61 protein-coding genes, 1 pseudogene and 1 riboswitch (1 of these 63 cut by a window edge) are annotated in these 57671 nt (G+C 40.1%); of the genes and pseudogenes, 43 read left to right on the top strand and 19 right to left on the bottom strand.

Annotation, left to right across the window (positions count from 1 at the left end):
• Nucleotides 1–707, bottom strand: the 5' portion of a protein-coding gene (locus QFZ72_RS23085; protein WP_307438156.1) for a HipA family kinase. The gene continues 82 nt to the left of window position 1, outside the view; 707 of the gene's 789 nt are visible here — the first part of the coding sequence; it begins with the start codon at nt 705–707; its stop codon lies beyond the left edge, outside the window.
• A gap of 46 nt (nt 708–753) precedes the next feature.
• Complete coding sequence (locus tag QFZ72_RS23080) at nt 754–1029, bottom strand: hypothetical protein (RefSeq protein ID WP_307438154.1); 276 nt, start codon at nt 1027–1029, stop codon at nt 754–756.
• 154 nt (nt 1030–1183) lie between these two features.
• Here QFZ72_RS23080 and QFZ72_RS23075 point away from each other — a divergent pair, with 154 nt between their 5' ends.
• Complete coding sequence (locus tag QFZ72_RS23075; RefSeq protein ID WP_307438152.1) at nt 1184–1534, top strand: DUF1360 domain-containing protein; 351 nt, start codon at nt 1184–1186, stop codon at nt 1532–1534.
• 213 nt (nt 1535–1747) lie between these two features.
• Here QFZ72_RS23075 and QFZ72_RS23070 read toward each other — a convergent pair whose 3' ends face one another.
• Both QFZ72_RS23070 and QFZ72_RS23065 read right to left on the bottom strand, forming a co-directional pair.
• Entirely contained in the window at nt 1748–2587 is an 840-nt protein-coding gene (locus QFZ72_RS23070) for a hypothetical protein (RefSeq protein ID WP_307438150.1), read from the bottom strand.
• Between the two features lie 126 nt (nt 2588–2713).
• A complete protein-coding gene (locus tag QFZ72_RS23065; RefSeq protein ID WP_307438149.1) occupies nt 2714–3418 on the bottom strand; it encodes a BMQ_0737 family morphogenetic spore coat protein in 705 nt (234 codons plus the stop codon).
• Nucleotides 3419–3630: 212 nt separating this feature from the next.
• Between QFZ72_RS23065 and QFZ72_RS23060 the strand changes: the two genes are divergently transcribed.
• The 5 genes from QFZ72_RS23060 to spoVIF all read left to right on the top strand — a co-directional run bounded on the left by QFZ72_RS23060 (nt 3631) and on the right by spoVIF (nt 5177).
• On the top strand, nt 3631–3954 hold the full coding sequence (locus QFZ72_RS23060) for a hypothetical protein (RefSeq protein WP_307438147.1): 324 nt from the start codon (nt 3631–3633) through the stop codon (nt 3952–3954).
• A gap of 119 nt (nt 3955–4073) precedes the next feature.
• The gene (locus QFZ72_RS23055) at nt 4074–4217 is read left to right on the top strand and encodes a hypothetical protein (protein WP_307438146.1); all 144 of its coding nucleotides are present in this window, start codon (nt 4074–4076) and stop codon (nt 4215–4217) included.
• 139 nt (nt 4218–4356) lie between these two features.
• Nucleotides 4357–4572 (top strand): hypothetical protein, encoded by a 216-nt coding sequence (locus tag QFZ72_RS23050; RefSeq protein WP_307438145.1) that lies wholly within the window; start codon nt 4357–4359, stop codon nt 4570–4572.
• A gap of 91 nt (nt 4573–4663) precedes the next feature.
• The gene (locus QFZ72_RS23045) at nt 4664–4795 is read left to right on the top strand and encodes a YjcZ family sporulation protein (protein WP_307438143.1); all 132 of its coding nucleotides are present in this window, start codon (nt 4664–4666) and stop codon (nt 4793–4795) included.
• 127 nt (nt 4796–4922) lie between these two features.
• Nucleotides 4923–5177 (top strand): sporulation-specific transcription regulator SpoVIF, encoded by a 255-nt coding sequence (gene spoVIF / locus QFZ72_RS23040; protein WP_307438141.1) that lies wholly within the window; start codon nt 4923–4925, stop codon nt 5175–5177.
• A gap of 98 nt (nt 5178–5275) precedes the next feature.
• Here the strand turns inward: spoVIF and QFZ72_RS23035 are convergent, their stop codons facing one another.
• A complete protein-coding gene (locus QFZ72_RS23035; protein ID WP_307438139.1) occupies nt 5276–7537 on the bottom strand; it encodes an ATP-dependent helicase in 2262 nt (753 codons plus the stop codon).
• A 155-nt stretch (nt 7538–7692) separates the two neighbouring features.
• On the opposite strand from QFZ72_RS23035, the gene QFZ72_RS23030 reads away from it, so the two are divergent.
• Complete coding sequence (locus tag QFZ72_RS23030) at nt 7693–7935, top strand: hypothetical protein (protein WP_307438137.1); 243 nt, start codon at nt 7693–7695, stop codon at nt 7933–7935.
• Between the two features lie 31 nt (nt 7936–7966).
• A complete protein-coding gene (locus QFZ72_RS23025; protein WP_307438135.1) occupies nt 7967–8821 on the top strand; it encodes an MBL fold metallo-hydrolase in 855 nt (284 codons plus the stop codon).
• On the opposite strand, the gene QFZ72_RS23020 is transcribed toward QFZ72_RS23025, so the two are convergent.
• From QFZ72_RS23020 to QFZ72_RS23005, 4 genes are all read right to left on the bottom strand, one after another.
• The gene (locus QFZ72_RS23020) at nt 8818–9498 is read right to left on the bottom strand and encodes a DUF421 domain-containing protein (protein WP_307438134.1); all 681 of its coding nucleotides are present in this window, start codon (nt 9496–9498) and stop codon (nt 8818–8820) included. The two genes, QFZ72_RS23025 and QFZ72_RS23020, sit on opposite strands and share 4 nt — an antisense overlap.
• A gap of 240 nt (nt 9499–9738) precedes the next feature.
• Complete coding sequence (locus tag QFZ72_RS23015) at nt 9739–10170, bottom strand: GNAT family N-acetyltransferase (protein ID WP_307438132.1); 432 nt, start codon at nt 10168–10170, stop codon at nt 9739–9741.
• Nucleotides 10171–10692, bottom strand: a complete 522-nt coding sequence (locus QFZ72_RS23010) for a YjcG family protein (RefSeq protein WP_307438131.1) — start codon at nt 10690–10692, stop codon at nt 10171–10173. It lies immediately after the preceding gene.
• Nucleotides 10693–10764: 72 nt separating this feature from the next.
• Nucleotides 10765–11487: an alpha/beta hydrolase gene (locus QFZ72_RS23005; protein WP_307438129.1), complete on the bottom strand. Its 723-nt coding sequence runs from the start codon at nt 11485–11487 to the stop codon at nt 10765–10767.
• Between the two features lie 316 nt (nt 11488–11803).
• Between QFZ72_RS23005 and QFZ72_RS23000 the strand changes: the two genes are divergently transcribed.
• The 8 genes from QFZ72_RS23000 to QFZ72_RS22965 all read left to right on the top strand — a co-directional run bounded on the left by QFZ72_RS23000 (nt 11804) and on the right by QFZ72_RS22965 (nt 18490).
• Nucleotides 11804–12691, top strand: a complete 888-nt coding sequence (locus tag QFZ72_RS23000) for a DMT family transporter (RefSeq protein ID WP_307438128.1) — start codon at nt 11804–11806, stop codon at nt 12689–12691.
• Nucleotides 12692–12761: 70 nt separating this feature from the next.
• Nucleotides 12762–12891: riboswitch (SAM riboswitch) on the top strand.
• A gap of 84 nt (nt 12892–12975) precedes the next feature.
• Nucleotides 12976–14100, top strand: coding sequence for a methionine biosynthesis PLP-dependent protein (locus QFZ72_RS22995; RefSeq protein ID WP_307438125.1), 1125 nt, complete (start codon nt 12976–12978; stop codon nt 14098–14100).
• Nucleotides 14087–15271, top strand: coding sequence for a cystathionine beta-lyase (metC, locus tag QFZ72_RS22990; RefSeq protein WP_307438124.1), 1185 nt, complete (start codon nt 14087–14089; stop codon nt 15269–15271). Before QFZ72_RS22995 ends, metC begins: the two co-directional genes overlap by 14 nt.
• A 207-nt stretch (nt 15272–15478) precedes the next feature.
• Entirely contained in the window at nt 15479–15673 is a 195-nt protein-coding gene (locus tag QFZ72_RS22985) for a hypothetical protein (RefSeq protein ID WP_307438122.1), read from the top strand.
• Nucleotides 15674–15759: 86 nt separating this feature from the next.
• Complete coding sequence (locus tag QFZ72_RS22980; RefSeq protein ID WP_307438120.1) at nt 15760–16209, top strand: YfmQ family protein; 450 nt, start codon at nt 15760–15762, stop codon at nt 16207–16209.
• Nucleotides 16210–16408: 199 nt separating this feature from the next.
• Entirely contained in the window at nt 16409–16708 is a 300-nt protein-coding gene (locus QFZ72_RS22975) for a hypothetical protein (RefSeq protein ID WP_307438118.1), read from the top strand.
• 112 nt (nt 16709–16820) lie between these two features.
• Nucleotides 16821–18035 (top strand): threonine synthase, encoded by a 1215-nt coding sequence (locus QFZ72_RS22970; protein ID WP_307438117.1) that lies wholly within the window; start codon nt 16821–16823, stop codon nt 18033–18035.
• An 80-nt stretch (nt 18036–18115) separates the two neighbouring features.
• Nucleotides 18116–18490, top strand: a complete 375-nt coding sequence (locus tag QFZ72_RS22965; RefSeq protein ID WP_307438113.1) for a DUF948 domain-containing protein — start codon at nt 18116–18118, stop codon at nt 18488–18490.
• Nucleotides 18491–19404: 914 nt separating this feature from the next.
• Here the strand turns inward: QFZ72_RS22965 and QFZ72_RS22960 are convergent.
• The 3 genes from QFZ72_RS22960 to QFZ72_RS22950 form a co-directional block, all read right to left on the bottom strand.
• Entirely contained in the window at nt 19405–22584 is a 3180-nt protein-coding gene (locus QFZ72_RS22960) for a type 2 lanthipeptide synthetase LanM family protein (protein ID WP_307438111.1), read from the bottom strand.
• Between the two features lie 64 nt (nt 22585–22648).
• Entirely contained in the window at nt 22649–22861 is a 213-nt protein-coding gene (locus QFZ72_RS22955) for a plantaricin C family lantibiotic (RefSeq protein WP_307438109.1), read from the bottom strand.
• 45 nt (nt 22862–22906) lie between these two features.
• Nucleotides 22907–23125, bottom strand: a complete 219-nt coding sequence (locus tag QFZ72_RS22950; protein ID WP_307438107.1) for a plantaricin C family lantibiotic — start codon at nt 23123–23125, stop codon at nt 22907–22909.
• Between the two features lie 158 nt (nt 23126–23283).
• On the opposite strand from QFZ72_RS22950, the gene QFZ72_RS22945 reads away from it, so the two are divergent.
• The 11 genes from QFZ72_RS22945 (at nt 23284) to QFZ72_RS22895 (ending at nt 34423) form a co-directional block, all read left to right on the top strand.
• Nucleotides 23284–23478 carry a class II lanthipeptide, LchA2/BrtA2 family gene (locus tag QFZ72_RS22945; RefSeq protein ID WP_307438105.1) on the top strand — a complete coding sequence of 65 codons (195 nt, stop codon included), beginning with the start codon at nt 23284–23286 and terminating at the stop codon, nt 23476–23478.
• Nucleotides 23479–23556: 78 nt separating this feature from the next.
• Nucleotides 23557–26712 carry a type 2 lanthipeptide synthetase LanM family protein gene (locus QFZ72_RS22940; RefSeq protein WP_307438103.1) on the top strand — a complete coding sequence of 1052 codons (3156 nt, stop codon included), beginning with the start codon at nt 23557–23559 and terminating at the stop codon, nt 26710–26712.
• A gap of 10 nt (nt 26713–26722) precedes the next feature.
• Complete coding sequence (locus QFZ72_RS22935; RefSeq protein WP_307438101.1) at nt 26723–28897, top strand: peptidase domain-containing ABC transporter; 2175 nt, start codon at nt 26723–26725, stop codon at nt 28895–28897.
• A gap of 197 nt (nt 28898–29094) precedes the next feature.
• Complete coding sequence (locus QFZ72_RS22930) at nt 29095–29328, top strand: helix-turn-helix transcriptional regulator (RefSeq protein WP_307438099.1); 234 nt, start codon at nt 29095–29097, stop codon at nt 29326–29328.
• Nucleotide 29329: 1 nt separating this feature from the next.
• A complete protein-coding gene (locus QFZ72_RS22925) occupies nt 29330–29632 on the top strand; it encodes a hypothetical protein (RefSeq protein ID WP_307438097.1) in 303 nt (100 codons plus the stop codon).
• Nucleotides 29633–29653: 21 nt separating this feature from the next.
• Nucleotides 29654–30577, top strand: a complete 924-nt coding sequence (locus tag QFZ72_RS22920) for an ABC transporter ATP-binding protein (protein ID WP_307438095.1) — start codon at nt 29654–29656, stop codon at nt 30575–30577.
• Nucleotides 30574–31293 (top strand): ABC transporter permease, encoded by a 720-nt coding sequence (locus QFZ72_RS22915; RefSeq protein ID WP_307438094.1) that lies wholly within the window; start codon nt 30574–30576, stop codon nt 31291–31293. Before QFZ72_RS22920 ends, QFZ72_RS22915 begins: the two co-directional genes overlap by 4 nt.
• A 13-nt stretch (nt 31294–31306) precedes the next feature.
• Entirely contained in the window at nt 31307–32047 is a 741-nt protein-coding gene (locus QFZ72_RS22910; RefSeq protein ID WP_307438092.1) for an ABC transporter permease, read from the top strand.
• A gap of 17 nt (nt 32048–32064) precedes the next feature.
• Complete coding sequence (locus QFZ72_RS22905; RefSeq protein WP_307438090.1) at nt 32065–32979, top strand: ABC transporter ATP-binding protein; 915 nt, start codon at nt 32065–32067, stop codon at nt 32977–32979.
• Entirely contained in the window at nt 32979–33929 is a 951-nt protein-coding gene (locus QFZ72_RS22900) for an ABC transporter permease (protein ID WP_307438087.1), read from the top strand. The genes QFZ72_RS22905 and QFZ72_RS22900 overlap by 1 nt, the downstream gene beginning before the upstream one ends.
• Nucleotides 33930–34159: 230 nt before the next feature.
• Nucleotides 34160–34423, top strand: a complete 264-nt coding sequence (locus tag QFZ72_RS22895) for an AbrB/MazE/SpoVT family DNA-binding domain-containing protein (protein WP_307438086.1) — start codon at nt 34160–34162, stop codon at nt 34421–34423.
• Between the two features lie 305 nt (nt 34424–34728).
• On the opposite strand, the gene QFZ72_RS22890 is transcribed toward QFZ72_RS22895, so the two are convergent.
• A complete protein-coding gene (locus QFZ72_RS22890; RefSeq protein ID WP_307438084.1) occupies nt 34729–35970 on the bottom strand; it encodes a helix-turn-helix domain-containing protein in 1242 nt (413 codons plus the stop codon).
• Between the two features lie 170 nt (nt 35971–36140).
• Here QFZ72_RS22890 and QFZ72_RS22885 point away from each other — a divergent pair, with 170 nt between their 5' ends.
• Together QFZ72_RS22885 and QFZ72_RS22880 are read left to right on the top strand one after the other, a co-directional pair.
• Entirely contained in the window at nt 36141–36506 is a 366-nt protein-coding gene (locus QFZ72_RS22885) for a DUF485 domain-containing protein (protein ID WP_307438082.1), read from the top strand.
• Complete coding sequence (locus QFZ72_RS22880) at nt 36503–38071, top strand: sodium/solute symporter (protein ID WP_307439952.1); 1569 nt, start codon at nt 36503–36505, stop codon at nt 38069–38071. The genes QFZ72_RS22885 and QFZ72_RS22880 overlap by 4 nt, the downstream gene beginning before the upstream one ends.
• Before the next feature lie 387 nt (nt 38072–38458).
• Here QFZ72_RS22880 and QFZ72_RS22875 read toward each other — a convergent pair whose 3' ends face one another.
• Genes QFZ72_RS22875 through QFZ72_RS22865 form a run of 3 tightly spaced genes read right to left on the bottom strand, consistent with a single transcriptional unit; the run spans nt 38459 to nt 41550 of the window.
• Complete coding sequence (locus tag QFZ72_RS22875) at nt 38459–40048, bottom strand: YndJ family protein (protein WP_307438081.1); 1590 nt, start codon at nt 40046–40048, stop codon at nt 38459–38461.
• Complete coding sequence (locus tag QFZ72_RS22870; protein ID WP_307438079.1) at nt 40035–40637, bottom strand: DUF4166 domain-containing protein; 603 nt, start codon at nt 40635–40637, stop codon at nt 40035–40037. Before QFZ72_RS22870 ends, QFZ72_RS22875 begins: the two co-directional genes overlap by 14 nt.
• A gap of 10 nt (nt 40638–40647) precedes the next feature.
• Nucleotides 40648–41550 carry a DoxX-like family protein gene (locus tag QFZ72_RS22865; protein WP_307438078.1) on the bottom strand — a complete coding sequence of 301 codons (903 nt, stop codon included), beginning with the start codon at nt 41548–41550 and terminating at the stop codon, nt 40648–40650.
• Nucleotides 41551–41637: 87 nt separating this feature from the next.
• On the opposite strand from QFZ72_RS22865, the gene QFZ72_RS22860 reads away from it, so the two are divergent.
• The gene (locus QFZ72_RS22860) at nt 41638–42210 is read left to right on the top strand and encodes a histidine phosphatase family protein (protein ID WP_307438076.1); all 573 of its coding nucleotides are present in this window, start codon (nt 41638–41640) and stop codon (nt 42208–42210) included.
• Nucleotides 42211–42287: 77 nt separating this feature from the next.
• Nucleotides 42288–43142 (top strand): AraC family transcriptional regulator, encoded by an 855-nt coding sequence (locus QFZ72_RS22855; protein ID WP_307438074.1) that lies wholly within the window; start codon nt 42288–42290, stop codon nt 43140–43142.
• Nucleotides 43143–43244: 102 nt separating this feature from the next.
• On the opposite strand, the gene QFZ72_RS22850 is transcribed toward QFZ72_RS22855, so the two are convergent.
• Complete coding sequence (locus QFZ72_RS22850) at nt 43245–43580, bottom strand: hypothetical protein (protein ID WP_307438072.1); 336 nt, start codon at nt 43578–43580, stop codon at nt 43245–43247.
• 172 nt (nt 43581–43752) lie between these two features.
• On the opposite strand from QFZ72_RS22850, the gene QFZ72_RS22845 reads away from it, so the two are divergent.
• From QFZ72_RS22845 to QFZ72_RS22830, 4 genes and pseudogenes are all read left to right on the top strand, one after another.
• Nucleotides 43753–44472 carry a DUF2161 domain-containing phosphodiesterase gene (locus QFZ72_RS22845; RefSeq protein WP_307438071.1) on the top strand — a complete coding sequence of 240 codons (720 nt, stop codon included), beginning with the start codon at nt 43753–43755 and terminating at the stop codon, nt 44470–44472.
• Nucleotides 44473–44713: 241 nt separating this feature from the next.
• A pseudogene (locus QFZ72_RS22840) lies at nt 44714–45581 on the top strand (AraC family transcriptional regulator).
• 271 nt (nt 45582–45852) lie between these two features.
• Nucleotides 45853–46707: an STAS domain-containing protein gene (locus QFZ72_RS22835; RefSeq protein WP_307438069.1), complete on the top strand. Its 855-nt coding sequence runs from the start codon at nt 45853–45855 to the stop codon at nt 46705–46707.
• 121 nt (nt 46708–46828) lie between these two features.
• Nucleotides 46829–47446, top strand: a complete 618-nt coding sequence (locus QFZ72_RS22830) for a DedA family protein (protein ID WP_307438068.1) — start codon at nt 46829–46831, stop codon at nt 47444–47446.
• A 152-nt stretch (nt 47447–47598) separates the two neighbouring features.
• On the opposite strand, the gene QFZ72_RS22825 is transcribed toward QFZ72_RS22830, so the two are convergent.
• Nucleotides 47599–48768: an FtsW/RodA/SpoVE family cell cycle protein gene (locus QFZ72_RS22825; RefSeq protein ID WP_307438066.1), complete on the bottom strand. Its 1170-nt coding sequence runs from the start codon at nt 48766–48768 to the stop codon at nt 47599–47601.
• Nucleotides 48769–49356: 588 nt separating this feature from the next.
• Between QFZ72_RS22825 and QFZ72_RS22820 the strand changes: the two genes are divergently transcribed.
• The 8 genes from QFZ72_RS22820 (at nt 49357) to sigH (ending at nt 57361) form a co-directional block, all read left to right on the top strand.
• Nucleotides 49357–49734: an MFS transporter gene (locus tag QFZ72_RS22820; RefSeq protein ID WP_307438065.1), complete on the top strand. Its 378-nt coding sequence runs from the start codon at nt 49357–49359 to the stop codon at nt 49732–49734.
• 168 nt (nt 49735–49902) lie between these two features.
• Nucleotides 49903–51492 (top strand): long-chain-fatty-acid--CoA ligase, encoded by a 1590-nt coding sequence (locus QFZ72_RS22815; RefSeq protein WP_307438063.1) that lies wholly within the window; start codon nt 49903–49905, stop codon nt 51490–51492.
• 72 nt (nt 51493–51564) lie between these two features.
• Nucleotides 51565–52203 carry a lysoplasmalogenase gene (locus tag QFZ72_RS22810; protein ID WP_307438061.1) on the top strand — a complete coding sequence of 213 codons (639 nt, stop codon included), beginning with the start codon at nt 51565–51567 and terminating at the stop codon, nt 52201–52203.
• Between the two features lie 15 nt (nt 52204–52218).
• Nucleotides 52219–53001 carry a hypothetical protein gene (locus QFZ72_RS22805; protein WP_307438059.1) on the top strand — a complete coding sequence of 261 codons (783 nt, stop codon included), beginning with the start codon at nt 52219–52221 and terminating at the stop codon, nt 52999–53001.
• 14 nt (nt 53002–53015) lie between these two features.
• On the top strand, nt 53016–53645 hold the full coding sequence (locus QFZ72_RS22800) for an NUDIX hydrolase (RefSeq protein WP_307438058.1): 630 nt from the start codon (nt 53016–53018) through the stop codon (nt 53643–53645).
• A gap of 434 nt (nt 53646–54079) precedes the next feature.
• Nucleotides 54080–55237 (top strand): FtsW/RodA/SpoVE family cell cycle protein, encoded by a 1158-nt coding sequence (locus tag QFZ72_RS22795; protein WP_307438056.1) that lies wholly within the window; start codon nt 54080–54082, stop codon nt 55235–55237.
• 106 nt (nt 55238–55343) lie between these two features.
• Complete coding sequence (locus QFZ72_RS22790; protein WP_307438053.1) at nt 55344–56282, top strand: DMT family transporter; 939 nt, start codon at nt 55344–55346, stop codon at nt 56280–56282.
• Between the two features lie 428 nt (nt 56283–56710).
• Nucleotides 56711–57361: an RNA polymerase sporulation sigma factor SigH gene (gene sigH / locus QFZ72_RS22785; RefSeq protein ID WP_307438051.1), complete on the top strand. Its 651-nt coding sequence runs from the start codon at nt 56711–56713 to the stop codon at nt 57359–57361.
• Nucleotides 57362–57435: 74 nt separating this feature from the next.
• Here the strand turns inward: sigH and QFZ72_RS22780 are convergent, their stop codons facing one another.
• Nucleotides 57436–57606 (bottom strand): DUF817 family protein, encoded by a 171-nt coding sequence (locus tag QFZ72_RS22780; RefSeq protein WP_307439950.1) that lies wholly within the window; start codon nt 57604–57606, stop codon nt 57436–57438.
• Nucleotides 57607–57671 lie beyond the last annotated feature (65 nt).

Raw genomic sequence — 57671 nt, 5'->3', positions numbered from 1 at the left:
AGCTTCTCTTTTTCCTGTTTCGTGACATTCCAATCAGACGGGATTTCTGCAAGAATCGCCCGAATGTCCTCTTGCTTTACATTGCTCATTTTTTCACTGAAATCATAAAGCAAAAGGGGATCCATAATAAGCGAACTTGCCCATTGGTATACAGGCATTTTAACGCGGTAAACAGGTTCTTGAGAAAGTGTTTCTTCATTCCATTTATACATGCCAGGAAAACATCTGCCATGATCAATCATCCAGAAGAAATAGGTTCCGTTTTCTTTTTCTTCAAACAGTATATTTGTCCGGCTGCGGTCATTATTGTTCACCCACTGATCAAACACGAGCATTCCCGCCAGGTCTTTCATATTTACCAGGTTTTCTTTTTGCGGAGGCATTGCAAGCTCTGCATAGGATTTTACATTTTTCAGAAATGGAAAAGCCAGATGGTTACCTGGCTTATATGAAGAATAGCGGTATGGAGGTATATCTGCCAGAGAGTCTTCAGGCATATGAACAACTTTAATTGGCAAACTCGGCAAATCAAGAAGATGGGCAAGTTTTGCTGTAAGCCATTCATTTACTATTTCCCGTTTGCGGTAGTGCCGCACCATATGAAATTTAACCACATAATGATTCCCATCGCTGAGTAAAAACAGCTGGGCATAATTTCCTTCCAATGTTTTTAAGTATTGGACTGGCATGATCTCTTTATCTGACAAGAATCCATCCCCCCTCATACTGGAAAGAGCTGTTATATACAGCCCTTTATTCATCCTCTCCTTCAACAGTATCTTCACTAAGCGGAAGCTCAAGGCCAGTAATTTCATCTAATTTGAAAGAGGCGAGTTCTCCTCCATTTTCATAAAAACGGTCGATGATAAAAGCCGCTGTTTCATCAGCTGAATTGTATGATTTGAAGGCGGCTTCATAATGAATTTTTTCCCCGAGATGAACATTTACTTCATCCCCCTCTGTTAATCCGGCCAATTTTTGTTTTATATCATTTGATTCTTCAAAGTTAAAAAAGATTACTTTTCTCATAATATCCTCCTTCGATGCTTCATTTACTAAACAGTATATGTAACACCTCCCCAGAAAGTATGGATATTTAACCAGAAAACGCGAACTTCAGTCATATAAACACCCTGACCTTTCATAAAATGTATCATTATTCATTGCAGAGAAGGAGAAATATATGATTGGATGGATCGATTTTATCTTACTGTTTTTAGCGAGCTTCAGACTTACCAGATTGCTTGTTTATGATAAAATAACAGCTTTTATCAGAAGGCCATTTCATAAGGAAGCAGAAGAGGTTTTGCCTGATGGAAGCACACTTTCCTATATTGAAATAAAGGGAGAAGGGCTGCAGAAGTGGATCGGTGAATTGCTCAGCTGTTACTGGTGCACGGGTATTTGGACTTCTGCCTTTCTGTATATTATTTTCGTTAACATGCCGGACCTCGCATCTCCGCTGATACTCATTCTGGCGATCGCAGGCTGTGCAGCGATTCTTGAATCTATCATTGAAAAATTAATCTTCTAAAAAAAGAGTCTATGCCGCTAGACTCTTTTTTGTATTCTTTGCACATAATCCCTGGGCTGGGCTAAAAAAGAGCATTTTTTCTGTCGGATTCTTATCTGTCTTCCTGCGCTAAACGGGCGGCTCCGCTTTTCTTGGTGTCTAGCTCCACCGCCCAGCTCCTCGGCCAGAACGGCTCCGCCAGTAAAGGCAAAAAGCGCCTTTTCTGTCGGATTCTTATCTGTCTTCCTGCGCTAAACGGGCGGTTCCGCTTTTCTTTATTGAATCGAGATTTTGTTTAACGAGGGCACTCCCCTCTGCAGTTCTTTGGTGTAAACAAAGCCATTTACGGTTATGGGACGGCTGTCTGGTTTTTGGGAAGGATATCTCAAAACTTGAGAAAACTAGATTATCATTTGGTTTAATTGGTGCATCGCTTATAGGCTGGAGCCAGTATTGATTGTCGCTGCGGATTCGCTCACGCCAATTTTCATGGACGTGTTTCCAATGATTATTTGCAGCATCTTCGTAAATTTTTGTATCATCCATTTTTCGCTGCAGGATGATTTTTCCGCTTAATGATCCAAAGAGAAGCGGTGTAATTTGAATACAGATAATCGGCTGATGCAAAGGCTGATTGCCGGTGTTTTTTATGATGAAGTCTCCAAATAAAGTCAAGTTGTCATTCTCTTCCTGAGGAAGGAGAATGGAAGTCTGAAAGTGGGCGCTTGCTTGCACAACCGGTTCTATGACAGCAGGTTTTGCCTGATCTTCCTGCATCAGTATTTTTTTGCGCAGATCAGCTGTCCGTTTTTTTTCTTCCTCAAGAGCGACTTCTAGTGTAAGCACTTTTTTCTCAAGCTTAAACACCTCTTTTTCAAACTGATCGGTGTGGGTGTGGAGTGCTTCGTTCAGTTTTTCCTGCAAATACTGATTCCGAATGAGCTCTTTCTTTACTTGATTTTCTGCGTCATTGACAAGCTGCTGCATACGGCTTAGTTCAGAACGGTAATGCAGAATTTGCTGCTGCAGCTGAAGAGAGCGCTCACCGGAATTGGGCTTTTCTTGCTTTTTCATTTTTGCCGCTCCTTTCTGAACTCCCTAAAGCATATGTATGAAGGAAAGCATCAAATCATTTCTTGGTACCTGCATTGAAACAAAAAAAATAAGAGGCTGTATTTGATAACAGCCATCTTAGTTCAATTAGTGTACTGGAAAGACTTCAGGGCATTGCGGCGGGAATTTCCTGTTGTCGCAAACATTGATTGCTTCTGTTAACTCTTCACGCGGTTTGCAGATTTTAGCTTCCACTTCTAGTTTCACGTCAGCTTCCATTTGGATATCTAAGCAGAATGAAATGGATACATCAAGTTGTGAGAACACGTCTGTGCAAACTAAAGTTGCATCGCACTCAAAGAAGTTAACATGGCAATCAAGTTCAGTTCCATCTGGAGCACAAAGGATGAATGTTTGAGCTGTAGCAAACGGAATTGGTTCTGATTCACAGAGAACCATGTCATTTGCATCTAAGAGTTCAACTGTTACAAAGCCTTTAACAAGTACTTTTACTTTTTGCAAAGTAACTTCGTCCCCGTTCGGAAGGTTTACTGTTACATCTTGACGTTTGTCAAGCGGTGAAATCTCCATGCAGAGAAATGACTTGCTTTTCTCGTTTGGATCAATGCGATCACCGTCTTTATCACTTAGGAAGCAGTTTACTGTAACGTCTCTTGTTTGCCCCTTTTTCTGTAAGAACTTGCAAATATCTTCTGCTTTGTCTTCGCATTCAAATATTTTATCTAAATCATCGTTGTTCACACTGATTAGAGGCAGATCTACTGGACGTGTAACCCAGTCGAAAACTTTACGCGTCTTAATACAAACTTTTTCTTTTCTAGATTGACTCACTGTTGTTTTCCTCCTATCTTAATTTCTCCCGTCCAATTTAATGAACAGATACATTAGGTGTCGGGACTAATGTATAGTATGTTTTTTCCCAATTTGTGTGCCGTGATAAGAGCGGAATTTTAGGTGATTGTCAGTTTCCTGCATAAAACCTGTGAAGGCTGAATCTCATAGTAGTAAGGGAATAATTTAATATATGGATGGGAGAGAGGATTGTGACAAATCAACAGACAGAAAACGTAAAAGCTCTAAAAGCGCGGATCTCTTACTTGCAAAGAGAACTTTCACATACGCGGGCACAGCTGGTGGATTATGAGGAGGATGGGTCTTACAATGAACTGCTCAGAGAAAATAAAGAACTAAAGGAAAAACTCAATCATCTTGAAGGCGAAAATCTCGTTCTATTTGAATTGCTTACAAAAAATAAAGATGCTGAAGAAAAAACAGATTCTGCGCAGGAAGATAAATTTTACGATTCATGGTTTATCAGGAACCTGAAAAATCAAGCTTCAAAAGATGATGATAAACCGAAAGAATAACATACTCTTAAATAAATGGCCGGCCGGGGGTCTCGGCTTTTAATATTAGTACTTTCGCTGAAGTCAAAGAGATGGTTGATGACATAGATTATAAGCAAGAAACGTAAGGGAGGATTATCATGCTATATAAAAAAGCAGCAAAAGCGTCGAAATCAAATTCAGCCATCATATACGGCTCTTCCCACTATAATCATCAGCCTTCTGGCAGCATGAAGAAAACAGGCTGCGGCTGCGGCAAGAAAAAGATGATTGTCAGAGATTAAATAAAAGATAAAAGTCCTCTGTATTTTACAGAGGATTTTTATTTTCTGGAATAAATCTTGAGCACTCTGCAGGCAAGCGGCTTTAAACCAAAAGCAAATTCCTTAAATCCTGAATAGGTTAATAGATGAGGTGAGGAATTTGGGAAAGATTAGCGGGAAATTCGAAAAGTTTCTTGATGGGATGTATGGCAGCCATGATGAGAACCAGGTAATGCATTCAAAATGGATGAACCAGAAGGAAAAGGATCTTCGAGATCTTGAAAAATCTGCAGGCTGCTTTGAAAAACGCATGGAACAGATGGCAAATGAAGCAGAGAGATGGATGACAGCTCAGGAAAAGCACCTAAAATCTTAAATATCCGCACTTGACCTACTCAATTTGTCCAACCAAAACGGCATCACTGTCATATGCTGTATAGACGAAAGATAGAAGGAGGTGGCTAAGAATGGGTTACGGATACTATGGCGGCTGTGGCTACGGCGGCGGTTACCAAGGCGGAGGATACCACGGTTCAACATTCGTTTTAATCGTAGTGTTGTTCATCTTATTGATCATCGTAGGTGCTTCTTTCTTTTAAGCATTTCTGAACGTGATAAAAAAAAGGAAGTACGGGCATTATTGTCCGTACTTTCCTATTTTAAAAAAGATAAGCACATCAGATACAGAGCTTCATAGGATATATCATCGTAAAGGAGGCAACAAACATGGATAATCAATTCTTTAAAAATCTTGAAAAGAAAACAGGCGTCAATATGAAGGAAGTACTGGATCTTGCAAACTCCCTTCAAAATGCCAACTTCAAAGATGAACAAACCGTCCGCAGCGTCATTCGCCGCGTCTCTCAAATTGCTAATAAACCTGTTAATAAAGAAATGGAAGACAAAATTGTAAACAGCATTGTGAATGGAAAAGAGAAGCTGGACTTTGGAACAATTTCTAAGATGATTAATAAGAAATAAGAAATAAGAAATAAGAAAACGGCCTCTCCAAATCTGGAGAGGCCGTTCCTGAGAGGTTTGGCTGAAAGATTAATGAGTTCCGCTGATTACCTCAAACTCTAAACCATCAATCCTCTGATAAAGCGTGACGGAATCGCTTTCCGTCCCCGTCTGTATTGAGGAACAGAAACAGACAGAGAAGATTTAGCACGTGTCATGGCGACATACATTAAACGGCGTTCTTCTTCGATTGGCTTTTCATCCCCTTTTCGGAAGGAGTCCAGGGCGAAATCATGCGGAAGGCTTCCGTCTACTGCACCTAAAATATAGACATGTTCATACTCTAACCCCTTCGCCCGGTGCACCGTCATCAACTGAACGGCATGGGGTTCCCGCTTTTGTTTCCATTCTTTCGATTTGGCTGTCATATGCTCGACATGCGCAAGAAGTTCCGCGACCGTACCAAATTTATTGGCAAGCACTCTTAAATCTTTCAGATCGTCAGAGCCTTTTTCAATGGCGTTCCCTTCATTGCCTCTTTTTTTCAAAAAGTCAGAGAACCCCATATCTTTTTCAATCATATCAATGGCAGCTGTCGGCTTTAATGCTTTCAATTTTGCAAACATAGGGACAATCCGCTTGATTTTTGCCTTTTGAAAAGGCTGAAGGGAATCTAGTTTGGTCAGCGCTTCAACAAATGTGCAATCGTGTGTGATGGAAAAAGCCTTTAAGTCGATCAGGGCACTCTGTTTTATGAACAGGGCGCTCATCACATGGACGATGGCTGCAGAATCATCAGGGTTCATACCAAGCCTTAAGTAAGCAAGCAGCCCCTTAACCATTCTCCTTTCGTAAAAAGAAAGGCCTTCCTGTTCAATCGTAAAAGGAATGCTAGATTGAGCGAGCCGCTCGAAAATGGCACGGCCTGCCGTATGGGTCCGGTACAGGACGGCAAACTCATCCGGTTTTGCTCCGTTTTCAAGCTTTTCCTTCATGTCATTCACAACTAGCGTGGCTTCCTCTTCTTCATCATGAGGAAAAAAGAAGAGCGGAGGTGCCTCATTTTGATATTGTGCGTTCATGGCTTTTTGGTGGCGCTGTTTATTTTTAGAAATAACCGAATTAGCGCTTGAAACGATTTCATGGCTTGACCGGTAATTTTCTGCAAGTGTCACAATTTTCGCGTCAGGAAAATCACTTTTGAAATTCAGAATAAAAGAAGGATCACTGCCCCTGAATGCATAAATAGATTGATCATCATCACCGACAACACAAAGCTGATTTGTGTGAGATGACAGCATTTTTAACAGCTCGTACTGAACGGGATTAATGTCCTGGAACTCATCCACGAGAAAATAACGGAATCGGTTATGATATTGGGCCAGAAGTTCAGGATTTTCTGCTAAAAGCTCGTAGCATTTGATCAGCATATCATCAAAATCGAACTGATGCTGAGCGCTCTTCATTTCTTCATATTTTTCATATAGAAATAAGGCCTGTTCTTCCCATTCTGTTTCAGGCTTAATGCCGCGGTTAGAGAGAAACGTATTTTTCCAAAAGCTGATCTGCTGCAGAGCCTGATCATATGGAAACTCTTTTTCACTTAGGCCAAGCTCGCGTCCGGCGGATTTTATGTACTGCTCTTTCTGCCAGTCCCATTTAATTAAGTGCTGACCATTCCATCTTTCGGGATCACTGTGCATCAAGATTTTGTAAAAAATGCTGTGGAAGGTACCGCAAACCAGCCTGCCTGATGAAGGCGATGTGGCATATTCATTCAAACGGTGTTTCATTTCCTGTGCTGCCTTTGAAGTGAAGGTGACAAGCATAATGGAGCCTGGGTTTATTTGCTGTTCCTCCATCATGTAAAGAGCGCGTGTAGTTAAAACACGGGTTTTGCCGCTCCCGGCGCCAGCGAGAACAAGAAGCGGACCGTCAATAGTAGTAACAGCTTCAAGCTGTGTATCATCAAGCTTTACTTCCAGAATGCTTTTTGCAGCCGTTTTTTCTTTTGCACGCAAGGGAGTTTGTCCGAGTTTTGCAAGCTGGTAAGGCTTCCAGGCAGTTTCTTTTATAGGCTGATCCCCGCCTATGGCTCTTTGGGCAGGCATGCGGAAACCGTTTGTTTCTTTATAAACGATTTCTTTTGAGGCAGCAGCCTGCTGAATCGTTTCGCTGTATTGTTCACATTGCTCATGTATCGCATGATCAGCATGATAAAAATAAGGTTTTTGTTTGATGCCCAAGTATAGCTTTAATGGCTGATTACAGCATGCGCATGTCACTTTTCCATGAAGGCTTGCTTCATAGATCTGCTGAAAACGTTCTCTGGCCAAGTAAGGGAGCTGTATAAATTCATCTTTAAATTTTCCGCAAATCAACGAAAGTCCTCCCATAATTTCACAGTAAAATGCGTACCTTTATGAATAAAGACACAAACTCTATCTTATCAAAAGGAAGCAAAACAAAAAAGGGGAAGGAACATTCGTTTTAGAGCACGAAATAATGGGAATAGATTCTGACAGGGGTGATGAAGATGAGTTACGTAGCACCAATTATTTTAGATCAATATGTGCAGTACACCAATCGGATGGTCAGGCACAAGCAAGATTATGCAGAATTATCAAGTGTCGCGCGAATTGACCTTAACACCAGATCGAGGGAGGAAGAGAAGAAATTTGACCATATGCTGGATCAGGCAAAACGGACAAAGCGGGCAAGGGAGGTTTATTTGAAAACATTGACAGGGAATGGACGTCTATTTAACGAATCGATTTGAAAAGACTTAGTCAAAAGAGGTATGTTATGAAATGCATCAGGGTGCCGTCAATATCGGCTATGTCATGAGCGGCAATTATGGCATGCTTATTGACGCTGGACTAGATCCTCAAACAGCAAAAAAAGTCTGCAGGCAATTAACAGCCCAAGGCTTTCCATTAAGCCATTTATTTATCACTCATGCTCACGCCGACCATTACGGCGGCGCTGCATATATTCAGGAAAATCATCCAGTTCATACATTCGCTTCAAAAGAGGAGGCAGCCATATTAACCAATCCGATATTAGAACCGCTTTATTTATTTCAAGGCAACAAGCCACTGCCTGAGCTGCGGGACAAATTTCTGGAAGGGGCACCTATTATCATTGATGAAGAGGTAACGGAAGGAAAGCACCAATTTGGCGATGTCTTATTTGAATGCATGGCATTCCCCGGTCACAGTCTTATGCAGCTTGGCGTGATGGCGGACGGCATATTATTTGCTTCGGACGCCTATTTTGGTGCAGAACAGATAAAAAAACATAAGATTCCTTACATAATAGATGCCGAAGATACACTTAAATCCTTAGAAAAACTTTTAACCATCGAATGTCTCGGAGCGGTGCCGGGTCATGGGAATTATGAGGAAGCCTTTCAAGAAACGGTCAAGCTAAATATAGAATATCATCATCACGTTCTTTTCGTCCTTTTGGACATCCTCTCAAGCAGTCCTCATACTTACGAACAAGTCATCCAAAAAATGTGCCGTCATTTTGGCGTTAATCCTTCATCCCTTTCATCATGGATGCTGTTTAGAACTGCAATCATGGCATACGCGACGAAGCTGATAAAAGATCAAAAAGCTGAAATGGTGATCGAGGATGCCATCCTTTATTTAAAAAGTTAATTCATTTTTTGAAGGTAAAGTCCTTCTCCTTCAAGCCATTCAGCGTATAAGACCTCTTTGTAGGTCTTTATATTTTGTTTCTTGAGCTCTTCCTGCAGCCATTCTTCTGAAAATCCTGCTTCCTGTACATTATCAAGCAGGACTTCTCCATCAAGAATCATTGAAAAAGGCATAATTGCCTTTTTTTCTTGCGTCATGCTAAAATCACTTCGCGTCGGCATTTCAAATTTGGGTTTTTTTAAGATGTTTACTGTCCCATCTGTTTCCAGAACAGCAAAAGCTACTTCACTCAATGAAAATGCGCCTCTTGCTCTTACCAGGTGCTGAAGCTGATTGAGATCAAGCTTGCTTGCTTTTAAACTCTCACGAAGAATTCTGCCCTGATGAATAATAATAGTGGGTCTTCCTTCTAAAAAGGCTCTCGTGTTCTTCCATTTTTGCGTAATAATTTCAAGAAGATAAATAAGAGATCCCCATACTGAGATAGCGAACAGTATTTTAAGTATGCCGATATCGTCGTCAAATACGGCATTTCCTACAAGCTCCCCAAGTACTAGAGCAGAAATGAAGTCAAATGTAGTAATTTGTGTAATTTGGGTTTTACCTAAAATTCTTGTTAAAAAAAATAAGCCGAAAAAACCAACGATTAAATCAAGACCTGTATGTAAAAACTCCATAGCGTCACCTTGTCTCGTATTAGATGAAGTTAGCATGTGCAGGTTTGGCTGTTTTTATTGAAAAATAAAAGGGGAGATTGAAATCCTAAAGCAACGGCCTATAATGATGTTACTGAAGTCTAATAAGAAAAAAATCCTGGAAAGAATGACAATCTGTCTGCATCCTGAAAAGCATAATCTAAATTGATTTATTATCTATATAGGCTGAAAAAATAGAAAAAAGCAGCTGAGAGCTGCTTTTTAAGCTTTTATTTCTTTTACCATCGTAACATGCGGAATGCCTGCATCTAAAAATGTTTCTTTTGAAATGGTGTTATAGCCAAGCTTCTCATAGAAAGGCTCTGCATGTGTTTGTGCATTCAGCTTTAGCGTCTGCATTTCTTTTGAAGCAGCAATCTCTTCAAGTTTTTCCATGATGATTTTGCCTGCGCCTTTAGAACGGTAATCAGGAAGCACGCAAATTCGTTCAATTTTGCCGATTCCGTTCAGGATGCGAAAACGTCCTGCACCAACTGGCATGTCGCCGTCATATAAAACAACGTGAGAAGCTTCTCTTTCAAACTGATCGATTTCTTCTTCTTCAGGCACATGCTGTTCTTCTACAAATACTTTTGTTCGGACATCATAGGCGTCCTGCAATTCTTCATCTGACTTTACAATTCTTGCGATCACTTACAGACCTTCCTTTCCAAGAAGAAATGTCTCATAAACCGTCCATGATCCATTTTCCAGCTGATAGAGGAGATGGAAGCGGTCAACCGTTTCTTCATGCTGAAAATCTGTCATTTTCAGGCGGCCAAGCACATCTGAATGCTCATCATCAGACAGATTTTGACCAATTGTAATATGAGGAACAAAAGCATATTCAGGCTCAATATTTGAAAAATATTCGCCATGCAGCGCATCATACAGATTCAAGATTTCTTCTGTCGGTTCAACTTTAAGATAAATGACGTTGTTTACTGGAGAAAAGGAACTGAATTTTTTGATTGAGAGTGAGAGCGGCTGCATTCTTTGTGCAATCTGACGCAGCTCTCTTGAAATGTCCCTTACCTGCTCATCTGTCGATTCAAATGGCTGCTTAAGCGTCAAATGAGGCGGAATCAAAGCATAGTTTGGGTCATAGCGCTTGCGGTAAGAGTTAGCTGAATCCTGAAGTTTTTTTGATGGAAAAATGACAATACCGTACTTCATAAGTGTTCCCTCCCATATATAAATATGTATTCATAGTATATCAAAAATTAAGGTTTGAAGCATATGAGACAATTAGAACATTGTTTTTAAAATCTTTTTCAAAGACGGCTGCCAGAACGTCCATTTGTGGTCGCCTTCAAATTCTTCATAGACGGATGGAATTCCTTTAGCGGAAATGGCCTCGTGCAGTTCCCTGTTTGGGGTAATGAAGTCCTGCACTGCGCCGTCAGTCGTTTTGACTTCTGTTTCTTTCGTGCCAATTTGATGATAGACAGATAATAAAGCTGGGGAAGAAAAATCCTTCACCATTTGCAGAACAGCTTCATCTGAATAAGGTGATTGCATCATTACTTTTCCAAACGTATTCGGATAAGTGAGAGCGGTCATAAAGGATACAGTTCCAGCCAGCGAATCTCCGATTAGAGCTCGCCCGGCTCCCATTTGATAGGTTGGAAACTCCTTGTCCAGATAGGGAACAACTTCATGAGCCAAAAAACGAATATAGGCTTTTTGCTTCGGCCCTTCCGGATGATATTTATCACGGCGGTCATGCACATCACGATACGGAATGCCTACAATAATCACATTTTCGATTTCTTTTTCACTTAAGAGCTCCTCTGTCTGCCTTGGGATGCGCCCGAGTCTGAAGTAATCCTGACCGTCCTGTGCAATGATCAGGCTGTACTTATATAGAGGCGAATAATTCTTCGGCAAATAAATCAGGAGCGTTACTTCTTCTTCTAATTCTTTTGAATAAAGCAGCGTCTCTTTTACAATTCCTGCTTTCGCTGTCATCACAAATACCTCCAAAGATGTTGGACGCTGTCACATCCATTATTAAAAACGCTTCCATTCATTTTAGCATGAATTGTGACAAAATTCTTGCTTCATGCACGATTGATTTTTGCTGATACGTCTGACATGAATCGCCGAGCCTCATCCGCCCGTATCGCCACCTTTCACTTATAGGATAAATATACCATGGAGATATGTAAAAAAAATACAGTTCATTCGAACACTTTTTGACAGATATAAACCCATCATAATTCCTTTATTCAATACATATTCCTTATATGAAGACAAGCCTGATAAAGGGAGGGAATGCCTGAAAATGAGGAAATCAATTCATGTCACAGCAGGTATCTATGCAGCTGTCTCAATTACTTTCTGGGGAATTTCCTTTGTATCAACAAAAGCTGTTTTAGTTCAGCTGGAACCTTTAACATTGCTTGTTTTGCGTTTTGGTATAGCATCTCTCTTTTTATTCCTCCTTCTTTTCCTCCTTCGTCAGCCTTTAAAAATAAAAAAGTATTATCTCCCTGAGGTTTTTATACTTGCCGTACTCGGCATCTTTGTCCATCAAGTCATTCAGGCTGCAGCACTGCAGTCCATTCAGGCATCGCAAGCAGGATGGATCATCTCTTTTTCCCCGATATTCACAGCTGTTCTGGCATCTCTATTTTTGAAAGAAACGTTTACGCTTTTTAAAGCAGCGGGCATGACAATTGCTGTACTTGGCGTTCTCTTGATTACATCTTATGGACAAGGCGGGTCATTCACCTTTCATGCAAATGCGGGATACGCACTGATGATCTTAAGTACATTAAATTGGGCGGTTTATTCCATTCTTATAAAAAAATTAAAAATCCCTTATCCTGCATTAACCATTACTTTTTATACAAGCTTTTTTGGTTTTATGATGACAATTCCATTCTTTATAAGAAATAACGGCTGGGTTCAGATGAGTGTACTGACTCAGGAAAACTGGACTCATTTGCTGTTTCTCGGAATCTTTGTCTCGGCAGTCGCTTACTGGTTTTGGGGAAAAGCCCTGGAGGTCATGGAGGCAACTAAAGTGTCATCCTTTCTTTACTTTGAACCGCTTGCAACTGTTATTGCGGCAGTCATCTTGCTGAATGAACCTTTTTTATTAATGAGCGGGGCAGGCGGTTTGTTGATTATTGCCGGTGTAATGATTGTAAATCGTAAATATTCATAAAAAATCCCTTGCAAATTATTTGATAATGAGATAAGGTTATAAAAACAATTCAAAAAGTTCATACTATTTATTCTTATCCAGAGAGATGGAGGGTTCTGGCCCTGTGAAATCTCAGCAACCGGAAAAGAACAGAGAATGTTCCTGTTCGAACCAAGGTGCTAAATCCAGCAAGCGCAGGTAATAAGCTTGGGAGATAAGGAGAAGCAATCATTCGATATCAACGTCTTCTTCTTAAATGAGGGAGACGTTTTTTATTTTGAAAAAACTATGGGACGGTGTTGGAAATGTCAGAACGCATTGAAACAATCTTAGCTCAAATTGGAAATCGAAGTGAAAACGTAACGGGAACAGTGAATCCGCCCGTCTATTTTTCTACAGCATACAGGCACAATGGAATTGGGGAATCAACTGGATTTGACTACATCCGCACTGGAAATCCTACTCGGACGATCCTTGAAAAAGCCATTGCAGAGCTTGAGCATGGAGATCAGGGATATGCCTTCAGTTCAGGAATGGCTGCGATTCAGACATTGATGGCATTGTTTAAAAGCGGAGACGAGCTCATTGTATCCTCAGATTTGTACGGGGGAACCTACCGTTTATTCGAACGGGAATGGAGAAAATACGGACTTGTTTTTCATTACGCTGATTTTAAAGACGAAGACTGTACGCAGCAGCTGATCAATGAACGCACAAAGGCCATTTTTCTGGAAACCCCGACAAATCCTTTGATGCAGGAAACAGAGGTCAGCAAGATTGCAAAAATTACCCGCGAAAACCATTTGCTGCTGATTGTCGACAACACGTTCTACACGCCGATCCTGCAAACGCCGATTTTAGATGGAGCGGACATCGTTATACATAGTGCCACCAAATATTTGGGCGGACACAATGATGTGCTTGCCGGTTTGGTTGTTGCTAAGGGAACAGAGCTTTGTGAAGAGCTTGCACAACATCACAACGCAATCGGGGGGGTGCTTTCTCCTTTTGATTCCTGGCTCTTGATCCGCGGTATGAAAACCCTTGCCCTGCGAATGAACCAGCATGAGAAAAATGCCGGCCAGCTTGCAGCATTTCTTGAAAATCAAACAGAAGTGACAGACGTGCTTTATCCTGGCAAAGGCGGAATGCTTTCGTTCAGGCTGGAGAAGGAAGAATGGGTGAACCCATTTCTGAAAGCCTTAAAGACGATCACATTTGCAGAAAGCCTAGGCGGAGTGGAAAGCTTTATCACATACCCAGCGACGCAGACTCATATGGATATTCCTGAAGAGATTCGCGCGGCAAATGGCGTGTGCAACAGGCTATTGCGCTTTTCTGTCGGAATTGAATACGCAGGAGATTTGGAACTGGACTTAACACAGGCATTTGAACTGATGAAGGAGGCGGAGAAAGTTGAGCAACGATGATTGGAAATTCGAGACGAAGCTTCTTCACAATCGTCAAAAGGTGCAAAAAGAAAATGGAGCGGTAAGCGTGCCGATCCATCATTCCTCTACTTTTCACCAATTTGATTTTGATGACTACGGAAAATTTGATTACAGCAGATCGGGGAACCCGACACGCGAGGCATTAGAAGAAACGATTGCCGAACTAGAAGGAGGCACAAAAGGATTTGCCTTTGCTTCTGGAATGGCGGCCATTTCAACCTGTTTCTTGCTCCTTTCTAAAGGAGACCACGTTTTAATTACTGAAGACGTATACGGCGGAACGTACCGGATCATCACAGATGTATTGAGCAGATTCGGCATTGAATACAGCTTTGTCGACATGACCGATTTGCATGAAGTGGCGTCACACATCAAGCCAAATACAAAAGTAATCTATGTTGAGACACCGTCAAATCCGCTTTTGAAAATTACCGATATCCAGGGCATTACGAAACTTGCAAAAGCAAATAACTGTTTAACATTTTTAGACAATACGTTTTTAACACCTGTTCTGCAGCGCCCGCTCGAGCTGGGAGTCGATATCGTGCTTCACAGCGCAACCAAGTTTTTGGCCGGACACAGTGATGTCCTTGCAGGACTCGCGGCTGTAAAAGACGCAGAACTTGCTGCACAGGTTGGAAAACTGCAAAATGCGTTCGGTGCGGTCCTTGGCGTGCAGGACAGCTGGCTTGTGCTCCGCGGAATTAAAACACTGAACGTCAGACTTCAACAATCATCAGCATCTGCGCGGAAGCTGGCAGAGTACTTGTCCAAGCATAAAGCTGTCCGTCACGTTTATTATCCAGGATTAACGTTCCATCCCGGCCATTCAATTCAGCGTTACCAGGCGGACGGACCAGGTGCCGTGCTATCATTCACATTAGCCGATGAAGACGCTGTCCGCACCCTTGTTAAAAATGTCGAGCTCCCTGTATTCGCTGTAAGCCTCGGCGCAGTAGAATCTATTCTTTCCTATCCGGCCAGAATGTCTCACGCCGCTATGCCAAAAGAAGAGCGGGAGCGCCGCGGGATCTCGGACGGTTTATTGCGCATGAGCGTAGGCCTTGAGGATGCAGACGACTTGATCAAAGATTTTGAGCAGGCCTTGGCGAAGCTGCCTGCACATGCTAATAATAAGTTGAGAGCTTGATTAGTTTAGGACGATTCCTTTGTGGGGAGTCGTTTTTTTTTTCGTGTAGATTTGGAAACTTTCGCAAGACAACTACGAAATGGATGGTCAAAATTCCTCCAAATTGGACGGTTATTACATCTGTTCTTAATTGTATAATACGGTAGAGTTTATAAGTAATGCAGATAAGCTGAGAAGTTACCCTGAGCAGATAATGAGGTGCAAACCATGGAGCTTGCAATAGGTTTAGTGATAATTATTGGAATGGTTTCACTTATTTCCACTTTATTAATAGCCGGAAAAGGCGATAAAGATTACAGGAACGCAGTAAAACGAAATACGGCCAATCTAACTTGGATTTACGTTATTGTTATTTTAATTTCTCTTATTGCAGTAGGAGTATATGTATCATGGTTTATCTAATTTAAATCATTTCAATAACCTAATGGTGTAATTTTATGTTCCAGGTTTTATAAAAGCACAGTTTTTAAAGTAAGGAGATGAAAAATATGACTTGGGCAGTTTTGCTTTCGTTAATTCTAATGAGTGCTGTTAAAATAGTAATGACCTGTATACCAACATTTGGTGCTGAATGGCTTATCAGCAAATTTGAGATTCATTCAAAACTTAGTGACTCAAATTCTACACTAACCATTAATGGGAATTTATTGGAAGGTGAAGACAAAATTCAGGTTATTAATTATTTTAACGAAGCTGCATTTTTTAAAAAATATTATATATTTCCAGGGAGCGAGAAATTATTTTTACATCCAGAGAACTGCGGGACTCCAATAGTCATTGAGACTAAAAGAGGAAAAAAGGATGTTAGGTTATTTGTATACAGTTACAAAGATCACGTTTATGTAGTAAAACAGTACAAAAAGAAAATAGCCGCCTACAGTCTTCTTTCTGATAGCCTCCAAAAACGTTCTAATTCAGTAACAGAGGAAATCGTTTAACAACTGGACAATCCTTCTGCCAAAAAGAGTTTAAATAACTCCCCTCAAGCATTCATGCCTAAAATACAGGTACCCGCCTGCCTCCCAAAACTGCATCCAAACCTTCAGCCATAAAAACAGAAAATACATTCTCTGGCTTCGGAGAATCATGCTATTATTTTTGAGAAAGGTGTGAGATGCAGTGGGGTGTTTAGGTTTTTTGTTTAGACTCTTTTTTCTTTTGGGTGCGTCTTTTTTTGTTTTGATTACAGGAGTGCTTGCCATTTTTAAGTTTATTGCGATTCCTTTTGATGGGACCTTCGGTGAATTCCTGCAGATTTTCTTGATCTGGTTTGTAGGGAGCTACTTTGTTGGGTGGTTCATTGAGGAAAAAATGAGGAATGATGATGTTGAGACCGGCAGTTTTTTTATGGATGCATTGTTGTGGTTTAATGTTTTAAATTATAAAATGATCAATCGGATTTTCAGACGAAGACATAACCGGGATAGCAGTCGTTAAGTTTGACTATTTTAAAAAAATAAGCTATCTTTCTATACATATGCTGATCGGAAAACCGAAGGCCCTTAACATCCACTTGTTAGGGGTCTTTTCTATTTGGAGGGATTTGTTCATGAACTATAGTTATCTATCACATTTAAGCTGCCCGAAATGCGGGGCGGAGTATTCAGCAGAAACGATTCAGCAGCTTTGCGTGTGCGGATCGCCTTTGCTGGTAAACTATCATTTGGATCAAATTAAATCTGTTTTGACGAAAGAAGAGGTAAGTCATCGAGAGAACAGTCTTTGGAAATATCATGAGCTGCTTCCGGTAGAAAATCCGGACAATATTGTTTCGATGGGAGAGGGCATGACACCGCTGCTTAAGATGGATAGAATCGGAAGCGAACTAGGGATTCAACATCTTCTTATGAAAGATGAAGGTCTCATTCCAACCGGTTCTTTTAAAGCGAGAGGAGCTGCTGTCGGTATTTCGAAAGCGAAAGAACTCGGTGTGAAAACTTTTGCGATGCCGACAAACGGGAATGCGGGTGCAGCGTGGTCACTCTATGCAGCAAGAGCGGGAATTGAGCCGTTTATTTTCATGCCGCTTGATGCGCCTCTTATTACTAGAAAAGAAACAGCAATATCCGGTGCGAACTTGCATTTAATAGATGGATTGATCAGTGATGCCGGAAAAGTTGTAGCGCAGCTTGTAAGTGATGAGGGTTTTTACGATGCTTCTACTCTAAAAGAGCCATACCGCATTGAAGGGAAAAAGACGATGGGGTATGAAATCGCGGAACAGCTGAACTGGAGTGTGCCTGATGTTATCCTGTACCCGACTGGCGGGGGTGTGGGCATAATCGGAATCTACAAAGCACTTCTTGAATTGCAGGAGCTTGGCTGGATCAGCAAGGACAAGCTTCCCCGTCTTGTTGCTGTTCAGGCTGAGGGCTGCGCACCCATTGTGAAAGCTTTTGATGAAGGCAAAACGGAATCAGAGTTCTGGGAAAACTCACAGACGGATGCATTTGGCATTAATGTTCCTAAAGCGATAGGTGATTTTCTGGTTCTTCAGGGAATTTATGATACGAATGGCTGTGCCATTGCTGTTACTGAAAAAGAGATTCATGCGGAGCAGTCACATGTTGCTGAATTAGAAGGCTGTTTTATTTGTCCGGAGGGGGCGGCGACTTTTGCGGCGGCACGTCTTTTAAGAGAAAGAAACTGGATTAAAGAAGATGAGACAGTGGTCTGTCTGAATACAGGGCAGGGAATCAAATATCCGGAAACTGTTCATGAAGAAGCACCTCTGCTCCGAAAAGGTGAAATGCTGAAACTATAAGCTTCTACTAGCCATGGCCGAAACATATAATTTACCAATGTACAGCATGTCTTGTACATAATCGGCCGTGGAGGTGCTATATGTTAATTGAGCTAAGTGCTGTCGGAGCTGCTTTAGCGTTTATTTGTCTTGTCGGGTACTTGATTCAAACGCTCAGAAGGGGAATGATTACACTCGAAGAGACTAATGAGACGCTAGTTGAGGTAAGAAAGGCTGTTCATGATTTGTCTGGTGAGGCTGAGGATCTGATTCACTCTGCCAATCAAATTACAGTCGATGTGAAAAGCAAAATGAAATCAGTCGAACCTTTGCTTGAATCTGCTCAGGATATGGGCGAGGTCATCCACAGTGTAACGAATACGGTAAAACAGGCGGCAACTGGGTATGGATATGGACTTCCGCCGGTGAAAAATAATCCGGAACCTACCCGTGAAGTGAAAATTAAGCTGAAATAAAGAAAATCCCTTTTGGTATATTAAAAGTCTGAATTATTTACTTATGGTTTAATTTTAGGGGAAGTGTTTAAAATGTTACACTTTTTTCTTTATTGCGGAAATGAGTTAGATATTTGAAATAAATAGATTCCATAAAACAATTGGCATTTTTTCAGAGCCGATTTAGCATAGAGATAAAAAGGTTAATAAACGATAATAACCAAAACCCCTTGGGAGTGAAGTGAACCCAAAAAGTAAAAAGGCAGATAAATCCTATGTTTATATCATTAAAAATAGAAGATTAGAAAAAAGAAAGATACAACTAGGATTGAAGGTAGATAACCAACAAGAAGTTAGTTAAGGGTTAGAACAAGGTGAGAGAATTGTCAGCAACCATCAAAAGATTTAAAGAATAATATGGAGATTTTCATGCCAATTAACCATCTTTATCTGAAGGAAGAAACGATGAAAACCTTTACAACCGAACAAACAATTCGTTTAGTATTAAAAGGGTTCGTTCATTAAGGGAGACAAAAGCATCTATACTTACGCTTTATAAATTTAGATATTGAAGAAGTGAGACTTTTTAGTTTGATTCAAACAGGCTACACTCCCAGAGGACCTAAATGTTTATTAGGTCCCTATTTCTATTTAATAATCAAGTGATGCTGGTTGATACAGATGTTAACAAGGCAAAAATACCAACTGAAGTCATTTAAAACCTTTCCCATCGTTGGAAAACATCTGTAAAGACACTATAGAAACCCTGATACTGACCAAGAAAGTAACTCCTGAATTATATCTATACATTTGATAAAAAAGGTTTTGATTTAAATTGCTATTAAAAAGATGAAATAAATAAAAATGATTAATATGATAACTTATAAAGAAAAAAACCTCCATATAATTGAAGGTTTTGTCTTATTGATTTTTTGTTAATTCTTGACATATGAGTAGATCGGTTCTTCCAAAGTTAAAATCGATGGGACACTTTTAGGATGAGCCTGTTTCAATAACCCCATTCCGTAGCCAGCTAATCCGACCATTAATCCTATGGTTTCTGTTCCTCTGGATACTCCATTTTTCCAACCGCGATATTCTATGTCCCTAAATACTTGGCTTGCAACAGATTGGGAAAGGAAATCGAGTTCCTTCCTATTTAATATGTCTGCTGCAATTTTTAGAATCTCAATTTGTCCAAAATCGCCGTGGCATAATGATCGGTTATTTCCAAATCCAAGGCGAATAGTCGTCTTAAGTGCTATTTCAATCTCATGATCTAAGAATTCATCCTCATATTTTGCTTTTTTCAGCATTAGTCTGCTTAGTAGGATTCCCGGTGCTCCATGACACCAAGCGACAGTCACTTTATCACGATTCGGTGTCAGCCAGTTCTCATGCTCAGCAGAATAGTATTGACGTTCGAATAAAAGACCTCGATGTATTGCTTCCTTTAGATTGCCATTACGGGTAATAAGATAAAGTTCACTGAGCACGGCGACTATTCCAGCTGCCCCATGTGAAAATCCTGTAAGTGGCATATCTTCCCAAGGTGCTTTCCATCCCAACCCTTCCTTAATCGGATATGAATGGCTGATAAGGTGGTCACCGCATCTAATAGCTGCGTTTAGAAAGAGGGGTTCCTTCGTATTATAGTAAAGGCCTAACATTATTTTTAACGCACCTGCTGCACCGCCTATGAAATCATAGATTTTATCTTCCTTAATCATATCAGTAAATGCAGGGATACAGGAGAGGATCTCTTGTTTTAGTGAGTTATCATTCCAAAGGGACGCCAAGTGACTAGCTGTATACAAATATCCACTAGTTCCACTAAAAGCACCGACACTCCAAGCAGGATTATCCCTGAAACTCTTCATTGATTTCCTAAGAGGCACAAGTGCTTTTTTGGCAGTTTCTTTAAAATCCTGTCTGCCTGTCAGTTCTCCTAGGTATCCGAAATAAAGGGATATACCTGAAAGACCGTTATAGAGGTCTTCGCCTATAGGGGACACATCCCAAATAATCTCACTGTTTCCTTCTAATACCGTGCTGATCCAACAAATATCTTCTTCCCCGTCATTTATTCCTTTAATGGAACTTCCCTGAAGGTATTCACCGATTTCTTCTGACATTTTAAGAAAATCTTCGCATTTTACTAGGTTTTGCGAATTATTTGTATCTGTGTTTATGGGAATGACATCGGCTTCATGCTGTGCATTATTGGCTAACATCGACATATGTATCGTCTTTATTTGCTGAGCACAGTCTTCCTCGCACAAATCATTAAGTTTTTGAACAACGATGTCATAGGAAGACCTTTCAAAGAAATTGAGGTTGCATGTTCCCCTGGAATCCCATAGGTGCCTGGATTCTGGATTAGTCATAAAATAAGGAATATCCCCACCCAACAAATCCTTTACTTCGGAATCAACAAGCTTTTTCAATTGTGGCTGCAGATCAGTATCCACCCATAGACGATGCAATAAAAACTCACGGTCTAAACCGTATCGTAATAAATCAGGATGAAAGCTGCTTCGAAGAAGCGCACTATAGCGAGAGGTTGCTCTTAAGATTGAACGAACATGCACACCCTTAAATGCTTGGAGCTCCTTCTTAAAGGATTCTTTATTATTAAGTATTATTGAATATACCTGTTTGAAGCCTTTAATGATTTCATCTAAATACTGAGTTATCTCTATGTTTTCGCCATTTAGGGTGGGCCTATTTTTTTCTGCTTTCAAGACTGTATAATCCTTTATGATCCTCATTGAATCTGTATTACGCTCTGCAATCTGATTCACCTTGAATGGGGTGGTTTGCTCACTAGCTTGACTTAGCCCCCCAACATTAACCCCTTTTTTATTAGGATTTTCCCTGTAATAGATATTTGAAGGAAGCATCCCGGTAGAGAGAACAGACCTTTCCAGAAGGTTTATTGCATTGTTAAATGCAGTTTTTGTTTCATCTGTACGTGGATATGTCTGGTGTAAAATGGATTCCAGGTCAATAAGAACGGGGTTTGGTCCATGAGCAATGATATTCTCAAAATGAAAATCGACTGAGTTAAGGATATAGAGAAGAGCAAGCTGGTTTCCAACTTGTGTAAAAAAAGTCGTGAGTTCACCATTGCTGCTGCAGGGTTTATATTGAATGAATTCAGAATATCCGTAGGTTTTCCTATCGATTATCTTCGTGACATAAAGGGGTTCTTTTTCTGATTGAATATGATTAATCCAATTCAGCACATTCATATACTTGAGATCTACTTGCAGTGACCTTGGTTTATAGACGATTGTCACAGCGTTTTCAAATTCAAGTATTGCAACTCCCTGACCTTTATTGTGGGCATCTCCGGCATTTAAATTTAGTTTTACCAGCTGCCCAATTTCCTTGCCATCATGAAACATAGACTGTAAAAGCTGTTTATCTGTTTCAACTCTTTCAAAGATGTCCGTTATATATACCGTCCAGTTTTCAATTGTCTGCACAATCGAGCGTATTAAAACTGGATATTCATTTGCAAGGGTATTACGATACTCCTCGGAATTCAATATGGTTTGGACAAAATAGTCAAAGCGCTCCTCAGATGTTTCCCCATACAACTGCCCGGATTCCCTTGCAATATTCAACTCTAGTATTAACATTCTATAGCTCAATTGATTAATCTTCTTTACCAAATCCGTAAGTACCTCATTAATAACGTTTTCATTAGGAAGTTTAATAGATAAGGTATCTAAATGATGGAGAAGCTTATTCCATCCTAATTTTATGTATGGTTCGATAAAGGGATGATAAGGGATGTCGATGGTGCTGATTGCTTGTTGGTAAATTTTTAAATGTAAAGGTGTTTCGTTATGTAAAGAAATGAATTGATCTGCCCAATCAATGTATTGGTGTCCGGCAGCATTGGGTTCGGACGGGGAAGTTAACTGGAGTACTTCTTTTTTGGTCCTGCTCATTACAAAACCAATGCATTCCTGAAAATGCTGTTCGTTTCCTCCCATCAGCTTCTTCCAATAATTCATTCTAGATGGGACTATCTCTTTGTTCAAATAGTCTTTAGTAAGTCTAATTTCATCCATGTATAAGGCATTATTCCAACTAAGCTTCAAGTTTTATCGCTCCTTTTAGAATATGGGAAGCAGCCAATGCTGCTTTCCATATTTGTTCTAAATATTAGTTGCAGGTAGGCATACACTCAACTGTAAGAGAACATGCTCTGCCATCGTTTCCTAAATGGCAGCTTACATTCCACCAAGCGCAGCCTCCATTGACACCTGCTAATAAATCCTGGTCTTCTAGCTCTACTAAAACGTCACCAGCCGGATGATTAAGATTAGTATGATTGCGTGACATTGGATCTTTCCATGAACGAATAGTTTCTGACATTGTGTTGCCTCCCCAAATTAATTTGATAGATGGTATTTTAATTGATTAGTTGCATGTCGGCATACATTCGACAGTTAAACTGCAAGCACGGCCGTCGTTTCCTAAATGGCAGCTTACATTCCACCAAGCACAGCCTCCATTAACGCCTGCTAATAAATCTTGATCCTCAAGCTCCATTAAAACGTCTCCAGCAGGATGCTTATAATCTACATCCAAAGAGAGACGAGATAAAGGATCTTTCCAAATGAGTAACATTTTTGACATTTTTCCACCTCCTTCCAGTCCTAAAATTACTATATTATGAAATAAGTGTCAATAACTAAATTTTCAAAAAATAAGTTGACTTTATTTTACATTATTGGTAAATTGGGAATTGTTTCCCGGGATGCAATAATAATTTATTATTTGGAGGAGAAGAAAACATGAATGCAAAAGATCTAAGAAATCCAGAGTTTCGAGCAAATCAAGGCATTAACAATCCAGCAGGTGAAATCAATGAGATGGAACTTTCCCAATTGGCAGGTACTGGGGATGCTCAAATTCAAACAACTTGGGCTTGCGGAATCGCCGTTTCACTTGCTTTGTGTCCGACTACAAAATGTACAAGCCAGTGCTAACTTCTAGATAAGACATATAAGCCCTCATTCGCTCTAAAATGGGGGCTTTCTTTAAATTAAATTGGCGGGGTGGAAACTATGAATACAAAAGTACATAGAATTTTCAGTGATAAATGGATACTCGGTTCTTACTTAGCAGAACGTAAAAATACGGTAACTGCCTATGATAGGAAAATGGATTTTGGAAAAGACTTCAGTAATATCGAGAAGTGGGTGAAAATCTGCGGATTACAAGCAGACGAACTGACTGAACGACTTAATCAAGAGGAGATTAGTAGAGAGGTATTTGAACATATCATACTCAACGAATCAGCACCCAAACTAAAATACGATCTGCCATGGGCTTTAGAATTTGAAAACATCTTGCAGCATAATGCTGTGATTAATGAAGATCTTCAGCTGCAAACAGATCTGTTCCAGCCATTTTTTTCTTTTTTCCTTTCATATGCAAAGGAGAAGTTGTTGACCCATCCTTTATTGCAACAAAGCAACCTTTTAGTTGATGTTGATTCCGTTATTCAAATTTATACACATAATTTACATTCCAAGCTTCTTTCCCTTAGCTTAAGAACCCTAATTTCAGAATTGAATATAGCTCGAATCACAGAGGATTTGGCTGGAAATACCCCGAAAGAACGCTATCATTCCTTTAATCTTCATTATCTGACAGGAAGAGAAAAAATTGCTTCATTCCTCTCTGTCTATCCAGTGCTTGCAAGATTAATCACTCAAACCTTGGAATATTCCCATACATATTTGATTGAAATTCTTTCTCGCTTTGAACAAGACCAAAACAGTATAAATGCCTTGTTCGGTGAGGGATTTTCCCTTGTTCAGAAAATTGAAGTAGGGGAAGGAGATTCCCATTTGAAAGGGCGATCTGTGGCAATTTTGACTTTTAATTCTGGAAAGAAATTAGTTTATAAGCCCCGATCACTTGCGGTGGACGATCATTTTCAAAAGTTATTACTCTGGTTCAATCAAAAGCAATTTAAACAGCCATTCAGAACAACACTCGTAATCAATCGAGGAAACTATGGGTGGTATGAATTTATTGAACATAAGGAATGTCTGGATGAAGAAGAGGCTGTGGCATACCACTATCGTCTCGGGGGATACTTGGCTATTTCCTATCTTCTCAGTTCAGCAGATCTTCATTCTGAAAATCTCATAGCCTGTGGTGATTCTCCAGTATTGATAGATTTAGAGACAGCGTTAAGCAATGATATCAATTTGGGTGACCGTGTTTCTCCATTTCCAGCTGTTGTAAAAGAATTAAATACATCTGTATTTGGAACGATGATGCTGCCTGTTACATTTCCTTCAGGACAACTTATTGATGTGGACCTAAGTGCAGTAGGAGGAAGGCATGGTTCAGAATCTGAAAAGGTAAAAGTCTGGGCGGTTGAAAAAGAAGGTACTGATGAAATGAGGCTCATACAAATTCCATACGTGTCTCCAAAAAGTTCAAATCAGCCGAGGCTAAAGGGGGAAGAATTGAATGCATTCCATTACAGAGGCTCGATTGAAGATGGATTTAGAGACCTTTATACGATTCTCCTGCTGAATACAGAAGAGCTTTTAGGGGGAGAAGGCCCTATTTATTCCTTTTCCCACGATACAATCCGTCATGTCCTGAGACCGACACATATCTATGCGAAATTCCTTGAGGCGAGTACACATCCTGATTATTTACAAAATGGACTTCATCGAGAGAGACTTTTTGATTCTTTCTGGCGCATCACTTCCCTGATACCGGATTATCGCAAAATTGTAAAAAGCGAGTGCTGTGCTCTTTTGGACCATGACGTGCCGTATTTTACTATGAATGCAGGAAGCAGAGACCTCTATGACGGAGATGGAAACATCTACCCCTCATTTTTTGCTCTATCCTGTATTGAGCTGACATTGAAAAAGCTGCAGATGTTGAATCAAGCAGATTTGAAAAAACAGCTAAGGTATATTCGTCTCTCCCTAAATACTTTGGGTGAAAACGAACCGCAATCTTCTAATGTTCAAAGTGATGAAAGTTTGATTCTTGAACCCATGAGAGAAGAGGAATACCTCAAGGAAGCAAGAAAAATAGGTGACAAGATCTACAATGAGGCCATATGGGAGAATGGGAAGGATAAGGCTTATCTCATTGGTCTAAATGTGGGCTTGAATAATAAGCTGGTTGTCTCACCATTTGGTCCTGGGATGTATGATGGAACAATGGGGATCATTGTTTTTCTTGCCCAGTTGGCAGAAGAGACTGGCGGGGTTAAGTACAAACGACTTGGGAAGGCCTTGCTGAATGGTTCTCTTTTAATGACAAAACCCGAGTCTCTATCCGTCTCCGCTTTTCATGGAATTGCGTCCCTATGTTATGGATTGCTGTATGTAGGCAGGCTATGGAATGATGAAGAACTAATTGAAAAAGCGTTTTCTTATATCAAAAACCTAAATGGGAATTTACAGGCAGAACAGGCAACCGACTTTTTAGGAGGGTTGGCAGGAGTCATTATAGTGCTGCTCAAGATGGATGAGCATAAACCCAGTTCTTCTGCATTATCCATAGCAAAAAAATACGGTGAAGAGCTAATGGTGAAATTAAGACAAATCTATCTCTCTGACCGTCCGCTCTTAACCGGGCTATCACATGGAGCAACAGGGTATGCATGGCCGCTCATTTGTCTCGGAAATAAGATCGATAACAAGCAATATATTGAGGAAGGATTCAAGCTTTTGGACTATGAGAGGTCTCTGTACGATGAAGCTGAAGCAAACTGGCTAGACCTGAGGGACAATACAGAAAATAAAACAAGCCCCGTTTATTGGTGCCATGGAGGACCTGGAATTGCTTTAGGGCGAATTATGATTTCTGAACACATTATTGATGAAAAGGAATTGGCTTCAGATCTGTCGAAGGCAATAGATATCACATTGAAGAAAGGGTTCGGCAAAAATCAGAGTCTCTGTCATGGAGATTTTGGCAACCTAGACATCTTGTTGACTGCATCAGAAAAGCTGAAATCTAAGATGATTAAATCAATTGCAAATTTAAAAGGTTCCGAGATCCTTCAAGTTGGAAAGAAGAAAGGATGGACACTTGGGATACATAATGGGGAAGAAATGCATGGGCTCATGCTTGGATCATCAGGTGTGGGTTATGGATTACTCCGTCTATGGAATCCTAGTATCCCGAGCATCCTCGCCTTTGAACTTCCAGAAAAACCAGTACATAGAAAGTGATGTGAGGGACATGGAATATCCACATTTAAAGAAAGTGCCTTTTATTGAACAATTACAGCAAACAGAATGTGGTCTTTGTTGCATGGCGATGGTGGTCAAATATTACAAGGGAAATGTCTCTTTATATGAATTGCGTGAGAGGATGGGAAACGGCCGGGACGGGACAACACTCTTGCATTTGCGCAATCTTGCTTCATCCCTTGGTTTTGAAGCGAAGTGCTATGCAACGAAAGTTGCTCAACTAGAGACACATCGTTTACCGGCCATCTTATACTGGGAAGATAAGCATTTTGTTGTCTTGGAGTCGATTAAAGGTAACCACTATTTTATCGTTGATCCTGCACTAGGAAGAAGAAAAATAACCATTCAAGAGATGGAGGATTCTTATTCTGGTTATTTACTTAGCTGCATACCGGATAGGGAGATCGATTACAAAAAGGAAAAAAACATTTGGATTCCTTATGCAAGAAAGTTATGGGAGAAACCAAAGCTTGTAGCAACGATCATAGGCATTTCCATTCTCATTCAACTGCTTACTGTCGGAATGCCGATTCTTATTAAATTTATTATCGACAATATTATCATGACTAAGAATGTCGAGATGTTGAATGTGTTTTTGATAGGAATCATCTTATTGGTCCTATTTCAAACTGCTTTTCAATTTATTCAAGGGCGGCTACTTGTAGGACTTCAGAATTTTCTGGATTTGAAGATGGTCACCCGTTTCTTTAAACACCTCTTGGCTCTTCCTTATCAATTCTTTCAGGTTAGATCATTCGGTGATCTCCTCTTTAGGGCAGGGAGTCTAAGAGTGGTAAGAGACCTGTTGTCGGGGCAACTGCTAAAAGGAGTATTGGATATAGGCATTCTTCTAATCATCGGAATATATATGGCATTCAATTCTCTCGTTTTGACCATGTTTGTCTTCGTTTTTGCCGGAATCAACATGTTGGTCATCTATTTCAGCCGCCCGAAAATTGCAGAGGCTAACCAAAAGGAAATTATGAAGCATTCTGCAGTACAAGGGACCCAAGCTGAAATTCTATATGGGATATTTGGCATTAAAACAGCAGGTGTTGAAGATGTCATGTACAATAAATGGTCGTCTCAATTCAATGAATTAATCACGGCATATAAGAAAAAAGAATATATCCTGAATAATGTGAATTCAATAACCGCGTTCCTGACATTGGCCTCTCCTCTAATCGTACTGTATATAGGAGCTCAGCTTGTTTTCAGCGGAAACTTGACATTAGGAGGATTGATTGCTTTCCATGCCATTACAATACAGTTTTTTGGACTCAGCAGCTCGGTCGTTAATACCATTAATTCATTTATCCTGGCTACTTCATACCTAAAAAGAGTACAGGATGTTCAGGCGGCACCAATTGAGGAAATAAACGAGGGTTTGGTAGAACTTAAGGATATCAAAGGGGATATTCTTCTTGAAAGTGTAAGTTTCTCGTACACAAAATATAGTCCATCAGTTGTCAAGAATGTTAACATTCATATTACATCCGGTTCAAAAGTAGCACTTGTGGGCAAGTCAGGTTCAGGGAAGAGTACTTTATCAAAACTCATTCTTGGTTTGTATCAGCCAAGTGAGGGAGAGGTATATTTTGATGGAAGAAGCCTTAAGGATCTTAATAAACAACTGCTCAGAAAGCAAATAGGGGTGGTCCCCCAAGATGTGACACTATTGAATCGGTCCATTTTTGAAAACATTGCTCTTCATAAATCCGATGCCACAATAGATGAAGTAATTGAAGCAGCTAAAATGGCTCAAATTCATGATGAGATCATGGTCATGCCAATGAAATATAACACGATGGTCTCCGAGATGGGAATGAATATTTCTGGCGGACAGCGCCAAAGAATTGCTTTGGCGAGGGCCCTTGTTCATAAACCGTCCATTCTTCTTCTTGATGAAGCAACAAGCTCGCTTGACCATTTAAACGAAGGACGGATTGATGAGTTTTTAGAAAACATGAACTGCACAAGAGTCGTTATCGCACACCGTTTGACTACAGTGATGAATGCGGATGTAATCCTCGTTATGGAAGATGGCCAAATTGTAGAACAGGGAACCCATTCAGAGCTTTTAAGTCTAGATGGTTATTATCGATCTTTTTACGAAAAGTATGATGATATGAGTTACAATAAAGTAACAATGGCAACATCTTAGTGAGCAAAGCTCTATGATAATGATGATATATTCGTTCTAGCCGTACACACAAATGTGGTACGGTTTTCTTATATTAATAAACCAATCTAACAAAGAGCAAGTAATAATACCTAATTATTTACAATTTGTATAAAAAACTTTACAAATTGTCTGTAAATTAATACAATACAAATAGAGAAGGGTAAGGGGAGACCAAGATGGGATTAAACAAGAATGGAGTATTAACCAATAATATCCTGATTTTAAGGATGCAAAAAGGATGGACGCAAGAGGAGTTGGCCAAGAAATTGGGGGTCAGCAGGCAGACTATTATTTCAATCGAGAGAAATAAGTACGCGCCTTCATTAATATTAGCATTTGAACTTGCGAATCTCTTCGATAAGAATATTTACGAAATTTTTCAGTATGAAAATGATAAAGGGGATAATTGATATGAAATTTTCAGACTTAATATCAACTGGAATGCCAGTGCTTTCTTTAATAACAATCCTATTTGTTGTTATCTTTATATCAATCAGTAACAAAGAAGGGAAAGATGAACGCGGCATTCACATTTTCTGGAAAGTTTATTCAGCCATGCTGACTTTACTATCTTTGCTCATCTGCCTGCTCATCTTCTTGAATTCATGGGATATAGTTGGGCTAATGGATTTTAGAAATCTGACAGTACTTTCTCTCTGTCTTACGTTCATAATCGGAACGGTATATCTTATGATTTATAAAAAAAGAATCTGATTAGTTTTAGGAGGGGTAAGGATGGGAGAGGCTATTCTGAAAACAGAAAACCTAACCAGACGATATAAACAGAATTATGCAGTCAATCAATTGAACCTTGAAGTGGAAAAAGGAGAAATCTATGGATTCCTTGGACCAAATGGTGCAGGCAAGACGACAACACTTCGTATGATCTTAGGTCTCATCAAACCTACCGATGGATCAGTGAAGGTATTTGGAAAGAGTTTAAAGGAAGATAGAATCTCCATTCTTTCCCGAATAGGGGCAATCATCGAAAACCCAAACTACTACGGTCATCTGAGTGGATATGTAAACTTGGAAATCTCCAGAAGATTATACGGTGTAGCGAATATGAACAGAATTGATGAAGTCCTGGAAATGCTGGATTTAGACCAGGCAAAGCATACAAAGGTCAAGCATTACTCTCTTGGGATGAAACAACGGTTGGGAATTGCACAATCACTGCTCCACAAACCTGATTTATTGATTTTAGATGAACCTACAAATGGGTTGGACCCGGAAGGAATTCATGATATTAGAAAAATGTTGAAGAAGCTGAGTGCTGAGGAAGGGGTGACTGTTATTCTATCAAGTCATCTTCTGGGGGAAATAGCGAGCATTGCTGATAGGATAGGCATTATACACCAAGGTAAGCTTCTCTATCAGGGAAGAATCGACAACTTACAGGATGAATTCAGTGCTAAAACCACTCTCAGTGTAGCTCAGCCAGATAAAGCATTCGATATTCTGCATGCAAAAGGAATAAAGGTAGAGCTGGATCGAGACACAAATCATTTAGTGATTTCAGATCTTGAACATGGCAAGCTAGCGGTCATTCAAAAAACATTAATAGATGAAGGCATTGCTATTCAAGAAGTTAGGAACGGGCAATCATTAGAGGAAATTTTCTTAACTATGACCCGAAAAGATGCGGGTAAATCATGAAACAAGTCCTGTCCTCAGAAATGTTGAAATACAGGTTCAGCGTTATTCCGTTAGCATTGATTTTGTTTTCAGGTGTCTTTATATCCCTGCTTTTTCTTATGGTAGCGTATTTTGACTCAGGCGGAAAAGAAAGTATAAAAAGTTGGTTTGCTGCATTTGAGGTCTTTTCATTAACCATGCCCAGTCTTTTAACTATTACAGCCACTTTTTTTATTATCGTATTTGCAAGTTTTGAACAACAAGGGAAGAAATGGGAGAATCTATCTGTTTTCCCCCATCCAAAGTGGTCATTCTATGTTTCAAAATGGCTTCTTATGGGGATGACCATGCTATTAATAGGCTTTCTCTTTTTTATTATAACCATTGGTTTCACAGCAATCTGGAGCGTCCCCATATCAGAGCAGCTTTTGTTTGCCTTTACCTTGTACCCATTTGTGCTTGTGCTTCCTTTTATCTCTTTTCTATTCATTCTCTCGACCCTTATTGTGAATCAAGCATGGGCGTTAATGGCTGGTATAACTTCAGTTTTATTAGGGCCAATATTCAAGGGATGGGGATGGTGGTTGCCTTGGGGTTATCTTACAACTGAAATGCCCTATGTTTCTGAGGAGGTTCTGATGAATGCACCTTCAGTCAGCTCACTTACCGCATCTCTGCTATTTTGCTTTTTGCTGATGTTACTTGGGATATTCCTGATGAACGTAAAAGAATCATAAGGAGGTGAGAAGAATGAATAACCTGCTCTATATAGATTTGCTAAAGGTGAGGAATCTAAAGTCATGGGTTTCAATTGTGCCTATGGTGTTGGTACCTGTTTTATATTCAGTCTTGATGTATTCATTTATTATGGTAGGCAAATATCAATACGATTCGGAAAATGATTGGTTATTTTCATGGGCAATTGTTTCCATGATTTATGGTACTTTATTTTATCCCTTGATCTCTTGTTCGGTTGTCAGTCTTTTCTGCAAGGTTGAAAATGATCAAAATAACTGGCAGCGCATGTTTCTCTACCCGATTACCAAGTGGAAGCTTTTCTGTTCAAAGGTCCTCTGGTCCATAACCATCCTTTTAATTATCCAAATATTCGCTCTTTTGACATTTGGAATAAGCAGTCTGCTCTTAAACTTGGAGGATACTATCCCATATGTATTTTTATTAAAGTGTGCATTTCTTGGATGGATAGGGATTATCCCATTAGTGATTATCCAACTCCTGCTTATGATTCTTTTGAAAAGCACTGCTAAATCTTTGGCTTTCAACCTTATCCTTATTCTTCCTGGCTTCGCTTTTACAACATCTGAACTAAGGTTTACAGCAGGCTATTTCTATCCTTGGTCATTGCCGGCAATGGGGATGACACAAGACATTGGAGGAATTTCAAGTATGTATTTGCTGTCAATCGGCATACTTATTCCGCTCTTGTTTTTTCTAGGAACAATCTATTTCAGAAATGCAGAGATCAAATAAATAAGAGGAGGATGCGAATGAGTGCTGTTGTTGAACTCAACCATTTATATAAACAAATTGGCAAACAACAAATAATTAAGGATTTGTCATTCACAATTAACGAAGGAGAAATATTCGGATTTCTCGGACCTAATGGAGCTGGAAAAACAACCACAATACGAATGATGGTTGGATTGACGTCAGTGACAAGCGGTGAGGTCCTAATAAAAGGGGATAATATCCAGACTGATTTTAAGAAAGCGATAGCCCATGTTGGAGCCATTGTTGAAAATCCAGAGTTTTATAGCTACCTTACGGGCTTTGAGAATTTAATGCAATTTGCAAGGATGTCAACAGGTGTTAAGAGAGAGTGGGTAGAGGAGCTATCTAATCTGGTGGGTTTAGAAGGTGCCATTCATAAAAAAGTGAAAACCTATTCTCTAGGAATGAGGCAGCGTCTAGGGGTGGCACAGGCACTTTTACATAAGCCATCCGTCCTTATCTTGGATGAACCTACAAATGGACTTGACCCAGCTGGGATTAGGGAATTCAGAGGTTACATTAAGGAGCTTGCACGCGAACAAAACCTAGCTGTTTTGGTCTCAAGCCACCTGCTTTCAGAAATTGAACTGATGTGCGACAAAGTGGGGATTATCAAAAACGGCGAGATGATTGATGTTCGATCCATCAAAGATTTTTTATCAGAGAAAAGCGGGCGAACTACTAGATTTACTGTGGATGATCTAGATAAAGCGATTAACATATTGAAACAGCAATTCCCAGATGTCCTTTTCAAAAGGAATATGAATTCTCTTGATGTGACAATTAGCAAGGAGTATATCACTTCCATAATTAAAGCATTTTCGTCTGACAATCTAGAAATTTATGAAATTTCCTCAGCACCAGAATCACTAGAGGATAAATTCCTAGCATTAACAGGAGGAGAAGATTAATGAAAATGTTTATGAACCTAATTCTTAATGAAAAGATTAAGATTTATCGAAAAAAAAGCAGTCTCCTCGTATTTATTGCTTTACTGTTAGGAGTTAGCTTTGCAGCCTATATTAAAAATGACGCTGGGGATAATAGTCATTCGAACTGGCGGAAAGAAGTGGTGCAAGAAATACAAGTGACAAAAGAAGCACTTGCATCTACTGAGGGCGGTCAGGAGACAGAGCTGCTTGAAAAAAAAATTGCTATTAACGAGTATCGGCTTGAACAAAATACTCCACCACTTGCTGATGATACATTATGGGGTTTCATGAGTTACACTTCAAGCTTTATAGGTATTGTAACTATTTTTGCAATCATTGTGGCCGGATCTATGATATCGAAGGAGTTTAATAACGGAACGATAAAGTTCCTGTTAATTCGTCCCCATAACAGGGGAATGATTCTTTTATCCAAATATATAGCAACACTGCTTTACGGTTTAGTATTGACTGCAGCTGTTTTTATAATTGGATTGTTGATGGGATCTATATTTATGGGCTTTGCAGCTCCTGAAGATTCTTATCTCGTATATGCCAATAATGAGGTAGTGGAAAGGAATATCTTATTACACGTCATTACGCTTTATGCAATGAATAGTGTAGGTCTGATTATGATGGTGACTTTGGCTTTCATGCTTTCAACTGCATTTAGAAGCACTTCAGTTGCAATAGGAATTGCCATCTTCTTAACGATGTCGGGAACAATCAGCATTCAGTTATTGTCTCAATTTGATTTGAACATCGGAAAATATTTGCTGTTTGCCAATACAAATCTTCTTCAGTACTCGTTGGATGGACCGCCATTTGCGGGGATGTCGATGTCATTTTCCTTACTTGTATTGGCAGTGCATTATCTTGTCTTTATGGTGATTACTTGGCTTAGTTTTACAAAAAGGGATGTAGCTGTTTAAAAGAACAGTAAAATAATATGACATTGGGGTGATAGTAATGGAAACAACAACTTGGATTGCCATTTTATTGATATTAGCAATTAGCAGTGGATATTTTGTGAAGAAGAAGAAAAAGTAGGAGTTTTAAATTCATATTTATTACTTTATTTGACATATTTCTCAGAAGTAAAGAGCATCATTCAATAAACATTTTGACTGACTGAGTGGTAACGGGGAGGAGAGTGTTAAGGATGAAGGCATTAGGAATTGTAAGGCAACTTGATGAATTGGGAAGAATAACAATTCCAAAGGAAATAAGAGATTTCCATGGCTGGAAGAAGGGACAGATTTTAGAAGTGTTTTATGATGACGATAGTATTGTACTTAAGGCATTTGAAACACCAGATGAAAAAAAAGAAGTATTAAATTGGTTGGAAAATGAGCTTTTTAAGTATAGGAGTATGGCAGAAGCCCCAATAATTAAAAATGCGATTTCATTCGTGAAAAGAGCTTAGTTATATTGAAGTAGTGATGCTTTTTTTAAGCAGGTTATTCTCTTAGTTTTAAGTAGGACGGGGAAATAGACAATTCTCGCAAGAGAGCTGTCTATTTTCGTTTTTTTAACAATAGGTACTACTTTACAAATCAATAGTCTGAACCCGATGCCAATAAATATGATATATAATAAACAAATGAATACATCTAATCCCATTTAAAATGGTGTATCCACCGTGCGGACCCTACAGTATGGGGAATTTGTACAGAATCATTATGTGAATGTCTGAAAAAACGCATGGAGAGATCCATGCGTTTCCTGACTTTATACGAACAGAATTTCATCCGTCAAACGATAATCGCTCGGGGTAATGCTCACGTATTTTTTAAAGGTAGAACTGAAATAGTTCGGGGTATTAAAGCCAAGTTCATCTGCAATTTGCTCAATTGTTTGATCCGTATGCCGAAGCATCCAGACCGCACGCTGGAGCCTGACGAAGGTTACATATTCAACAAAGCTGCGTCCGGTTTCTTTTTTGAAGAGTTTGCAGAAATAAGGGACACTGATGTTAATTTGATCTGCAACAATTTTAGTCGTCAGTTCACTTTGACAGTGTTGGGCAATATAGCTGGTGCAAGTATTGATTTGAGGATTATCGGTTATTTCCTCAAAATAGCGAAGTGAGAGCCGGTTGTAGTGCGGAGTGCGTCTTGCTTTGCGTGCTTCCCGGTAAGAATGGGACAAAAGCAAAGGCTCTCTGTAAATGGAACCGACACCTATATATAAATGAATGCCATGTTTATTTTTCAGTACTTCCATTCCATGGAGCAATTTGCTTTCGCCTTCCTGCCAAGACCGAATGGATGAGAAGCCATGCGGAACCTGGAGGAGCATTAGCAAATGTTTTTTGTAAGCAAGAAAAGACGGCTGCTGGCCCACTTGTGAAAAAAGCTCTTTAAAGACTGTCTGAATGAGAAGAGGGGCAGATTCTGCTTTTTCCCTGCTCTGATTGTGAATAAATCCCTGTATGAAGCAAACTGCGTTTGGGACTGAGTTATCAGGAAGATAGGGACGTGCTGCAAACAGCTCTTCTTCTGATTTTACTTCGGCACGGAGCAGTCTGCGCAGGAAAGCTTCTTGAAAAGGAAGGAGACGGGCATCTGTCCTGCGGTCCTGTTCCAGCTGCTGAACGATTGACCCATAATTTGTTATGACTGCGTTTTCATTTTTATTAGACGTAATCACTTTTCTTAAGCTTTTAATAAAGGTATGTTTTTTGACGGGTTTCACAAGCATGGACTGCAGCTGCAGTTCGATGGCAATTGGAGATGTTTTCAGCATAGATGGGTCAAGAAGCGGAAAGATGATGCAGTCATGGTGCTGTTTTTGCAGCCGGTGAATTTTGACCCAGTCAAATAGCTTAGCAATCTCTACGACGGCTATATTAAGAGAAGCGATCTTATTGCCTTCATCTGTTTGCAGGGAATCCTCTAATTCTTCATGTATCCATGCAGTCATTTTATCTTTTTCTGCTGTTTCTTCCACTATGAATGTAACGTTGTACACGCTTAATTCCCCATCCCTTACAGTATGTCTCTAGTACTAGTATACATGAAATAGAGAATATATTAAATATTTATACATTTCTGATAATTTATTGTAAGGTATGCCGTTTCCTTCTATTGTAAAATACAAGCATGCAGTGAAAATAGATAAAAACAAAGGGGGAAAGGATTTTGGCCGCTGAGTTTAAAGACTATGATTATGTAGAAGCAGGGACAGTTGACGTTCGGGAGCTTGCGCCGCTTGATCAGCAGACACGCCACTTGATGAAAAGTGAATTTCGTACAGGTTCGAAACTCACACTGTTTTATTTTGCCTTTATTTTTGCGATGCCGATTCTGAATTGGTTTGCACCCGAGTTTATGTTTTCAAGTTTTTACGGCGGAATGACATATGCTTGGTTTTTTACAGGGATTGTTGCGATGGGAATGGCCTTTATTATTGCTTATATTCATACTGCTTTATATGAGAAGAGATTGAAAAAGAGCCAGACGATAGACAGCTCCATTCATCCTTCTGACGGAAGGGGTGTCAACTGATGGCTGCTTTATTTGAACCCAAAATGCTGCTCACCATTTTTCTGATGGGAACGATTGTCTACATTACGTATCTTTCAAAGCGGAACACAACGGCTTCTGATTTTTTTGTAGGCGGGCGGAGCTTCGGATGGTTTACAAATGGATCTGCCATCGGAGGGGATTACTTAAGTGCTGCCACATTCCTCGGGATTGCAGGCCTGACGTTTCAGCTTGGCTATGATGGAGCCTATTATGCTTTTTGCTTCTCTATCGGATTGACCCTTCTTGCAATCTTTGTTGCGGGACCGCTCCGCAGATTTGGTGCTTATACGGTTGCGGATTTTCTTGGCTACCGCTTTCACAGCAAACGGGCAAGACTTGCCGCGGTTGCCGTCGTATTGGCTATTTCAGGTTTCTATGCTGCACCGCAATTATTGGGAGCGGCACAAATTTTAAGTATGTTCTTTGGTACAAGCTATGAATTTGGAATTATATTTACTTGCAGTGTCATGATTTTCTACGTTGGAATCGGCGGAATGAAAGGAACTACTTTAAACCAGGCGCTCGAATTATGGATTCGTCTTGGCGCATTTATTTTAATGGTAGTAGCGGCGATTTACGGCGGTTTATATTATGAAAGAATTCTTGCATCCGTTACTGAATTTACAGGAACCATTGCCGGAACTGCAACGTTTGCCCCTGACGGAAAAGACGTTGTCCATGACGGTCAAACTTGGATTGGCACCGGAAATTACTTTCCTTCCTTCTGGCAGACTATTTCCATGACAATCGGACTTGCGTTAGGTACGATTGGTCTTCCGCACATTCTATTGCGCTTTTATACAAACCCAAGTGCAAAGGCCGCTCGTAAATCAGCTCTTATGGCGATCTTAATTGCAAGCGTTTTCTTTTTCTTCGCGGTTTACCTTGGAGCAGTTGGAAGATCAATTTTCTTAAGCGGTTCAGCGGATCCTCAAGTGATGAAAGATCTTGTAGCCGGAGGAAACAACATGGTCATTCCTTCAACTGCACAGGCTCTAGGCGGAGAATGGCTGCTTGGGCTTGTTATTGCAGGTGCATTTGCAGCAGTATTCTCAAACTTGTCCGGATTATTTATCGCAAGCTCTGGTGCTTTGGCACATGATTTATATGCAACCTTTTTAAGAAAGAATATTACTCAAAAAGAACGCGTTATTGCAGGTAAGGTCTCGATTCTCGTTTTAGGTGTTTTATATGGAGCACTTGGTCTTCTTGTAAAAGAAGCATCAATTGGTCACCTTGTTGCACTGGCCTTTACTGTTGCTGCAAGTACATTTACACCTATCTTCATCCTCGGTATCTGGTGGAGAGGCATGACAGAAAAAGGGGCAATCGCAGGACTCGTTCTCGGGCTGCTCTCATCCATGTATATGATTTTCCTCCCGACGACACTGCCTGAATTCCTTCAATTCAGAGTACCTGGACTGATAACCGTTCCAATCGGATTCCTGTCTGTTTACATTGTATCGAAACTTGACCGTAAAGTTCCTTCTGACGTAAACGACTTTATGAGAAAAGTGCATTCGAAAGAATCTGAGATTGCTTGACAAATAGGGAAGAGGGCTGAACCCAGCCCTCTTTTTTTGTGTTAATTTTGGATTTGCATAGACCCGATACCTTATGGACAAGGCTTACGAGCGATCATGTTCCATTAACGGAAGCGGGTATATTGTAGCTTATTTATCCACAGCCCATCTGATCCTTGGTATCAAACTCCTGAAAAGAAAACCAGGATGCCGCAGAAATCGCTGGATTCGATAGTGCGTCAAAGCGGTTGAAAGAAGGAGAAAACCCGCCTCCACCCTGAATGGAATAGAAAAATCCTCTTCACCCGAAAAAAGTGTGTCAAAGCGGTTGAATGGAACAGAAGCGATAAAAAGAATAGAGAACTACAGGTCCCCATAAAAAAACTCCTTCAACTATAAGGAGTTTTCTTACCTTTTTACTATTGAATAATGAATGGTTAAAAAGGGAATCGAAAAAATCCACATTTTATGCTTAGCGGTCAGACTTCCCCGCGGTGCTTCTAAAACATGAAAAACTTCTTCAATTGGTAGCTTAAAAAGTTTCTGTTTGTAAGCTAAGTAGACACCCGCATCTGAATCCGGCTTCTCTCTTTTGCTTGAAAGCTGAAGGTTCTGCCCATTCTGCTTGAGTTCCAGTATCCCAATCATGGCTGAGCGGGGGAGAGGAAGCGCGATGTTCATATAGGTTTTTTCATTTGTTTTGTGATACGAATAGAGAGCTACAAAGGCAGTTTCGCCATTTACTTTCCTCACCCATGCCCGGGCAGATTCTCTGTCATCGTGTTCTTTTTTTACCGGATAGATGTTTCCGGTCATTTCTGTCTGCTTGCTTGATACAGGCAGATTAATTTGCTTCACTTGCCGGCTGATTAATCGGTAGAGGATTGCGAATAGCTTGAACCAGTTGTGCCATTTCACCTCTGCAAGCAGGCGGTATTGATTCGTATTTTCATAAAAGCTGATAATGTCTTTAGACAGGGTTTTCAGAGAAATGTGAGGTTCATAGATTCCCATATCATCTACCAGTCCCTCGTATTCAGCTGAATTCTTCTCTGCAATCTTATCCAGTATTTTTTCGCCAATCACTCTTTTTCCTCTGACTTTGCTGATTGAAAATGACGCAGCCTCTGGGGCAGAAGGCGTGAAAATGGACCAGCCAATCACCCCAAGTAAAGCAAATAAGCCGCAATTCAGCATGCCATGAAAAGTAAGCATATAGGTAATGGTTACGGTGAAATCTCCCCATACATTTCCCAGGGCATAAGCCAATGAAAAAAGAATCGTGATCCCAAGAGCTGAAAAGGATAGTCTGATCAGCCATTTCGCTTGATGAAGCTGCACATCAAATGAGTGATAGATCAAACCATAAATGCCAACTATGTAAAATAGGACCGACAATAGCTCAAGCCAGACTGAAAAGGTAATCCCCAGCGCTACAATAATTGGCGATACAATCAGGATTGAAGTCGAAAGCCGGTAAAATGGAGGTTTCGAAATTCTCCCCAAAAACCCTGCAAAAATCGGCAGCAAAAAGGAAGAATAGTGAAAGTGAATGCCTGTCAGCCACCTGATGATAGGGGAAAAGCCAGTTTCAATGTCTGCTATATGGGCAAAGAACCAAGCTCCGCCGACCATTAAGGAAAACAGACCCATATCCACGGAAAATTCCTCAAAATGGATAAAACCCCGGCTTAAAAAACGTGAGCATCCATAAGCTGCTGCGATAATCGTAAAGAACAAATAGACACCTGCAAAAAAGACATCCAATGAGTTTTCACCCGTTATTTGCAAGATAAAAACAGATGCATAACCAGGAATCGAAACATAGGGATACAGCTTATAAAACCAGTCCCCTTTTTTCATGACGAGCTGCAAAACAAGCGGAACATAGACAAGCTGTGCTGCTGTAAGCAATAAAAAATACCATGGACCTGCATGGAAAAGTACGGATAATAGAAATAAAACAATGTGAATAATAGCTATGCTACGAAACTTCATCTGCTGTAAACTCTCCTTCATATGTAAAAACAGTGCCAATGACAGGATTTTTGACTGAAACATTTATTAAAAAGATATTTCTTTCATCGTCATATGATTCTGTAACCGAGGCCAATCCCTGAAGCATTCTCGGCATGGGAATCTCATGATTTCCAAGAACAAGCCGCTGACATCTGGACTCTATTTTTAATTGCCCGTTATCATTCACATGGAAAGCTAAATCTGAATAGAACAGTTTCGGCTCACCCAGGTAATCTTTAATCAAGTTTCTTTTAGAATCCAGACTCATTAAGGCATTGAAGTACCTTTTCTTATTTTTAAAATAAAAGATCCGTTCCCAGTGAACCTGTTCTTCTCCGTTTGAACCAGTGCACGGTGTATTCCTGATCGTAAACGGAATATCTTTCCCATACTCCGGAAATAGGAGTTTAAAGCGGACTCCTGCTAAAAAGAAGGGATATAGCCATTTAGGACCGCCTTTTATTGTTCTCATCACCCCTTTAGCTGTAAAGGGAAACTCATACCTTTTTTGAAGCTTGGGATGGAGCCGTTTATACTGATCGCCTAATACACTTCTATAAATAGACATCGTTATCTCCTTATCTCTTTCTCTTGCAGCTGCTTGCTGTCGGAAGATCCCGGCTTTGGAAGAATCCAATTATAGAAAGGATGAATAAAGCAGCATTGAAGGTAATTGGACTGAATGGATGAACAAGGTTTGCAGGCTCTGCCAAAACGGCTGAAAGCGATAGAAGCGGAAAAGCCATAATCTGCACACCAAATAACCTTCTTTTATTAATAGGCAAAAGCCACAACAGTCCGAATAGAATTTCAGCTATGCCAACCGCAGATACGATTGAGGAAGCCTGTCCCATGGAAATGGACAGCAAGTTTTGTGTCATAGATACTTCTTCAGGCTGCTGGAAAAGCAATTTAGGCACTGTGCCATGATAGGTCCATATAAAAAAGAAAAGAAAGGAAATAAGCCATATACTAAAAAAGCGTAAATACTGGGAGGCGGGCGCTTCGTTCTTTTCAAGCCATCTTTTCAGGACATCAAAGCTTAAGGCAGTTGCCCAGCCGATTAACGGCCGAAAGATCATTCCATCACAGAACGTTCCTAATCGGCCAAAGTTCACTTTATAATCGTATTGTGTCAAAAAAGTCAGGGTTTCTTGTTTTTGTATGTACTTCCAGTAACCCTTGCCTTCTTTGATAAGGGAGATTTTTTGATCAGTTCCGAATTGAAGGGAGGATGTCCTCGATCCATCTTCAGCATGAAAGGTCCCTGCACTTTTTCCCCATCCTTGGACGCTCTGCCCAAAGCCAATGTTGGTTTTGTATAAAAAATGCTGAGGTTCGTTCTCTTTTTTCGGAAGGTATGTTATCGATGAAAAACGCAAATCCCAGCTCGAATGCAAGTCTGGAGTTTGTGTTGCGTTCCATAGTTTTTCCATGTCTGAGCCGATCGGTAATTCCACGTAAATTGGTTTTCTTTTCATCATCTTCACCTCTCTTTTAGAGTATCATAATCATAGATGGAAGAATTAGAGAATGATAGAAATTAATTGAAAGGAAATGATCCAATCATGACGAAAATAGGGATTATCCGCCATGGACGCACGGCTTGGAATGTAGAGAGAAGAGCACAAGGGAGCTCAGATATTCCTCTTGATGAGAATGGAATGGAAGAAGCAGTGAAGCTTGCGGAAAGGTTAAGCTCTGAGGACTGGAATCTGATTTATGCAAGTCCGTTAACAAGGGCAAAACAGACCGCAGAATACATAGCAGCAAAGCTTGGAAATCTGCCAATTCAATTCGATGCAAGACTAAAGGAAGTGGACGGAGGTCAAATAGAAGGAACGACAGAAGCGGAAAGAATAAAGAAATGGGGAGCTGACTGGAGGGAGCTCGATCTTGGAATTGAGAAGACTGACGCTGTCATCAAAAGAGGTCAGTTGTTTTTTGAAGAATTAATAAAGAGGCATCCTGAAAAAAACATTTTGATTGTCAGTCACGGAATGTTTATCTCCCATTTTTTAAGACAGGTGGTGCCTCATTTAGAAATGAAGGATGCACTGAGAAATACGTCGATCTCGACAATCGTCAAAGTGGAGAAGGGATGGGATTGCGACTTATATAACTGTACAAGGCATTTGTAAGAGCAGTCACCGCAAAGCATAAAATGACAGGATTTAAAGAATCTAAATTGGTAAGATTGGTTCAAGGAGTGAGCAATATGAAATGGATTAAGTCAATACAGAAGGCGATTGACTATATGGAAGAACATTTGCTTGAAGATATTTCGATTGAACAGATTGCTAAAGAGGCAAATGCTTCAGCCTTTCATTTTCAGCGGACGTTTACCATCTTAACGGACATTTCTGTTGGGGAATATCTTCGGCGCAGACGTTTAACATTAGCCGCCCAGGAACTTGCAAACAGCCGCTCTAAAGTGATTGATCTTGCCTATAAGTATGGCTATGACACTCCCGAATCGTTTACAAAGGCTTTCAGAAGACAGCACGGGATTTCACCTAGTGATGCCAGAAAAAGCACATGTAAACTAATATTCTACAGCCGCCTGACCATTCAGGTGAGTTTGAAAGGGGCAGATCCTTTGAATTACAAAGTGGTAGAACGAAAAGGGTTTGATGCAGTCGGGATTAAACGTGAGTTTTCATGTGAGAATGAGGAAAATCAGATCGGAATTCCTAAGCTTTGGAATGAAGTAAATCAGGATGGAACCAATGAGCTGCTGATGAATCTGAACAATGGAGAAATTAAAGGCGTGATGGGGATTTGTGTAGGAGGCAGCAACAAGATGATGGATTATTGGGTAGCTGCAGAGTATGACGGTGAACCGCCTGAAGGCCTGTCAAAGCTTACAATTCCAGCGGCAAAATGGGTTGTATTTGAAGTTCATGGCCCAATGCCGGATGCCATGCAAAATGCGTGGAAGCAAATTTTCTCAGAATGGTTCCCGACGAGCGGATATGAGCATGCCGGCACACCTGATTTAGAAGTGTATTCAAATGATGATCCATTTAGCTCAAACTATTATTCAGAGATTTGGATTCCTGTTAAAGCATAAAAGAAGATATAAGATAAACACTCTTAATTTATTAGGAGTGTTTTTTCTTTGCAACAGGAAGAGGCTGATGCAAATTTAACATCAGCTCCCATAATCATGAATCTACTTGTCGAACCATCTTTTCCAAAGCTTTGTAGACTGTGCAGCTTCAGTAATCGTGTCATTTTGATCTGTTTGTTCAAATCCTGGTGCCCCAGGTGCTCCAGGTTCGTCATCACAGCAAACCTCACTGAACTGGTTTGCGTTTTTGCCGTTATCTCCGGCAATTTGTCCGCCTTGATTAGCGTTTTGGCCTTCATTTCCTGCGATTTGTCCGCCTTCTGCTGCTCTTAGTTTTACGCCCGCGAAGCTCCCGTTATTAGCAATGGCAATATTATTTTCAATCTTCACTTTTACTTTAATTTCTTTTTTACTATCTTTCTTTTTTTCTTTTCCCAATTAAAAGATTCCTCCTTCATCTTAGATAGTAATAAGATATGTTCTGTTATCGAATCGGATTATGTTCTTGTCCGACTATATTCAACCATTTATAGCAGAATAACTGAGAACTTCCTGCTATTTGTGCTTTTATGATAGTGTTATAGAGAAATGAAACCAAGGGGTAAGAGGGATGGAAAAAGACAAGATTTTAGAAAAGGATTTATATTTTCCTGTGCAAAGATATTTTCTTAACCAAAGCTATGCAGTTTACGGAGAAGTGAATGACTGTGATTTGGCTGCGGTTAAGGATGAAGAGCTGATTTTAGTTGAACTGAAGCTCAGGTTAAACGTAGAACTGCTCATTCAGGCTGCGAAAAGACAGCGGTATACAGAGCATGTTTATATTGCTATTCCCAAACCATCATACAGTTTGCGTTCAAAAAAATGGAAGGATCTTTGCTACTTGGTGAAGCGGCTGGAGCTCGGTCTGATTATCGTGTCTTTTCGTCAAGGAAAAGGCTATGCTGAAATGAAAATGGAACCTGCTTCCTTCGATAGAGGTAAAAGTATGAAGCAAAGCAAGAAAAAGAGAGACAGAATACTCGCTGAAATTGCCGGGAGAAGCGGAGATCATAATGTCGGCGGGGTGAACAAAACGAAAATCATGACAGCTTACAAGGAAAGGTGCATTCACATTGCCTGCTGCCTCGAACGGAAAGGTCAGCTTAGTCCTAAAATTCTCCGTGAAATGGGAACTGGTGATAAAACGCTCTCGATCCTAAATAAAAATTACTATGGCTGGTTTGAGAGGGTAGAAAGAGGGACGTATACCTTGAGTGAAACCGGGAAAAAAGGATTGCTGATGCATAAAGCACTGAGTGAGTACTACTATACTAAGATTGAAGATTAGATCCTGCGGTTATGTGTGCTGCAGGTTTTTAATGTTTTTTGGCAGAACAAATCAGGAAAACAGATTTAATAGTTGAATGACGTGAAAATTTGGCAATTTCGGCTTGAAAAAGATCGGGTCTGGCTGAAAGCAATATGACATATGCAAGTAATTATTCGAAATATAGCACAAAAAATCAAAAAAGGAATACAGGCATTTTGTAAAATATGGGTATAAGGACGACGAAGAAAGGTGTGAAGACATGGATACATATCATCGGATTCAAAAAGCAACCTGAGTATATTGAAACAAATCTATTTGAAGATTTAAAGATTCATCACGTTGCATCTCAGGCTTTTTTCTCTCCGTTTCACTTTCAGAGAATGTTTCAGGCAATTTCAGGATTTACTGTTCAAGAATACATTCGAAACAGAAGGCTGTCTGAAGCAGCTGTTCTTCTGAAAAAAGACATTCCTATCTTACAAATAGCACTCGATTGCCAATATGGCTCGCAAGAATCGTTTACAAGATCATTCTCTGCATTCGCTGGAGTACCGCCATCTAAGTACCGTAAATCACAGATATCCCTAAAGCTGTAGCCTAAAATAAATTTTCTGGATTTCAAGCAAAGGATGAGAGGTGAAATTCATGTAAACAAGCCTCAGATTGTGAACTTTTCCCCTATTCATATCATCGGATGTGAATACAAAACAAACTTAAACAATGATGCCCATTATGAAGAAATACCAGGATTCTATCATGATTTCGGCATGAATGAATACTACATGAAAATAGCGGATAAACTCGCGTCTGGCATGTCTTACGGGATCGCTTGCAGCTTTGAAGATAATGGAGGTTTTTCATTTATCATTGGTGAGGAAGCAAAAGAATCAAATGCTAAATTGCATGAGCCCCTTATTCATTTTAAAATTCCTGAAGGGAAATACGCGGAATTCAAAGTGAATGGCTCCGCTGACACGGTTCAAAATAATCGCAGATACATTTATGGCACTTGGCTGCCTCAATCCAATTTTGAACGGAGAGAGGGACCGGATTTTGAGGTAACAGATGTACTGGGCTCAAGCTACCCTGACAAAATGAAGATAAATATTTATATTCCTGTTTACTAAACCAATTCTTCCGAGAAGAATTGGTTTTTTGATGGCAGAAATCTGTAAAATGGGTTTAGAGCTGATTTGAGGAATCATACACCTAGCAAGGGTTACCCGATTCATGTTTTTGCGCAGTTATGGGAAATCTCTCTATGATTACCCGATTAATAAACGGCCAAATAAGGGCCCGAATGGAAAATTTTTTCGCAAGCTTACTCACAAATGGTTTGAGATTCTAAACGTATAGTACTATCCTTATAGATAGAACAACGTTTTGGAAAGGAGAACCATGCAGAGTAAAAACAAATTACACACAACCCTTAAGAAAATAAATAAAGTGATTATAGATCAAAAACAAGAACTGATCCAAGCTATAAAAGTAGAAAAGAGCATCAAATACCCGAATTTCAATCAGTCTATCAGCGAAGAACTTTCAAATTGGAGAGAAAAATTGATGAATGTTTATGCTGAAGGGATTTTGCTTGAGAAGCAGGAATCTATTGTTCTCTTAAACAGCTGGGGAAGAGAAACATCTGATTTGCTGATTGCGATTCAATTTCCGCTGGATCTTGCCATTGAAGAAATCAAGTTTTACCGGGATATGATTGGCAACATTATTAAAGAGCAGGCGAAGGCCGCCAGTTTATCTCTGGATGAGTTTTACGAGCTGCTTTCTTCTTTTGATCATGTGGTGGATCACGCCATTCATCTGATCAGTGTTTTTTATATGAAAAAATACTCAACCAACATTCTATCTGCCAAAAATGCTGTTGATGAGTTATCTGTGCCAATCGTGAATGTATCAGAAAAAATTGGGGTTCTTCCATTAATCGGAGACCTTGATACACAGCGTGCACAAGTATTGATGGACGTTGCTTTAACGAAAAGTGCTGAATGTGCATATGAGTATTTGATTATTGATTTATCGGGCGTACCTGTCATTGATACGATGGTTGCAAACCAAATTTTTAATGTGCTGGATGCTCTTCAGCTATTGGGCGTTGAAACAAAATTGAGCGGAATCCGCCCAGAAATTGCCCAGACTATGATTAGTCTTGGTCTTGATTTTAAAGATGCAAAATCCTTTTCAAGTCTGCATCTTGCCTTGAAATATATAGGGTTTGAACAGAAAAATGCAGGATGACCTGACGCGGTATTTTGTATGAGGTGCCGTGTTTATAAAAACTGGCGCATGCGTTTTAAAAGATTCAGCAAAGGGAAATGATTTTTAGTAAAGAAAAGGCCGCAGTGAAGGAGTGAAGTAATTGGAGAACTGGATTACGGATTTTATGGAGCAATATGGATACTTTGGCATTTTCCTGATGATCGCATTAGAAAACATATTCCCTCCTATTCCTTCTGAAGTTGTTTTGCCTTTTGGAGGCTTCATGACAATCAATTCCGACATGAATGTGATTGGAGTCATACTCGCCGCTACAGCAGGTTCTGTTGTCGGTGCAGTCATTTTATTCTGGATCGGACTGCAGCTGGACGTTGAACGGCTTGAAAAAATCATTGATAAGTGGGGGCATATTCTAAGAGTAAAGAAGAAGGATGTGCACCGGGCAGATGTATGGTTTGATAAATACGGTATATGGACCGTTTTTTTCTGCCGTATGGTTCCGCTTCTTCGCAGCCTCATCTCCATTCCGGCAGGCATGTCGAATATGAATTTCCTGAAATTTGTTCTATTTACAACCTTTGGAACCCTGATCTGGAATATTGCACTTGTTATGCTGGGGGCATCACTCGGTGAAGCATGGCCTAAAATCAATGATTATGTCGGCGTCTATTCGTCAGTCATTTATGCAGTTCTTGGAGTTGCAGCTGTTGTATTTATAATCTGGTTTATTCGCAGAAGGCAAACGAAGAGTACACATTAAATGGATGAAAAAGACCCAATCCGAAATGGATGGGGTCTTTTTTTATGAGATAAGAAAGTATAAAATTTTTTGCGTTTATGTCCAGCTCCATCGCCCAGCTCCTCGGCCAGAACAAATCTGTCTGTCGGAGCTAACCGGGCGCTTGCGCTTTTCTATATAGCCTGCGGCTTACTGTATGCCTGTTTAAATGTATTCATCATGGAAATGTTCACAAGCATTCCTGCAGAGATGCAGAGCAGGATCAGCGATGATCCCCCGTAGCTTACAAATGGAAGGGTAACGCCCGTAATCGGAAGCAGTCCGGCTACAGCTCCAAGGTTGACGATTGCCTGAATTCCGATCATGGATGAAATGCCAATGGCAAGGAGTGAGCCAAATGGATCCGGACAGTTTTTGCTGATCACAAAGCCTTTTAGCACGATAAACGCAATCAGCCCGATGACAAAGAGTACTCCGAACAGTCCTAGCTCTTCACTGATGACCGCCATAATAAAATCCGTATGGCTTTCCGGCAAATAGCCATATTTTTGAATGCTGTTTCCAAGGCCGAGCCCGACCATGCCGCCGCTGCTGATTGCATAGTAGGAGCTGACCAGCTGATAGCCTGAATCGGCGATATTTTCAAAGGGATCCATAAAACCTGTGAATCTCGAAATTCTCTCAGATGAGAAGACATCGGCTAATTTATTTGTGACAAATAAAAGCAAAAGCCCGATCGTCACTGCAAGCGCTGTAAAGGCCGATAATTTAATAAAGCTTTTTAACGTAATACCGGAACAAAGAATGATGATCGCAGCATTCAATAAAATGATGAGTGCTGTCCCAAAATCGGGCTGGAGCAAAATCAAAATAAAGATCACAACAACAAAAATAACAGGCGGCAAAATGGCGTTGCCGAATTCATCCATATATCTCTGTTTTTTTGCAAGCAGAGCTGATAAATAAATAATCACCCACATCTTTGCAAACTCTGCGGGCTGAATAGCTGCTCCGCCAAACTTCACCCAGCTTTGAGCGTTTCCGGCTGTATGCCCAAAAACGATGACAAATAATAAAGAACCGATTGATATGTAAAATAAGAGCTTAATCATCTTTTTCTGAAGAAAGATTTTATAAGGGAAAAATGATAGGACAGCAAACATAATAAACCCTATCAGCAGTGAAATACTCTGCTTTTTGAAAAAATAGCTGCTCGTCACATCATATCTTAAGATGGATGTTATCATACTTGAGCTGTAAACCATAAGGAGCCCGAACGTACTTAATAAAAAAAAGGCTGCTATTAACGAATAGTCGTAGGATTTAAGAATTCTGATGAACATGAAGTGGCTCCTCTATTAAATTGGTGTGCAACATAGTAGATGTACCCAAAAAACTTGATGGAAAAACCTTTAAAAGGCTTATTTTTTATATAATATATGAAAATCTTCGCCGGTAAAGCAGGATTAGATTAAGAGAATCGTTGAAAAGGCATCCTTTTTATTTATCGGAAGACATACAAATAAATTAACAATCTCAGCTGCATTACATGAAATTGGTTACCTAAAATGATCGAAATCCAGATTTCAGGGTATCAAAGAGGGCCAATGGTTACCTAAAATGAACGAAATCCAAATTTCAGGGTGTCAAAGAGGGTCTATGGTTACCTAAAATGAACGAAATCCAGATTTCAGGGTATCAAAGAGGGTCTATGGTTACCTAAAATGAACGAAATCCAGATTTCAGGGTATCAAATAGGTCTATGGTTACCTAAAATGAACGAAATCCAGATTTTAGGGTATCAAAGAGGGTCTATGGTTACCTAAAATGAACGAAATTCATAATGGAGGGGAAGTCCAATGTAAGCACCTGCCCTATATAAAATGAAAAAAAGGGGTAGTTTACATGAAAAATAAATCATTTCGCTTCCTTTGGCTCGGTCAATCATTCTGGCTGCAGGATTTGGTTTAAGCCTTTGTACGTTTCTGTTTGGATTCACGACCATCCCTTTGATGGCCCTTTTCCTCTCCTTCGCATTTGGAGTGATGGAACAGCTGAAAACCATAGCCATGCAGACCATACTGCAAAGCAATGCGCCAGCCGGCAAGCTTCCAAAGGTTTATTCCTCTCAAGGTGCCATGCTTTCATTAACATTTGGTCTTGCGTCCTTACTCTTTGGCTTTTTGGCAGAGGAGACAAATGTGCAGACAGTATTTGCGGTTTCAGCCTTGATTCTTCTCGGTTCAGCTGTGTTCGCCTTTCAAAGACGGAAGGATCTTAAGCTTTTAACAAAATTTGATAATCAATAAAAATGCCGGTGCTGAGGTCAGCGCCGGTTTCTTTAAGTTCGGGGGACAGTTAAAATTAGCTTCCAATCTAATAAGACTGCATCACACTTGTTATATAACACATTCTCTCATTTATGCTATAATTACTTTGAAAAAAATTGAATATTTTGACTAAAAGGGGATGAAGAGATGAAGGTGCCATTGCTGCTGCCTCAGTTTTTGGATCGGGCTGTCAAGCTTTACGGGGAGAAAACAGCTGTGATTGATGAGTTAAAAGAATTTACATATGCAGAAGTAAATGATAGAGTCAATCAGCTTTCGCGGGGGCTAAGGGAATTAGGGATTGAAAAAGGGGATCGCGTTGCCTATCTTGCACCAAATTCTTCTGAAATGTACGAGGGGTTTTACGGGGTTCTTCAGCTTGGAGCGGTTATTGTTCCTCTGAATACAAGGCTGATTCCGGATGATTATGTGTATATATTAAATCACAGTGAAACAAAAGCATTGTTTGTTGATCATGAACTTTATTCACAGATTGAGCCTGTTGCAGATCAATTGAAAACCGTTAAAACCATTATTGTCCACGGTCTTGAAATCAGTGGAGACGGGCCGGTTGCTTATGAGCAATGGCTTAGTCAATATGAAAAACATAAAATCGATCGTCCTGAGATGGAGGAGGACGATCTGGCAACTCTCCTTTATACGAGCGGGACAACCGGAAAGCCTAAAGGTGTCATGCTGACACACCGCAGCAACTATTTGCATGCACTCGCTACGATGCATCATCTTCGGGTTTCTGATCGGGATGTTCTTCTGCATGTTCTTCCGATGTTCCATGTCAATGGATGGGGATCGCCATTTTATTACACGGCAAATGGAGCGACACAGGTATGTCTCCGAAAAGTGCTGCCGGCCGATATTATCAAAAAAATAAATGACTATGGAGTAACCGTCATGCATATGGCTCCAACTGTCCTTAACAGCCTGCTTCAGTTCTCGGAAGTGAACGGCTTCACAAAACAGCCGCAGGATATCCGGATTGTCATAGCAGGATCTGCCCCGCCGCCTGCATTTGTGAAGCGGGTGGAGGAGGAATTGAAGTGGGAGTTTATCCAAGTCTATGGCATGACTGAAGCATCCCCGCTAATTACAACTTCCATTATCCGTGATACACAGCAGTGTCTTTTGCCGGAGGAAAAATATCGTTTAAAAGCAAAAGCAGGCTATCAGTTCATTGGAAGCGATGTGAGAGTTTTTAATGAGCTTGGAGAGGAAGTTAAGCACAACAGTCAGGAAATCGGTGAGATTGCGGTGCGCGGAAACGGTGTAATGGAAGGCTATTGGAACAATCAGGAAGGAACAGATGAAGTCATTCGCGGCGGCTGGTACTATACCGGTGACATGGCTGTTGTGGATGAGGATGGCAACATTGAAATTGCTGATCGAAAAAAAGATATTATTATCAGCGGAGGAGAAAACATTTCTTCCATCGAAGTCGAAGGCGTCCTGTATGATCACCCTGCAGTGCAGGAGGTCGCTGTCATTTCTGTTCCCCATGAAAAATGGGGAGAAACGCCGCAGGCCATTGTCGTCATAAAGGATGGACAGCTGACAAGCGAGGAAGAACTTATCGCCTTTGCACGCAGCAAGTTAGCCCATTTCAAAGCTCCGACGAGAGTGATATTTGCAGATGAGCTGCCTAAAACGGCATCAGGCAAAATTCAAAAAGTACATCTTCGGAAGGAATTCTGGAAGGAAAAAGAGAAGTTTGTAAACTGACAAAATAAGAATGCACGATCAAAAAAAAACCAGGGAAACCTGGTTCTTTTTTAGGGGAAAAAGGGGTGACACATGTTTACAATCCTTTTATTTATGTTCGTTTTTGCTTCTGGAACGGCTTACATGGCAGCCATTTATTATAAAAAAGAAAGATGGGTTTATGCGCTGAAACCAGGAACGATGCTTTTGATCATTGGAATGGCCTTCATTAATCTGAAGGCCGCAGGCATTTACGGAATACTGGTTGTCTCGGGATTGCTGTTTTCGCTTTCAGGCGATGTCTTTCTCATGCTGCCTGCTGACCGTTTTTTGCAGGGGTTAAGTTCTTTTTTTATAGCTCATGTTCTTTACACTGCGGCTTTTATCTCTGAGCGGGCAGACGGTGAAAGCAATCCCCTTATTTGGAGTGTGCTGATTGTCCTTGCTCTCCTCTTTTTCCGCCTTCTTTTTAAAGGAGTAAAAGAAAAAGGGGGGATTGCAATGATCGCAGCTGTTTCGCTGTATATAACGGTCATTACACTGATGACCGGGACGTCTTTTTTCAGCGGACAAGTCCTGATCATCGCAGCAGCATTATTATTTTACCTATCAGATGCAGTGCTGGCATGGGACCGATTCAGGAATTCTTTAAAATACAGGGACTATATGGTGATGAGCACTTATTTTCTGGCGCAGCTTCTATTTGCTGTCAGTGTCTATCTTTTTAATTAAGGAAGGGTGATAGAAATGAAAGCAACAGATGAAATCTTATCAGTATGGAAGAAATTTGATGAATTTCCGATGGAAACCCTTACTAAGGCGTGGTATTACGGGAAAGCCGGTTCAAAAAAGCAGAGAGATCTTTCGTTAATGAAGGAACACAAGGAGCAGTACGGCATAACAGGCAACTGTTTTGATTTATCGATTTGGCTGCTGGATGAGCTTGCAAAAGGAGGAATTGAAGCTTACCCAATTGGATTAGATCACGCAGCTGTCATCGCGCTTGATGAATTGGGCAGAAGATATTTGTGTGACTTGGGAGATCAGTGGCTGAATCCAATTTTGATTGACGCCAAAGCACAGGATTTCACGACTGAAAAACTAAAGGGATTTTTTCCTGCTGCAGAAATAAAGGTGGAACCGGACGGAGATGATGTGAAGATTACTTACTATCGTCCGAATGGAAAGTCGTCTGCACAAATCTATCAGACTGTACCTATCGATCGAACACTGTTCATGGCTGCAGCTGAACAATCTCAAAATACAATCAAGCGGGAGCCGCTTTTAGAAAAAAGAGTTGAACTTGGAAAAGAAACAGCTCATTGGGAATTTTATAATTGGAAAAGCTTTTTAAGCACCAACAGCGGATTGTTTGAAGACCTGGATGCAGAAACCATAGGTGAATGGGCTGATCGAATTCATCAAAAAACGGCGTATGATAGAGAGTTTCTATTAGAAACATTGATGATTTATAAAAAGATGGAATGTTATATAATGGAAGATTATAAAGCAGTGAAAGAAGAGAATTGAGAGGTCTTGAAAAGATGGATAAAGAATTACTTCGAATTTATGATGAGAATCACAATCCAATCGGAACAGCTGCCCGCTCAGATGTTCATAAGTCAGGCTACTGGCATGAAACCTTTCATTGCTGGTTTGCGGGAAGAGAGAACGGCAGGGTGTACCTCTATTTTCAGTTGAGGAGCAAAGTGAAAAAGGATTACCCCAATTTATATGATATTACGGCTGCAGGCCACATTCTGGCCAATGAAACGATTGAGGATGGAACCAGGGAGGTAGAAGAGGAAATCGGCATTCGCCTCTCCTTCTCAGATCTAGTCCTGTTGGATGTCCTGAAGTATTGTGTTTCTCAAAAAGGGTTAATTGATAATGAAATTGCACATGTGTTTTTTTATCTATTTAATCAGCCCTTTGAAAGATTTACCTTGCAAAAAGAAGAAGTAGCGGGAATGGCTCGGGCAGAATTGCATTTAGTTAAAGACCTTATGGCTGGGAGAAGAACTAGTCTTCTAATGGACGGTTTTGAAGTGGATCAGGACGGAACTAGAAAAAACGTCCAAACAAAAGTAGATAAATCTAGATTCGTGCCTCATGAAGATGCCTATTATGAAAGAGTTTTAGAATTGATTGAAGATGAGATGATGAGAAAGTAATAGGGAAATAGAGTTTGAAAAAAATCTATGATTTCCTGAAACCTTTTCTCTAAATTTTTCGTATTTACATATAAGAGAGGGAAACAAGATGATTCCAGTTTGGGTTGTGGTTTTAACTGTTAGTGCCTGCAATCAGGTTTATGATTTGAAGCCGCCATTTTCATGTATGCGGTCATACTAATCAGCAGACAGGAAATGGTGAATGCAGCTTAAACGGTAACGTGCACCGTATTCGGGACAAGGCAGTAAGCCTATTTTGATTGTAAAGACATAACGACTGCGATCAGCAGTTTTTTTTAAGTATTACTGGAATTTATATAGTATGCAGCGTCTATGTCAAGCTCCAGCGCCTAGATCCTTATCTGCCTGTCGGATCTGATTAAGGTGCTTGCGCTTTTCTGCAGCTAAAAGTGATGTGAGAGGATTTGCGGAAAATGGAGAAAAACGAACATCCTTTTGATTTTAGTCTGGTTTTCATTGTATTTTTATTTTCAATCATCAGTTTTCTATCAATCAGCACAGCTCAGGAATTCGGACAGTATAATGAGAATTTTCTTGTGAAGCAAATGGCCTGGTATATCGCAGGCTGCGGTATTATATTGGCAGTCATGTATTTTGATATGGAGCAAATTGAGAGAATGCAATGGTTTGCTTACGGTTTTGCCATGCTTCTGCTTATCTTTCTGATTCTCGCGCCAGAATCGATTGCAAGGCCGGTAAACGGAGCGAAAAGCTGGTTTCAGATTCCTGGTATTGGCTCCCTGCAGCCGTCTGAACTTTCCAAAATAGCCCTCATACTTACACTCAGTCATCTTATTTCAGCGCATCATGAGAAATATGCATTCAGAGATTTGAAATCAGATTTTCTCCTATTAAGCAAAATGGGTCTCGCAACATTTGCTCTGATTGCGATTATTATGCAGCAGCCTGATTTAGGAACTTCACTTGTGCTCATTGCCATTTTCAGCGGACTGATTTTAGTTTCGGGCATTTCGTGGAAAGTGATTGTCCCTATCTTCCTTTTTATGAGCTCTGTTGGATGTCTGCTTATTTATTTCATTGTGTTTCAGCCAGATGTTCTGAGTATCATCGGAGTCAAGCAATATCAGCTGGGACGAATTTACGCATGGCTCAGCCCGGAAGAATTCAAAGAAGGGGATGGGTATCACTTGTATCAGTCCATGCTTGCGATTGGATCCGGATTGATTACAGGAAAAGAAGCAAGCTTAGGCAATGTCCATTTGCCGGAGGGGCATACCGATTTCATTTTCAGCGTCATCGGAGAAAAATATGGTTTTGTCGGAACGAGTTTTGTCATCAGCCTGTATTTTCTTTTAATCTATCGAATCATCAGCCTTTCACTTGATGTGAAGGACCCTTTTTCTTCGTACATATGTACAGGAGTTATTTCAATGATCACTTTTCACGTGTTTCAAAATGCCGGAATGACGATCGGCTTGCTGCCGATTACCGGAATTCCTCTTCCATTCATCAGCTATGGAGGAAGCTCAATGATCAGCAACATGCTTGCACTGGGACTCGTTTTCAGTATTAGCATCCGGAATAAGAAGTATTTTTTTGATCGTGAATGAATCATGAAACCCTGCAAGATAATTCTTTTGATCAAAAGAAGGAAAGCAGGTCCTCGTCACAGAAGTTTATAAGCTTAAGATAAATCCAGAAAAGGAATGAATAGCTTTGAATAAACGCAACCCCTATTTTCTTCTTGTTCTTGCGACAATTTTATGGGGAGGGAATTTTGTCATCGGCCGTGCCATAACAGACAGCATGCCTCCATTTACCCTCTCCCTGCTCAGGTGGTGTACAGCATTAATCATTTTTCTGCCCTTTGCATGGCCTCATTTTAAAAAAGAGCACGCACAGTTAAAAAAGAACTGGCACATCCTGATTTTGATGTCTATAACAGGAATTGCAGGATTTAACAGCCTGCTTTATCTTGCGCTGCATTACACAACATCCATTAATGCTTCATTAGTGAACACGTCGACACCAATTGTGATTTATATCCTCTCCTTTTTTATTCTCAGGGAGCAGCTGAACAGAAATCAAATGATCGGAACCGTTCTTTCTCTTGCGGGGCTATTTTTTATTCTTTCAAAAGGATCTCTTGCAGTCCTTGTCAATTTCTCGTTTAATTTTGGAGACTTCATTGTCCTTGCCGCGGTTGTTTGCTGGAGCATCTATTCCATTTTAATAAAGCGTTATACAGGGATTTTGCCTGGATACAGCACATTTCTCGTTTGTATAGCTGTCGGTATTCTCGTTCTGCTTCCGTTTGCTTTTTATGAGATTTTCATTTTAAATATTCCTATCGTGTGGTCAAATTCTTCGGTTTTCACCATTTTATACACAGGAGTTTTTGCATCTATTGTTGCTTTCATCTCCTGGAATACGGCTGTTGTCAGAGTAGGAGCAAATAAAGCGGGTATCTTTCTGAACTTGATTCCGGTCTTTGCCGTCATTTTTGCTGTTTTATTTATTGGAGAAAAAATAATGTGGTATCAGCTTGCAGGAGGCCTTTCTGTTATAGCTGGAGTCTACCTTTCAGCAAGGTCCATTCCGCTTGAGAAAAAGGAGAAAAAGATGTTTTTAAGAGATAAGGAGTTTTACAGATGAAAAAAGCAAGCCGTTTTTTACTCGGTTTGGCGCAGCCTCCGCGCAGTCCCAAAGCAATCGATCGGTGGTCCAATAAAAAGCAGCATGGATTTTAACACATCATCACATCTTCCAAATGCGTTCCATTTCTTCTTCTGGGTGAAGATGAAAAACACCTTCAAAAAAGAACCTCTTCCTATTTAAATTTGATTTATCTTAAACTTGTTTTATTAACAAAAATACTGACAAAATAAACGAAAAATCTTCTTTATTCGACAAATTTCACATCTATTCTTGCAATGTTTTCTTATTTTATGGCTCCCGCTGTAAACAAGAGTCGATATTTTTAAATATCTTTCAAGTTCTATCTGGGGTAATATAAACATACTTCCTATTTTCTAGTTTTTGGGAGTGACCATTACCATCATGAAATCTGCGGAGGGATCTGTATGAGTGTTACATTAGAAGTGAGGAAGATTGAAAGTTATGCTGAGTTGACAGATGAGATTTTGCTTGAACTCGTTCAAAAAGGAGATTCAGAATCGACCGACTTTTTAATCAGCAAATATCGCAATTTTGTCCGGGCAAAAGCGAGCAGATATTTTCTCATTGGCGGAGAACGAGAAGATATCGTGCAAGAAGGAATGATTGGCCTATATAAAGCTATTCGTGACTTCAAAGTGGACAAGCAGGCTTCATTCAAGGCGTTTGCAGAATTATGCATTACAAGACAGATCATAACGGCCATTAAAACAGCCACCCGACAAAAGCACACCCCTCTTAATTCTTATGTCTCTTTGTACAAGCCTCTTTTTGAAGATGATAACCACACGCTGCTCGATGTGATTCCAGGAACAAAAACAATGGATCCGGCCACCTTGATCATTAATCAGGAAAAAGCGCTGGATATTGAAATGAAAATGGCCGAAATGCTGAGTGATCTGGAAAGAAAAGTATTGGCACTTTACATGGACGGACAATCATACGTTGAAATCTCCGAAGAGTTGAATAAGCACGTTAAATCAATAGACAATGCTCTCCAGCGGGTAAAGAGAAAACTCGAAAGATACATGGAGATGCGGGATTACAGCCTGATATAGAGAGAAATATCAGAATAGCGGTAAAATGGATGGCATGACTTTAATCGGTGATGCTTTTTGTTTTGTTTGTTTTTTCAGATATTAAAGAAAAGCAGCCTGAATACGAATTTGACTGGGAATCCTTTTAGAAAAAAGGATAAAGTAAGCGGCATGGAATAGGCAGTTTTGTTTATTGTGAACGATACAAACGACTTTAGGAAAACAAGAAGGATCAGAAGTTTCAAAATCCAGCGCACATCATAGATGTAATGATGTAATTATTCCCCCAAACCCTTGAATTATAGGGGTTTTTAAGATGGAGATTAGTGAA

The organism is Bacillus sp. V2I10 (assembly GCF_030817055.1).
Lineage (GTDB): Bacteria > Bacillota > Bacilli > Bacillales > Bacillaceae > Bacillus_P.
Note: the sequence above shows the minus strand (reverse complement) of the source record. Positions and strands in the feature narration are given on the sequence as shown.

What these genes read in the sequence shown, in the direction of transcription:
- QFZ72_RS23020 (WP_307438134.1), bottom strand. Translation starts at nt 9,498, where the DNA reads ATGGAGTTTTTACATACAGGTCTTGATTTAATCGTTGGTTTTTTCGGC.
- QFZ72_RS22895 (WP_307438086.1), top strand. Translation starts at nt 34,160, where the DNA reads ATGAAGGCATTAGGAATTGTAAGGCAACTTGATGAATTGGGAAGAATA.
- QFZ72_RS22940 (WP_307438103.1), top strand. Translation starts at nt 23,557, where the DNA reads ATGAATACAAAAGTACATAGAATTTTCAGTGATAAATGGATACTCGGT.
- QFZ72_RS22795 (WP_307438056.1), top strand. Translation starts at nt 54,080, where the DNA reads ATGGAGAAAAACGAACATCCTTTTGATTTTAGTCTGGTTTTCATTGTA.
- QFZ72_RS23030 (WP_307438137.1), top strand. Translation starts at nt 7,693, where the DNA reads ATGAGTTACGTAGCACCAATTATTTTAGATCAATATGTGCAGTACACC.
- QFZ72_RS22930 (WP_307438099.1), top strand. Translation starts at nt 29,095, where the DNA reads ATGGGATTAAACAAGAATGGAGTATTAACCAATAATATCCTGATTTTA.
- sigH (WP_307438051.1), top strand. Translation starts at nt 56,711, where the DNA reads ATGAGTGTTACATTAGAAGTGAGGAAGATTGAAAGTTATGCTGAGTTG.
- QFZ72_RS22815 (WP_307438063.1), top strand. Translation starts at nt 49,903, where the DNA reads ATGAAGGTGCCATTGCTGCTGCCTCAGTTTTTGGATCGGGCTGTCAAG.
- QFZ72_RS22915 (WP_307438094.1), top strand. Translation starts at nt 30,574, where the DNA reads ATGAAACAAGTCCTGTCCTCAGAAATGTTGAAATACAGGTTCAGCGTT.
- QFZ72_RS23010 (WP_307438131.1), bottom strand. Translation starts at nt 10,692, where the DNA reads ATGAAGTACGGTATTGTCATTTTTCCATCAAAAAAACTTCAGGATTCA.
- QFZ72_RS22980 (WP_307438120.1), top strand. Translation starts at nt 15,760, where the DNA reads ATGACTTGGGCAGTTTTGCTTTCGTTAATTCTAATGAGTGCTGTTAAA.
- spoVIF (WP_307438141.1), top strand. Translation starts at nt 4,923, where the DNA reads ATGGATAATCAATTCTTTAAAAATCTTGAAAAGAAAACAGGCGTCAAT.
- QFZ72_RS22825 (WP_307438066.1), bottom strand. Translation starts at nt 48,768, where the DNA reads ATGTTCATCAGAATTCTTAAATCCTACGACTATTCGTTAATAGCAGCC.
- QFZ72_RS22845 (WP_307438071.1), top strand. Translation starts at nt 43,753, where the DNA reads ATGGAAAAAGACAAGATTTTAGAAAAGGATTTATATTTTCCTGTGCAA.
- QFZ72_RS22935 (WP_307438101.1), top strand. Translation starts at nt 26,723, where the DNA reads ATGGAATATCCACATTTAAAGAAAGTGCCTTTTATTGAACAATTACAG.
- QFZ72_RS22920 (WP_307438095.1), top strand. Translation starts at nt 29,654, where the DNA reads ATGGGAGAGGCTATTCTGAAAACAGAAAACCTAACCAGACGATATAAA.
- QFZ72_RS22955 (WP_307438109.1), bottom strand. Translation starts at nt 22,861, where the DNA reads ATGTCAGAAACTATTCGTTCATGGAAAGATCCAATGTCACGCAATCAT.
- QFZ72_RS23025 (WP_307438135.1), top strand. Translation starts at nt 7,967, where the DNA reads ATGCATCAGGGTGCCGTCAATATCGGCTATGTCATGAGCGGCAATTAT.
- QFZ72_RS23080 (WP_307438154.1), bottom strand. Translation starts at nt 1,029, where the DNA reads ATGAGAAAAGTAATCTTTTTTAACTTTGAAGAATCAAATGATATAAAA.
- QFZ72_RS22855 (WP_307438074.1), top strand. Translation starts at nt 42,288, where the DNA reads ATGAAATGGATTAAGTCAATACAGAAGGCGATTGACTATATGGAAGAA.
- QFZ72_RS23070 (WP_307438150.1), bottom strand. Translation starts at nt 2,587, where the DNA reads ATGAAAAAGCAAGAAAAGCCCAATTCCGGTGAGCGCTCTCTTCAGCTG.
- QFZ72_RS22805 (WP_307438059.1), top strand. Translation starts at nt 52,219, where the DNA reads ATGAAAGCAACAGATGAAATCTTATCAGTATGGAAGAAATTTGATGAA.
- QFZ72_RS22905 (WP_307438090.1), top strand. Translation starts at nt 32,065, where the DNA reads ATGAGTGCTGTTGTTGAACTCAACCATTTATATAAACAAATTGGCAAA.
- QFZ72_RS22910 (WP_307438092.1), top strand. Translation starts at nt 31,307, where the DNA reads ATGAATAACCTGCTCTATATAGATTTGCTAAAGGTGAGGAATCTAAAG.
- QFZ72_RS22835 (WP_307438069.1), top strand. Translation starts at nt 45,853, where the DNA reads ATGCAGAGTAAAAACAAATTACACACAACCCTTAAGAAAATAAATAAA.
- QFZ72_RS23000 (WP_307438128.1), top strand. Translation starts at nt 11,804, where the DNA reads ATGAGGAAATCAATTCATGTCACAGCAGGTATCTATGCAGCTGTCTCA.
- QFZ72_RS23045 (WP_307438143.1), top strand. Translation starts at nt 4,664, where the DNA reads ATGGGTTACGGATACTATGGCGGCTGTGGCTACGGCGGCGGTTACCAA.
- QFZ72_RS22865 (WP_307438078.1), bottom strand. Translation starts at nt 41,550, where the DNA reads ATGAAAAGAAAACCAATTTACGTGGAATTACCGATCGGCTCAGACATG.
- QFZ72_RS22875 (WP_307438081.1), bottom strand. Translation starts at nt 40,048, where the DNA reads ATGAAGTTTCGTAGCATAGCTATTATTCACATTGTTTTATTTCTATTA.
- QFZ72_RS22925 (WP_307438097.1), top strand. Translation starts at nt 29,330, where the DNA reads ATGAAATTTTCAGACTTAATATCAACTGGAATGCCAGTGCTTTCTTTA.
- QFZ72_RS22800 (WP_307438058.1), top strand. Translation starts at nt 53,016, where the DNA reads ATGGATAAAGAATTACTTCGAATTTATGATGAGAATCACAATCCAATC.
- QFZ72_RS22900 (WP_307438087.1), top strand. Translation starts at nt 32,979, where the DNA reads ATGAAAATGTTTATGAACCTAATTCTTAATGAAAAGATTAAGATTTAT.
- QFZ72_RS23005 (WP_307438129.1), bottom strand. Translation starts at nt 11,487, where the DNA reads ATGACAGCGAAAGCAGGAATTGTAAAAGAGACGCTGCTTTATTCAAAA.
- QFZ72_RS23075 (WP_307438152.1), top strand. Translation starts at nt 1,184, where the DNA reads ATGATTGGATGGATCGATTTTATCTTACTGTTTTTAGCGAGCTTCAGA.
- QFZ72_RS23055 (WP_307438146.1), top strand. Translation starts at nt 4,074, where the DNA reads ATGCTATATAAAAAAGCAGCAAAAGCGTCGAAATCAAATTCAGCCATC.
- QFZ72_RS22945 (WP_307438105.1), top strand. Translation starts at nt 23,284, where the DNA reads ATGAATGCAAAAGATCTAAGAAATCCAGAGTTTCGAGCAAATCAAGGC.
- QFZ72_RS22950 (WP_307438107.1), bottom strand. Translation starts at nt 23,125, where the DNA reads ATGTCAAAAATGTTACTCATTTGGAAAGATCCTTTATCTCGTCTCTCT.
- QFZ72_RS22965 (WP_307438113.1), top strand. Translation starts at nt 18,116, where the DNA reads ATGTTAATTGAGCTAAGTGCTGTCGGAGCTGCTTTAGCGTTTATTTGT.
- QFZ72_RS22860 (WP_307438076.1), top strand. Translation starts at nt 41,638, where the DNA reads ATGACGAAAATAGGGATTATCCGCCATGGACGCACGGCTTGGAATGTA.
- QFZ72_RS22870 (WP_307438079.1), bottom strand. Translation starts at nt 40,637, where the DNA reads ATGTCTATTTATAGAAGTGTATTAGGCGATCAGTATAAACGGCTCCAT.
- QFZ72_RS22995 (WP_307438125.1), top strand. Translation starts at nt 12,976, where the DNA reads ATGTCAGAACGCATTGAAACAATCTTAGCTCAAATTGGAAATCGAAGT.
- QFZ72_RS22985 (WP_307438122.1), top strand. Translation starts at nt 15,479, where the DNA reads ATGGAGCTTGCAATAGGTTTAGTGATAATTATTGGAATGGTTTCACTT.
- QFZ72_RS22810 (WP_307438061.1), top strand. Translation starts at nt 51,565, where the DNA reads ATGTTTACAATCCTTTTATTTATGTTCGTTTTTGCTTCTGGAACGGCT.
- QFZ72_RS22970 (WP_307438117.1), top strand. Translation starts at nt 16,821, where the DNA reads ATGAACTATAGTTATCTATCACATTTAAGCTGCCCGAAATGCGGGGCG.